Raw genomic sequence first — 56,785 nt, 5'->3', positions numbered from 1 at the left:
AGCGCCTCGTCGCGTTTCAGATTGGCCATGTAGAGGGTCCGATAGGCACGCTTGATGGCCTGGATGCTCTCCGTCGGGAAGCCGCGTCGGCGCAATCCCTCCGAATTGATCCCGCGCGGTTCGGCGGGGTGTCCCCCGACCACGACATAGGGGGGCACGTTCTTGTTCAGCACCGAACCCATGGCGCAAAACCCGTGGGTGCCGATCCGGCAGAATTGATGGACGATGGTAAAACCGCCGAGGATCGCCCAGTCCTGAATCTCGACATGTCCCCCCAGAGAGGCGGCATTGGCCATGATCACCTGATTGCCGATACGGCAATCGTGCGCCACATGGGTGTAGGCCATGAAGAGATTGTCGTTGCCGATGCGCGTGACGCCCTGATCCTGAACCGTTCCGCGATGCAGGGTGACGAACTCGCGTACCTGGTTGCGGTCGCCGATCTCAAGCCAAGTCGGCTCGCCGCCATATTTCTTGTCCTGCGGATCCTCGCCGATGGATGCGAACTGGAAGATCCGGTTATCGCGACCGATCCGTGTCGGCCCGCGCAGCACCGCATGTGGCCCGATGCGGGTTCCGGCACCGATCCGAACGCCCGCGCCAATCACGGCAAAGGGACCGACCTCGACATCGGAGTCCAGTTCGGCCCCGGCATCGATGACTGCGGTGGGATGAATCAAGCGGTAAAGTCTCGCGCCGTGCACATGATTTCGGCGGTCGCAACGATGTGATCATCGACCCGCGCCTCGGCGTCGAACTTCCAGATCCCTCGGCGCACCGGTCCGAGTTTGACTTCCATGATCAACTGGTCGCCGGGTTCGACGGGACGTTTGAAGCGGGCTTTATCGATCCCGACGAAATAATAGAGTTTGTCGCCGACCTCTTCCGGGCGCGACGCCATGGCCAGGAGACCGGTCGCCTGCGCCATGGCCTCGATGATGAGCACCCCGGGCATGACCGGGCGCACCGGGAAATGTCCCATGAAAAACGGCTCGTTGTACGAAACGTTTTTCACCGCGATCAGATAGTCGTTGATCTTGTAATCGATCACTTTATCGACCAGCAGGAAGGGATAGCGGTGCGGCAAAAGGCTCAACACCTTGTGGATGTCCATTGTGCTCACGACGTCCTCCGAGCGACCAGACTGCTGATCGGGTTCGATCGGCACAGGATGCGATCCATCCATTAGGAATTCCCCCGCTCTGTTGTTTCTTTCATCGTTTCAAGTAATGACTCAAGATGTTTCAATCGGCGCGTCAGGTCATCGAGGTGCCTGAAACGCGCCACGTTGCGGCGCCATTCCGCGCTTGGCATGGCCGGTATCCCGCTACTGTAGGAGCCCGGCTCGGGGAAGGAGCGGGTGACCATGGCCATGCCAGTGAAATGCACGTCGTCACCGATGCTCAGATGACCCGCGATCCCCACCGCCCCGGCAATGGTGCAATTGCGGCCGATCCGCGTCGATCCGGAGATCCCGGCATTTCCCGCGATGGCGGTATTGTCGCCGATTTCGACGTTGTGTCCGATCTGGATCAAATTATCCAGTTTGACGCCGTGCCCGATGACCGTATCGCCGATCGCACCACGATCGACGGCGGTATTGGCGCCGATCTCGACATCGTCGCCCAGCACCGCCCGCCCGACCTGCGGGATGCGGATCCAGCGCTCGCCATCGCGCGCGAAACCGAAGCCTTCCCGACCGATCACCGCGCCTGGATGCAACAGCGCCCGTTTGCCCACCTGGGTTCCCGCGCACAGCGTCACCCGCGCAATCAAACGACTGTCCTCGTCGATGCGAACCCCTTCGCCTAGAATGCAGCCAGGGCCGACAAACACCCTCGGACCGATCAGGACGCCGGCCTCCAGGACGACCAGCGGACCGATCCAGGCGGTTGGATCGACCCGCGCATCGGGATCGATCACCGCACTCGGGTGCCTGCCCCCAATGACGGGCGAATCCGGGTGAAGAATCCGTGCCGCCCTGGCAAAGGTCAGATAGGGATTGTCGCTCAGCAAAACGGGCATATGGCAGGCGCCCGCGTCGGCTTTCGACAGGATCACGGCGCCCGCCGCGGTCGCTTCAAGATGACGGCGGTATTTGGAATCGCCGAGAAAGGCGAGACTCCTGGCATCCGCATTCGTCAATTGAGCGACTCGGGATACGCTGACAGTCGCATCGCCGATCAAGGTCACGCCCAGTCGGGCCGAGAGTTCTCCGAGGCAGATCTCCATATGTTCAGACCTCAAATCATTCAGCTCGATAACCTACCATTCTCCGAAGTCAACCGCGTCCAGCACGAAATGCGTTGTTCGTGCTCGTGCATCGTCTTACCGACCGCGATTGGCGACCCTGACGGTGGATCAGTCGACAAAACCCAATGTCACTCTCGATGCGCTTTAGCGGCATCTCACTTCTTCTCAAATTCCTGCTTCAGTCGCTCGATGACGAGATCGGAAATGTCGATACGCGGATCGGAATAGACAAGACCCTCGCTGAGAATCAAATCGATCTTCTGTTCCTTCGCCAACTCGACGACGACCTCTTTCACCTGACGTCCCAGCTTGGTCCGCAGTTCATTTTGACGCAACGCGAAATCCTCTTGAAATTCATCCCGCGCATACTTCAATTTCCGCGTCCGGCTGCGAATATCGTTTTGCAGACGCTGAATCTCGCTTTCGCTCATCAAGGCGCCATCGCGTTCGAGCTTGCTCTGCAATGAGGCGATCAGTTCCTGCTGATCGCGAAGGCTGCGCTCGCGATCCTCGACCTCGCGCTGCAGCGAATCGCGAGCGGCCTCGTACTGAGGAGACTGCTCGACCACGCGATTGGGATCGACGACGGCGATGCGATAATCGGACGCGGCGTTCGATTGACCCCAAAAACCCATCAGCACGATCAGTGCTCGGACAACAGGAATATTCACTCGCAACCCCGCCACTCAGAAGGTTTGTCCAAATCCAAACTGAAACACCTGAGTATCGTCGCCTTCCTCTTCATTGAGGGGATAGGCGAAACTAAAGGAGAGCGCACCGACGGGCGACAGCCAGGTGACGGACAAGCCCGTCGAATAGCGTAGATCGCCAAGATCGAATCCGGTCGATGTCAGGAGATCGGAATCGTCCATCATCCAGACGGTGCCAAAATCGAAGAAAGCGCCCAGGCGCAGGCTTTTTTCAAACTCTCCGCCCACTGGCGCGGGCGCAAACAGTTCGACGCTTCCGACCAATTTCAGATTGCCGCCGACGGGATCGTCGGTGAGGGTTTCGCGTGGCCCCAGCGAATTGGCAATCCAGCCACGGACCGAGCGGGGACCGCCAGCATAAAAATTTTCAAAAAACGGCAGGGATTCGGTGTCGCCATAGCCGTCGCCGTAGGCGACATCGCCACTCAGCGAGAAGACGAAGCGGGATGTCAACGGGATATAGCGCTGCTCCTGATAATTGATCTTGTAATACTGAAGATCGCTGCCAGGAACCGCAACCTCGGCAAAAACGGTTCGCAATCCACCGCGGGTCGGAAAGATCGCCGTATCGCGGGTATCGCTCGTGTAATTCGCGGAGAGAAAGAAATCGTTGAACGTATTTCCATTTTGCTCCACGAACTCCTGCGCGATCTCGGAATAACCCGCGGTGAAATCCGTGTATTGATAGCGGAAACCGAACCCGGCGCGACTGGTATCCGAGATTGGCAAACCGAAATTCATGCCCGCCACGCCCACATTGGCCGAATAATCGGCACCGATCAACTCGTCGAAATCGGTTTCGCGATACGACAGGTTGAACCCGCGACTGATCCCGTCGACGGTGTAATAGGGATTGAGGTAACCGAGCTGATACAGACGGGTCGCAGCGCTGGTATTCAAGGCCATCGAAACGCGCTTCCCGGTGCCGAGAAAATTATTTTGCGTCACGCTGGCGTTCAGGATAATGCCCTGCGACTGCGAAAACCCGATCCCGGCGGCCAGGTTTCCAGCCGGCTTTTCCTTGACCGAAACGTCGACATCGACTTGATCCGCCGAGCCTGGAACCGCTGGCGTTTCGATCGAAACGTCGTCGAAATAGCCCAGACGCTGAAGTCGTTCGCGCGATTTACGCACCAATTCGGCCGAGAACCAGGCGGTTTCCAGTTGGCGCATCTCGCGACGCAGCACCTCGTCGCGGGTGCGCGTATTGCCTTTCATGTTGACCCGGCGAACATAGACCCGTTTTCCGGAATCGACGAAAAAGGTCACCGCGACTTCCTTGGCGGCTTCGTCGATCTCGGGCACCGTATTGACATTCGCGAAGGCATAGCCCTCGTCGCCGAGTAGATTGGAGATCCGTTCGGCGCTTTCCGTGGTCGCCTTGCGCGAGAAGAAGTCGCCGCGTTTGAGCTGTATCAGAGGAAACAACTGGGCTGCGGGGACGGATGGCTCGCCGGCGAGCCGGATATCGCTGATGGTGAAGGGTGCGCCTTCCTCGATCACGACCGTGATATAGATCTCTTTGCGGTCGGCGCTGATCGACACCTGGGTCGATTTGATATCGAATTTGATATAGCCGCGATCCAGATAAAACGAGCGCAGGGTCTCCAGATCGCCAGCGAGTTTTTGCTTCGAGTACTGATCGTTCTTGGAGTAGAAGGAATTCCAGCTCGTTGGCCCCAGCTTGAACTGCTTGCTCAGTTCCTTGGTTGTGAAGGCCTGATTGCCGATCAGATTGATCTGCTTGATCCGGGCGGTGAGTCCCTCGATCACTTCGATATTGACGGCAACCCGATTGCGTTCCAGGGGCGAGACGGTGGACTGGATGAGCACCCCGTATTTCCCGCGCGCGAAATACTGGCGCTCCAACTCCTGCTCGATGCGATCAAGGACCGAGCGATTGAAAACGCGTCCTTCCTTGAGTCCGATATCGGCCAGTGCGTTACTGAGCGCCTCGGTTTCGATATCCTTGTTGCCGGTAATCTTGATCTCGGCGATCGCGGGCCGTTCGCGGACCCAGAGCACCAGCACGCTGCCGTCGCGCTCGACGCGGACGTCATCGAAGAAGCCGGTCTTATAGAGCGCGCGAATGATCCCGCCGGTGACATCCTCGCCAACGGTATCGCCGACCTGGACCGGGAGATAGTTGAAGACAGTCCCCGGAGCGATCCGCTGGAGTCCCTCGACCCGTATATCGGACACCTCGAAGACCGCGGCGGCGGCTGGCTGGTGCATCGAAACCAGGACGGCAGACAGCACAACGAGCTGTCTGGCGCCACTGCGAAAAATCTGAGCTATTGCGCGCAAGACGGGTTCCCCTCGATCAGGCCGAAATCTGCCACGCAGTCGGCATCCAAGGGGCGGTAGTATAAGGGATGCAGCGGGCTTAGCCCAATAGCCGGGAGATGTCCACGTAGAAAGCGAGCGACATCAGCGCCGCGAGCAGGATGAAGCCGACCTTTTGTCCCTGGAGCTGGATCTGTTCGGACACTGGACTGCCTTTGATCCACTCGATCAGGAAATAAAACAGGTGGCCGCCATCGAGCACGGGAATCGGCAGCAGATTCAAGACACCCAGGCTGATGCTGACCACGGCCAGGAATTTCACGAAGGCAAGGAGACCGGAACTCGCGGTTTGCCCCGCGACTTCCGCGATAGTGATCGGGCCGCTGAGATTGCGCACCGATGCCTCGCCAATCAGCATGCGACCGATGACCCGCAGCATCGTCACGCTCGTGTCCAGGGTTTTGTCGACTGCCTGTCCCAATGCCTCGATTGGTCCGTAGCGGACCAGGACACGGTAATCGTCCATCAAATCATCGGGCACCAGGACGCCGGCCCCAATCCGACCGACCTCCCGACCGTCGATCTCCGTCGACCGGGGGGTGATCGAGATCTCCTGGAGCGAGCCATCGCCGCGCTCGACCTCGATCGGAATGCTTTGGCCCGCGCGCTCGCGCACCAGGGCCACCCAATCCTGCCAGGAATCGATCGCGATGCCGTCGGCCGCGACCAGGCGATCGCCAACCTCAAGCCCGGCGCGCTGCGCCGGCTCTCCGGGTACGAGTTCCCCGATGATTGGGGGCAGGCGAGGACGACGCGCCTCCAAACCGAGCCGGCCCAGCAGATCGGGCTCCTCGGCCAGACCGGCAATGGCCTCGCCGGGAAGCCAACGATCCTGTTCCCGCCCGCCTGCGTCGCGCACCCGAATCGGCAGATCCTGTCCATCCATCGCCTCGACCGCGAAGGCGAAAACGGCTGTCTCCCAGCTTCGCGCGGGGCGGTCGCCGATCCGGAGCAGTTCGTCGCCGGGCTGAAACCCCGACGCGGCGGCGATCGACTGTGGCGCAACCACGCCGATGACGGGCTTCAGGCCGGTATCGCCGACGATGAAGATGGCCCAATAGGCCAGGATGGCGAACAGCAGATTGAACAGCGGACCCGCGACGACGATGGCCGACCGCTTCCACAAGGGTTGGCGATTGAAGGCCCGATCCAACTGGTTTTCGGGAACCGCTTCCTCGCGCTCGTCGAGCATCTTGACGTAGCCGCCGAGCGGAATCGCCGCGAGCACATACTCGGTCTCGTCGCGCCGGCTCTGCCAGCGCAACAGCGGCCTTCCGAAACCGATCGAAAATCGCAGCACCTTGACGCCCACGCGGCGGGCGACCCAAAAATGCCCGAATTCGTGGACCGCGATCAGAATCGCCAGCGCCACGACGAAGGAAGCGATTGTAAAAAGAATCTCCATCGCTTTTAGATGACCCGCGTTCGCACCAATTGTTCCGCGCATTCGCGGGCGCGACGGTCGACATCCAGCAGAAAATCGACCCCCTGACCCTCGACCGTCTCGTCGGGCAGCGCGTCCAGCGTAGCGCCCACCACGGCCGCAATGCCCGGCAGATCGATGCGCCGATCAAGGAATGCCGCCACCGCGATCTCGTTGGCGGCATTCAGGACGGCCGGCGCAATCCCGCCATGGCGGGCCGCCTGGAAGGCCAGCGCGAGACAGGGGAAGCGCAGCAGATCGGGCGCCTGAAAATCGAGACGCCCCACCGCGAACAGATCGAGCGGGGCGACGCCCGACGCAAGTCGTTCCGGCCAGGCCAGCGCATGCGCGATGGGCGTGCGCATATCCGGATTTCCGAGTTGCGCTAGCACCGACCCGTCCTGGTACTGGACGAGCGAATGAATCACGCTCTGCGGGTGCACCACGACCTGGATATGGTCGGTATCGGTTCCGAACAGCCAGCAGGCCTCGATGACCTCCAGCCCCTTGTTCATCATGGTGGCGGAGTCGACCGAAATCTTGCGGCCCATGACCCAGGTCGGATGGGCGCAGGCCTGCTCCGGGGTGACGGCGGCCAGGCGCTCGACCGGCCAGTCGCGCAGCGGTCCGCCCGAGGCGGTGAGCAGGATACGCTCCACGCCCACCGCCGCGAGTCCGGTACTGAAATTGGGCGGCAGGCACTGAAAGATGGCGTTATGTTCGCTGTCGATGGGCAACAGTTCCGCGCCGCTCTCGGCCACGGCCTGCATCAGCAGGGCGCCGGCGACCACCAGCGACTCCTTGTTGGCCAGCATTACCCGCTTGCCCGCGCGCGCCGCCGCAAGCGTCGGACGCAGGCCGGCCGCGCCAACGATTGCCGCCATGACGTAATCGGCGCCGGGCATCGCCGCGACCTGCTCAAGACCTTCCACGCCCACGAGAATCTCTGGCCGCTTCGGCATGTCCGCCAGCAGGCCCCGTAGTCGCGTGGCCGCGTCTGGATCCACCATCACGGCAACGTCAGGGCAGTGCAGGCGACACTGCTCGGCCATGCGCTCGGCATCCCGATGCGCAGTCAAGGCCACGGCCCGAAAACGATCCACGTGCCGCGCTAGCACATCGAGCGTACTCACGCCCACGGAGCCTGTCGAACCCAGTACGGTTACGCCTTTCACCATGCTACTCCGGTCAAGTGATGACCCAGGCCATGCCCAGGGCAAAGAAGGGGGCCGCCGCGGTCAAGCTGTCGATGCGGTCGAGCAAACCGCCATGACCGGGCAACAGATGACTGGAATCCTTCACCCCACGCCGGCGCTTCAGGAGGCTCTCGTACAGATCCCCAACGACCGACAGCAAGGCCGACAGGCCGCAGACCGCCAGAATCAGGAGCGTCTCGGGAACGCCGAGCGACTGGATCCAGGAAAAGGCCAGCCCGCAGATCATGGCCCCAAGGATGGCCCCATAGACGCCAACGCGCGTCTTGCCAGGACTCACGGCGGGCGCGAGCTTGGCCCGACCCCAGCGACGTCCGACAAAGTAGGCCATGGAATCGGCGGTCCAGATCAGGATCATCAGGAACAGCACCAGGCCGGGTCCGAGTTCGGGAACGCGATGCAAGTCGACCAAGGCCGCCCACGGCGCCACCAGAACCAGCAGGCCGATCGGCAACAGCCACGACTGAAATCCCGCGACCGGTTCGATCCGACGCACGCGCCACAGCCGGATTGCCTGGACAATCCAAAACAGAAGACTGACGCCGAACAACCAGACCGACCAATCGGGCCTTAGCCAGAACAGGCCCATGCAGGAAGCCATGACCGCCAGATAGGCGACCCGAGGCGGGGTCTGGCGAAGACCGGCCAGCGCGCACCATTCCCAGGCCGCGAGCAGGAGCGCCACGGTGAAGAACAGGGCGAACGCGGGAGTTGGCAACCACAGGATGACGGCGATGACCAGCGGTCCCAGCAGGAACGCGGTGAAGGTGCGGCGCTGCAGACTGCTTGCCGCGCGCAGGGTGCTATTCAGTTCGCTCATAGGCACCCATCGCGCTCCAGGTTTCGATCTGCTCGCCGGTGTGACCGAAACGACGCTGCCGACGCGAGAAGTCGTCCAGCGCGTGACCGAATGCCGCTTCATTGAAATCCGGCCAGAGAATATCCGTGAAATACAGCTCGGCATAGGCCGACTGCCAGAGCACGAAATTGCTCAGGCGCTGCTCTCCGCCGGTGCGGATGAAGAGATCGGGTTCGGGGAGATCGGGAAAAGACAGCCGGCGCGCAAGGGCATCTTCATCGATGGCGTCCGGATCCAGGCGCCCAGCCCGCACCTCCTCGGCCAATCGACGCGCGGCCCGGGCGATATCCCAGCGCCCGCCATAGTTGGCGGCCACCTGCAGGTTGAGGGTGACGTTGTTCGCGGTCCGCGTCTCGGCGTCGCGGATGCGACGCTGGAGTTTCTCGGAAAAGGCGCCCCGCTCGCCGATGACGCGCAGGCGTACATCGTTCTCGTTCAGGCGTTTGACTTCGCCGCGCAGGGCGGTCATGAACAATTCCATGAGGATGTTGACCTCGGCACGCGGCCGCTGCCAGTTCTCGCTGCTGAAGGCGAAGAGCGTCAGGGTATCGATGCCGCGGCGCACGCATTCCTCAACCACCGCGCGCACGCTCTTGACGCCCTCGCGATGACCGGCGGTGCGCGGACGGCCACGCAGCTTGGCCCAGCGGCCGTTGCCATCCATGATGATCGCGACATGCCGGGGGACGGAACGCTGCGGATCGACGGTAAGGACGGCGGGCGTAGCGGTATTCACGAGGGTCTGAATCGGATCGGCCAGGCGGTCTTAAATCGACATCAGATCTTGTTCTTTCTCAGCCAGCACCGTATCGACATCCTTGATGTATTGATCGGTCAGTTTCTGCACGATCTCCTGTCCGCGCCGCTCGTCGTCCTCGGAGATCATCTTTTCCTTGACCAGTTCCTTGAGTTCGTGATTGGCATCGCGACGGATATTGCGCACCGCCACGCGCGCCTGTTCCGCCTCGTTGCGGGCGACCTTGATCAGATCCCGCCGCCGCTCCTCGGTCAGGGCCGGCATGGGAACGCGGATGACGGTTCCGGCGGTATTGGGATTGAGGCCCAGATCCGACTGCATGATGGCCTTTTCGATGGCCTGCACCATGTTCTTTTCCCAGGGCACCACGGCGAGGGTGCGCGCATCCTCGGCGTTGACGTTGGCGACCTGGCGGATCGGCATCTCCGAGCCGTAATAGGAGACCATGATGTGGTCGAGCAGCGACGGATGGGCGCGCCCGGTGCGAATCTTGGCGAGCTCATGGGAGAGCGACTCGACACTCTTGCCCATGCGGTCCGCCGCGTCTTTCTTGATATCGTCGATCATGTTAGTTCCCGCTGACGACCAGCGACCCGACCTCTTCGCCGCGGATCAATCGCTGCAAGGCGCCTGGTTCGTTGATATTGATGACACGCAAGGGCATTCCATGGTCCCGGCACAGCACGATGGCTGTGGTATCCATCACCATCAAGCCCTCGTGGAGTACCTGATCGTAGCTGATTCGGCGGTAGAAGGTCGCGGTCGGATCCTTGACCGGGTCCGCGGAATAGATGCCGTCGACCTTGGTGGCCTTGATCAGCAGATCCGCCCCGATCTCGATCGCCCGCAGGCTGGCCGCCGAATCCGTGGTGAAAAAGGGGTTGCCGGTTCCCGCCGCGAAGAGGGTGACACGCCCCTTGTCTAGGTGATGCATGGCGCGCCGCCGATCGTAGTCCTCGCAGACCTGACCGATCTTCAGAGCCGACATCACGCGCGTCTCGACCGCGAGCCGCTCCAGCGCATCCTGCATCGCCAGCGCGTTCATGACGGTGGCCAGCATGCCCATGTGGTCACCTGTCACCCGATCCATGCCTCTGGCGGCAAGACCAGCGCCGCGAAAGAGATTCCCGCCGCCGATGACCAATGCAACCTGCAACCCCGTCGCGACCAACTCGCGCACCTCAAGCGCATAACGTTCGAGGATATCCGGATCGATCCCATCCGTGCCCGCGCCCATCAGCGCCTCGCCGCTGAGTTTGAGCAGGATGCGTCGATAGACTGGGCTCGACATGGACGTGGACCTCGGCGCGACTTGATCGTAATAAGGAAGCAGGAGACCGCGACGGCTCAGCTACCGCGAACCTGGGCCATCACCTCTTCGGCGAAGTTCTCGGTCTTTTTCTCGATTCCCTCGCCCACCTCGACCCGCGAGAAGGCCAGCACCCGCGCGCCAGCCTTCTTCAGTAGCTTCTCGACGGATTGTTCCGGATCCTTGACGAACGGCTGTCCGAGTAGAGTGACTTCCTCAAGATACTTGCGCATGCGCCCTTCGATCATCTTGTCGACGATCGCCTCGGGCTTGCCGCTGTCGAGCGACTGCGCCTTGAAGATTTCCTTTTCTTTCGCAAGGGTCTCTGCTGGCACTTGCTCGGCGCTAAGGCAAAGCGGATTGCTCGCCGCGATGTGCATCGCGATGTCGCGACCGAGCGACTCGTCGCCTCCCTCCAGCGCCACCACCACGCCGATCCGCACGCCATGACGGTAGCTGTAGAGCGCGCCCTCGACGCCATCGAACCGGAGCAGACGACGCACCTGAATATTCTCGCCGATCTTGGCGATCAGCGCCTCGCGTGCCGCGTCGACGGTGATCGATGGATCGCCGATCAGCGGCTGCGCGGCCAGTTCGGCGGCATCCTTGACCGGGCTGGCCAGCGCCGTGGCGGCGACGGCCTCGGCGAAGGAGACGAAGCCCGCGTCCTTGCCCACGAAATCGGTCTCGCAGTTGATCTCGACCATGACGCCGTGCTTGCGATCCTCGGCGATCTGGATCACGACCACGCCCTCGGCGGCGGTGCGACCGGATTTTTTCGCGGCCCGTGCCTGACCGGATTTGCGCATCGCTTCGATCGCGGCCTCGATGTCGCCATTCGCTTCGACGAGCGCGGTCTTGCACTCCATCATGCCAACGCCGGTGCGTTCGCGCAGTTCCTTGACCATTGCGGCTGAAATCGCCATGTCTAAACTACCTCCGCCCCGCGACGGGCGTATTTCGAAATTGATCTGAGACGGATCCCGAGTGCGAGAGCATGCCGGGGATCCACCAAGGGCAGCGCGCGGAAGCCGTGCCTCCGCGACGCCGGCGGGGGATTACAGCGCCTCGGCGGCCTGTGCCGATTCCCTGCCAGAAGCAGGGTCAAGGTACGTATCGCCGCGACCGACCATCGCGGCCGCCGTGCCGCGACCGTCGAGGATGGCATCCGCGGCGCCGGCGATATACAGCTGCACGGCCCGGATGGCATCGTCGTTGCCGGGAATCACGTAGTCGACGTTGCTGGGATCGTTATTGGTGTCGACCACGCCGATGACCGGGATACCGAGCTTGTTGGCCTCGGTCACGGCGATCTTCTCGTGACCCACGTCGATGACGAACATCGCATCGGGCAGGCCGTCCATGTTCTTGATGCCGCCCAGGCTCTGCTCAAGCTTGACGCGTTCGCGAGACAGACCCAGGGCTTCCTTCTTGTTGAAGCGCTCGATGGTGCCGCTCTCGAACATGACCTCCAGATCCTTCAGCCGCTTCACGGACTGACGGATGGTCTTGAAGTTGGTCAGCATGCCGCCGAGCCAGCGATGATTGACGAACGGCATGCCGCAACGCGCCGCCTCGTCGCGAATCGCATCGCGCGCGGCGCGCTTGGTGCCGACGAACAGGATCTTGCCGCCATTGGCGGCAAGCGTCCCCATGAAATTGACGGCATCCTGATACAGGGGCAGCGTCTTTTCCAGGTTGACGATATGGATTTTGTTGCGGTGCCCGAAAATAAAGGCACTCATCTTGGGGTTCCAGTAGCGGGTCTGGTGGCCGAAATGGACACCGGCCTCCAGCATCTGGCGCATGGTCACGTTGCTCACAATCTTGCTTCCTCTGAATTGGGTTGGACCTCCACGCATCCCACGCGACAACCCGGAGCGAATTCCCAGGCACCCAGCCGCATGTGTCGACACGTGTGTGGACAATAAAAATAAAGCGAAAAACTCGGGTTTTCCGCTTGGCGCCGCCGCCACGGACCCCATCTTGATTCTATTAAGTCGGGTTGTCGATTGCGGCAGCTCGCCACGTTTTATACCATAGCCCGCTCGATACGGGCAATTGTCCTGGCTTTCCGACGAGAGACCTACAACTTCAGAGTGGACGCCTCCAATAGTACGATGAGTGTGCAGATCAAGACGCCCGATGCCATCGAAAAGATGCGCGTCGCGGGCCGGCTGGCGGCCGATGTACTCGACATGATCGAGCCTCATGTCCAGCCTGGCGTGACCACGGACGCCCTGGATCTGCTCTGCCACCGCTATATCACCGAGGTCCAGGGCGCGATTCCCGCGCCCCTGAACTACCGCGGATTCCCCAAGTCGATCTGTACCTCGGTCAACCATCAGGTCTGTCATGGCATTCCGGGAGGCAAGCGCCTGAAAAAAGGCGACGTGGTCAATATCGACATCACGGTGATCAAGGACGGCTATCACGGCGATACCAGCAAGATGTTTTTCGTAGGCGAACCCTCGGTGCTCGCCCGCCGTCTGGTGACGATCACCCAGCAGGCCATGCGGATCGGAATCTCCGTTGTGCGCCCCGGCGCCACGCTCGGCGACATCGGTCATGCGATTCAGCAGTTCGTCGAAGCCCATGGCTATTCGGTCGTGCGCGAATACTGCGGCCACGGGATTGGCCGCGAATTCCATGAAGAACCCCAGGTTCTGCACTACGGCAAACCCGGCGAGGGGCTCCGGCTGCGTCCCGGAATGTGTTTCACCGTGGAACCCATGGTCAACGCCGGCAAGCGCTTCATCAAGGTTCTGCCGGATGGCTGGACCGTGATCACCAAGGATCGCACCCTCTCGGCGCAATGGGAACATACCGTGCTCGTGACCCCGGATGGACATGAGATCCTGACCCTGCGCGCGGAGGAGCGCGAAGACCCGCCCCGCTCATGAGCCACTCGCCGCAACCGAGCGACAGCGCCCGCCACCCAAACCCGCTCGCCGGCGAACGCGAGGTATGCGCCCCACCGGCCATCAAGCCGATCGCCGTTTATAAAGAACGGCTCAAGGCCGACCGACAAGCGCTCTATGGCAAGTTCGATCAGGGCACGCCGATCGCCGAACTGGTGTTGGAGCGCAGCCAACTGATCGACGCGGTCTTGCGCGAGGCCTGGATCAACTTCTTGGGCGATACCGAGGAGGCGGCCTTGATCGCGGTCGGCGGTTACGGTCGACAGGAGCTGCAACCCGCCTCGGATGTCGACATTATGGTCCTGATCGAACCAGGGGCGGACCTCCACCTGGCCGATCCGCTGGAAGGACTGGTGACCTTCCTTTGGGATATCGGACTGGAGGTCGGGCATAGCGTGCGCACCGTCGACGACTGCGTGCGCGAGGCCGCGGGCGACGTCACCGTGATAACCAATCTGCTGGAAGCGCGCTGGCTCTGCGGCAACACGACGCTTTACCCGCGAATGCGCGAGGCGACCGCGCCGGATCGACTCTGGGGCAGCGAGCGTTTCTTCGCCGCGAAAACCCTGGAGCAGCGCGCCCGCTGGCATAAATACGGCGGCACCGCCTACAACCTGGAACCGAATATCAAGGAAAACCCCGGCGGGCTGCGCGACATCCAGATGATCGGCTGGGTCGCCAAGCGGCATTTCGACGCCGAGACTCTGCACGATCTGGTGGGCCATGGTTTTCTCACCGAAGCCGAGTACTTGGCTCTGATCGATGGCCAGGCGCTGTTGTGGCGGATTCGCTTCGCCTTGCACCAATTGAACGGACGGCGCGAGGATCGGCTCCTGTTCGATTACCAGCGCACGCTGGCCCGGCAGTTCGGCTTTAGCGATGGCGACAACAACCTCGCCGTCGAGCAGTTCATGCAGCAGTATTACCGCGCGGTTCAGGAACTCAACCGACTCAACGAAATGCTGCTTCAGTTGTTTCGCGAGGCCATCCTGCTGCACGACGACATCGGCCCGCCGGTTCCGATCAACAAGCGCTTCCAGTCACGCAGCGGTTATCTGGAAGTCACCTCGCCCAGCGTTTTCCGGCTCTATCCGTTCGCGCTCCTGGAAGTCTTCCATCTGCTCCAGATCCGCCCCGAGCTGCAGGGCGTGCGCGCCAGCACCATCCGCCTGATCCGCGAGAACCGCCATCGCATCGACGATGCCTTTCGCGCCGACCTGCGCACCCGCAGCCTTTTCATGGAAATCTTGCGCGAGCCCTCCGGCGTCACGCACGCCATCCGCCGCATGAATCGTTATGGCGTTCTCGCGGCCTATATTCCCGCATTCGCCAACATCGTCGGGCGCATGCAATACGACCTACTGCATGTCTATACGGTCGACGAGCACACCATGATGCTGCTGCGCAACCTGAGGCGTTTCACCACGCCCAAGTACGACGACGAGTTTCCCCTGTGCAGCGCCGTCGGACGCCGTATCCCCAAGCTCGAACTGCTCTATCTCGCCGGTCTTTTCCACGATATCGCCAAGGGTCGGGGCGGCGATCACTCCACCCTGGGCGCTCGCGACGCCAGGGATTTCTGTCGACTGCACGGTCTGGGCGAATTCGACACCCAACTGGTCGCCTGGATGGTGGAGCAACACCTCGTGATGTCCATGACCGCCCAGCGCAAGGACATCAACGATCCGGAAGTGGTCCAGGCGTTCGCCGAACTCATCGGCGACCCGACCCGGCTCGACTATCTCTATCTGCTCACCGTCGCCGATGCCCGCGCCACCAATCCGGAACGCTGGAATAGCTGGATGGACGCCCTGCTGCGCGAACTCTATCACGGCACCCGCCGCGCGCTGCTGCGCGGGCTGGACAACCCCCAGGCCCAGGACGAACTCATCATGCTAAAGCAGGCCGAGGCGATGCGGCTGGTCGCACGTTACGGCGGCGATCCCAGTGCCTGCAATCGACTCTGGATCAAGTTCAGCCTGGATTTCTTCCTGCACAATTCCCCGGACGAAATCGCCTGGCAGACCCGTCAGATCCTGGCCGCCGATCCCTCGCAACTGCCCCTGGTGGTCATCCGTCCAGTGACCGTGCGCGGCGTGACCGAAATCTTCATCTACACGCGCGACCGCGCCAATCTCTTCGCGCGTACCACCGCGCTGCTGGATCAGATGGGATTGAGCGTCATGGATGCGCGCGTCATGACCACGGACGACCGGATGGCGATCAACAGCTATCAGATTCTGGACCAGGATTGCACGCCCGTGGATGACCCCTTGCGCATGGAGGAAATCCGCTCGACCCTGGCCTCCGACATCGTCGAGCAGACCTGCGCCAGCATCAAGGTGGCGCGTTCCATCCCGCGTCGTCACCGTCATTTCCCGATCGAAACTCGCATCAGCTTTACCGCCGACGAACCCAATCGCCGGACCATCATGCGTCTGAACACGCTCGACCGGCCCGGACTTCTGGCCGAAGTCGGCGCGGTCTTCCAGAGTTGCGGCATCCGCCTGCAGAATGCCAAGATCGCCACTGTCGGCGCCGAGGTGGACGATGTCTTTTTCATCACCAGCGGAGACGATACCCCCATCACCTGCGAAACGGCCCTGGCCTGTCTGCGCCGCGAGATCCATGACCGACTCGAAAGCCATGCATCGAACCGCTAACCGATGGACGCGCTGCTGGCCCGTCCTGGCGTACTGGCTTTGTACGCTGACCGGCATTCTGGCCGGTTCCTCCGTGACGGCAGCCGGAACGCCCTCGCCGCCGCTCGCGCAGACCGCCGCCGATTTACACAATCAACCCAGCTATCCAGACATCGCCTCCCCATGGCTTGACGAAGTCCGTGCCCAGCGACAGGCGTGGGAGGCGCGTCGCCACGAAACGCGCGAGGCCTACGACGCGCGGCGCCATCTTCATAACCCCAGGGGCGCGGCCCAGCAGGACGCCTGGAAAGATGAGATTCGCCGCCAGCGGGCCGAGCGTCTCGACCGCATCGAAAGGGACCGGGACATGTTTCGCGCGCTTGGAGCGAATCGCTTTCCCCTCTCCTGGCCAGGCAATCTTCCTCTCTCTTTCTCGTTTCACGCGCCGGACAGCGCTGGATTCGCGGCCATCAGGGAACCGATGTTCGCTCCGCCCGGCTGGGACAATCTCTGGTATTTCCGCAGTTACTGAGGGTTTTTCGCGCCTTCGAGCGTTGAATGAAATCCGCTCGCGCTCGCGACTGCGTATCGTCAACGTCAGTCTTTGACCGTCGGCCCCATACTGACGCACTTCCTGCCGATGGCAATGTCCACGGGTTCATCCCGGTCGGCAGGCGACTCTTTCGATCACCGTTGGAAAAAGGTTTCCCGTATGACTTCGCAACCCATCAAGATCGTTGTCGTTGGCGGGTCCGCCGCCGGTCCAAAGGCGGCGGCCAAGGCCCGCCGCATGGACGAGCATGCGTCCATCACCATCATCCAGAAGGAGGCCGATCTCTCCATGGCTTCCTGCGGCTATCCCTACTATGTCGGCGGGGTCTTCGATGACCGCAATCAGCTCATCTGCACCTCGGCCGGCATCGTGCGCGACCCCAACTTCTTCGAAAAAGCCAAGGGAATCGACGCCAAGGTGCTGACCGAGGCGGTCGCCATCGACCGCGAATCCAGGACCGTGACCTGCAAGCACCTGCCGACCGGCGCAATCTCCACCCTTGCCTATGACAAACTGGTGATCGCCACCGGCGCGACCCCGCTGTATCCGCCGGTTCCGGGCGCCGACCTGGCGGGGATTCACACCCTGCATTCGCTCGGCGACGCCGACTCGCTGCGCGCGATCCGGGACGCCAATCAGGTACAGCGCGCCGTCATCGTCGGCGGCGGACTGATCGGTTTCGAGGTCTCCGAGGCGCTGCATCTCGCCGGCATCCCGACCACCATCATCGAGAAGACCAGCTCGATCCTGCCCTTCCTGGATCCCGAACTGGCGAAACTGGTCGCCAACCATGTGCGCGGCTTCACGACCGATATCATCACGGGCAATGGCGTGGCGGCCTTCCTCGGAGAGGCTGGAACGCTGACCGGCGTCAAGCTCGATAACGGGACCGAACTCCCCTGCCAACTCGCGGTGGTCGCGGTCGGCGTGCGACCCAACGTCGCGCTCGCCAAGTCCGCCGGACTCGACATCGGCGCGCAGGGCGGCATCGCGGTCAATGAATTCATGCAGACCTCCGACCCGGACATCTACGCGGCGGGCGATTGCGTGGAATGCACCTCGCTGATCACCGGGGACAAAGTGCGCGCGCCTTATGGCGATCTCGCCAATCTGCAAGGGCGGGTGGTCGGACAGAACCTGATCCAGGAGGGAAGCGCGACGTTTCCGGGCATCACCCACACCGGCATCTGCAAGATCTTCGATTACACGGTCGGCTTCACCGGACTCAGCGCCGGGCGCGCGCGCGAACTGGGTCTGACCGACATCGAGACGGCGACGATCTCGGGTCTCGACATCCCGCCCTACATGCAGGGCAAGCTGCTCATCAGCAAGATGGTCGCGGACCGCAAGACCGGTCGGGTGCTGGGTTTTCAATGCCTCGGTCCTGGCGACGCCAGCAAACGGGTCGCCACGGTCGCCATGGCCATCCTGGGCAAGCTGACGGTCGCGGATCTGGTCAACGCGGATCTGCCCTACGCGCCGCCCTATTCGCTGGCGCTCGACCATGTCATCACCGCCGCCCAGGTGCTCGAAAACAAGCTGCTCGGACGCATGCAGGGCATCTCGGTCGCCGAGGTCAAACAGCGGGCCGAGACCGGCGCGGACTGTTTCATCCTCGACACCCGCACCCCATTGGAGTTCGAGGAGGTCCGGCTCGGCATCGGCGAGACCCTGATCCCGCTGGGCGCGCTGCGCGGGCGTTTGGCGGAACTGCCGCAGGACAGGGACAAGGAAATCATCCTCTATTGCCGGGTCTCGCTGCGGGGCTATGAAGCGGCGGCGATCCTGCAAGGGCATGGCTGGCGCAACGTCAAGGTCATGGAAGGCGGCATCATGGCTTGGCCGTATCCGCGCGAGAAATGAGCGACGCGATCGCCGTTCCATGAAGATGATGGGCATCGCGTTGACGCGGGGATAAGCCTGAGTCGATGTCGTCATTGCGCCATCCTCGCAAAACTTGGAACCTCCGAGAAAGGCGGAGCGGTCACATTGTCAGAAATCCTACAGAGAGGTAAAAGTCATTTTCTGAATAAAAACAATGCAAATAGGATTGGCATACACTCTGCTTAAAACTCCCTAAAGCGAACAGCTAAGCCGCGTTTCATCGATAACGCATTTTGCGATTCGACGCGGTTTCGGGAGTTTCCATGAAGCAGAAAGACATCGCCGCCCTGCTCGACGAGCCGGCCTGCGCCCACAATCAGAAGGAAAAATCCGGCTGCTCCAAGGCCAAGCCGGGCGCGACGGCGGGCGGCTGCACCTTCGACGGGGCGCAGATCGCCATGCTGCCGATCGGCGATGTCGCCCATATCGTCCATGGTTCGATTGCCTGCGCCGGCAATTCCTGGGACAACCGGGGCACCCGCTCCAGCGGTCCGACCCTCTACAAGATCGGCATGACCACCGACCTGACCGAGCAGGACATCATCATGGGCCGCGGCGAGAAGCGGCTCTTCCACTCGATCAAGCAGGCCATCGACAGCTACCAGCCGGCGGCGGTCTTCGTCTACAACACCTGCGTCCCCGCCCTGACCGGCGATGACATGGTCGCCGTCTGCAAGGACGCGCAGACGCGCTGGGGCACGCCGGTGGTGCCGATCGACGCGGCCGGTTTCTATGGGGCCAAGAATCTCGGCAGCCGCATCGCCGGCGAGGCGATGGTCAAGTATGTCTGCGGCACTCGCGAGCCGGACCCGCTCCCCGAGGGCATCGAACGCGAAGGCTTCAAGATCCACGACATCTGTCTGATCGGCGAGTACAACATCGCCGGCGAACTCTGGCGCGTCCTGCCGCTGTTCGACGAACTCGGGTTGCGGGTGCTCTGCACGCTCTCGGGCGACGGGCGCTTCCGGGAGGTGCAGACCATGCACCGTTCGGAGGTCAACATGATGGTCTGCTCGCGGGCGCTGGTGAATGTCGCCCGCAAGCTCCAGGACACCTACGGCACGCCCTGGTTCGAGGGCAGTTTCTATGGGGTACGGGATGTCTCGCAGGCGCTGCGCGACGTCGCCCGCATCCTCGGCGATCCCGATCTGAGCGCCCGCGTCGAGGCCGTGATCGCCCGCGAGGAGGCCCGCGCCAATGCCGCGCTCGAACCCTGGCGCCAGCGTTTGCAAGGCCGCAAGGTGCTGCTCTATACCGGCGGCGTCAAATCCTGGTCGGTGATCTCCGCGTTGCAGGATCTGGGCATGACCGTGGTCGCTTCCGGCACCCGCAAATCCACCGAGGACGACAAGGCGCGCATCCGCGAACTCATGGGCGAGGACGCGGTGATGCTCGAAGAAGGCAACCCGCGCACCCTGATCGATATGGTGAACGCGCAGGGTATCGACATCCTGATCGCGGGCGGTCGCAACATGTACACCGCGCTCAAGGCGCGCATCCCCTTCCTGGACATCAATCAGGAACGCGAATTCGGCTATTCCGGCTATGCCGGTATGGAGGAACTGGCAAAACAACTCTGTCTGACCATCGAGAGCCCGGTCTGGGAGGCGGTCCGTCGCCCGGCGCCCTGGGCACGCGCGGTCATCGCGGAACTGGCGGCGGATGCCGCGCCGGTCGTCGCCGTCAACGAAGCCGAGTCCATCGCCGTGGAGTCCAGTCATGCCTGAGATCGTCAAACGCAAGAAAGCACTCTCGGTCAGCCCGCTCAAAGCCAGCTCGACGGTCGGCGCGGCGCTCGCCTTCCTCGGTTTCAACCGTGCCATGCCGATGCTGCACGGCGCTCAGGGTTGCACCGCCTTCGGCAAAATCCTGTTCGTGCGTCATTTCCGCGAACCCATCCCGCTCCAAACGACCGCCATCGATCAGATCAGCGCCGTCATGGGCAGCGAGTCGATGGTCGTCGAGGGCTTGAAGACGCTCTGCGAGAAGCACGCCCCCGACCTGATCGGCGTGCCCACCACCGGGCTGGTCGAAACCCAGGGCGCGGACATTCAGATGGCGGTGCGCGTCTTCCGCCAGACCTATCCGCAGTTCGACGCCATTCCGGTGGTGGCGGTCTCGACCCCGGATTTCACTGGATCGATGGAGTCGGGCTACGCCGAGGCGACCCGCGCCATCATCGAAACCCTGGTCCCGACCGCCGCCGAGTCCGGCACCCAGCCGGGACGGCGCCGCCGTCAGGTCAATGTGCTGGCCGGCTCGCACCTGACGCCCGGCGATCTGGAGCACCTCAAGGATCTGATCGAGCTGTTCGGACTGCGCCCGGTGGTGCTGCCCGATCTCTCCGATTCGCTGGATGGACACCTGCCCGAGAACGACTACAACCCGCTGTCCATCGGCGGCGCGCTGGTCAGCGAACTCGCGACCCTGGGCGATGCCCTGGCGACGCTCGTGATCGGCGATTCGATGCAGGCGCCGGCGGACGCGCTCAAGTCCCGCACCGGCGTGCCCAATCATCGTTTCGCGCACCTGATGGGCCTCGATGCCGTCGACGCGCTGATCCTGACCCTGTCCGAACTCGCCGCCGTGCCGGTCCCGGTCAGGATCGAGCGTCAGCGCGCGCAACTCCAGGACGCCATGCTGGACTGTCATTTCATGCTCGGCATGTCCCGCTTCGCCATCGCCGCCGACCCGGACCTGCTGGTCGGTCTGACCCAGATGCTCGCGGGCGTCGGGGCCGAAACCGTGGTCGCCGTCAGCCCGATCAACGCACCCTCGCTGACCAACGCGGTCTGCGAGCAGGTCAAGATCGGCGATCTGGAGGATCTCGAACTCGGCGCACGCGCGCGAAATGCCGAAATTCTGATCACCAACTCGCATGGCGTCCACACCGGTCAACGTCTCGGTATCCCCCTGCTAAGAGCCGGTTTCCCGCAATACGACCTGCTCGGCGGCTTCCAGCGCACCTGGATCGGCTACCAAGGCACCCGCGCCACCCTGTTCGATCTGGCCAACATCCTCCTGGCGCAGGAAAAGGGCGAAATCCACCCCTATCGTTCCAAGCTCAAGCAATGGCCGGCCAACGAGCGTCCCGGAAACCTAGCGCACGCTGCTTAAATGCACTCCAACCCCGCGCCAAATCGCCCTCCCTCCTGGGAGTGCCTGCTTGCAGCCGGCCCTGGGGTGTCCGACTTGCAGTCGGACGAGTCGGCGGTTGGCTCCGACAAGGCCGGCAACATGTCGGCCTCCCCAAGAGCCGACGACAAGTCGGCGTTCCCAGGGCTTAGAGAGCGAAGCAGAACCCAATACCCGTATCAGGACCGGAGATCCCCATGACCGTGGAACGACGCCTGAGAATCCTGAGTTTTGGCAACGAGGCGAAACGCATGAACACAGCGGTTAAAGTGGCCTTCGCCACCTCCGATCTGAAACAGGTCGACCAGCACTTCGGCGCGGCCGAGTCCTTCGCGATCTACGCGATCGGCCCGGAGCAGGCCAACCTGATCGAGGTCGTCCAGTTCGGCCAGCTCGACATGGATGGCAACGAGGACAAACTCGCCGCCAAGATCGACGCGCTTCATGGCTGTATCGCCATCTACTGTCAGGCGATCGGCGCCTCGGCGGTCAATCAGCTTCGGCCCAAGGGCATTCAGCCGGTCAAGGTGTCGGCCGGCACACCGCTCACGCAGGCGATTTGCGGACTCCAGACCGAGATGCGCGAAGGCCCCAGCGCCTGGCTCGCCCGCGCCATCGAGAGCCGGCATCCCGGCCACGCGCAACGCTTCGACGCCATGGAGGCCGAGGGATGGAGCGAATAACCGAGCCGATGATCGAAGAAATCGCCTCCGTGGTCGCCGTCGACGACGGCGGCGTCTGGGTCGAGACCCGTCGCCGGAGCGCCTGCGGACACTGCGACAGCGCCAGCGTCTGCGGCGTCTCCGCGCTCGCCAAACTGTTCGGCGAAGGCCGCAACCGTCTGCGGATCGCTGACCCGGCGGGACTGCGCCTCGGCGACCGGGTGGTGATCGGCATCCCGGATGGCACCTTGGTGCGCGCCTCGCTGATCGCGTATCTGCTCCCCGTGATCGCGCTCGTGGCCGCCGCCGCAATCGGCACGGCCCTGCACCTCGCCGAAGGCGCGGTCGCCCTGTTCGGCCTGGCCGGACTGGGTTCCGGCCTCTGGCTCGGCGGTCGAATCACCGGCGGTGTCGCCGGGCGCGAACGCTATCGGCCGACTCTGATCCGTCGGGCTGGCGAGCCTGGCGGCATTCGCCTCGCGGACATTCATTCACCCATCGAGACCTGAACCATGACCGAAACACTCACCCCGAGCGTCGAGAACGAAGGACTTCTGACCTCCAGCTTCGTCGTCGAGATGGTGCGCCAGATGCGCGCCATCGACCCTTACGGCACCTACGACTCGCTGTCGACGACCGAGATCCTGGAGCCATTCATCCTCACGAAGGAAAAGAAGCGCGAGATCCCGATCATCGGCGATCCCGACGAACTCGTCATTGCCCGGATCAAGGTCTTCTATAACGCTATCTCGGCCATGATCGAATCCGAATGCGGCCTGATGGCCGTGCCCCTGGTCAATCTGAGCCACGAAGGCTTCGGGCGCGCGCTCATCACCGTCGGCAAACTGGTCGTCATGGACCGCACCCTGCGCGATGTCCACCGTTTCGGCTTTCCCAGCCTGTCCAAAATGAAGGACGAGGGCGACAAGATTCTGTCCGTCGCCCTGGAACTGATCGGCACCTATCCGAAGGTCGCGGGACTGTAAACGATGCGAGGATCGAGAGAATGACCCCTGAAGATATCAAGGCTCTTGAAAAGGCCGTCAGCAAAGCCAAGCGGATCGCCAGCGAAAAGGCCAGCGAGATGCACGACCTGGTGGAAGACCGCCTGCCCGCCGCCTATGAGGAAATCCCTGGCATCGCCCAGTCCACCTACGACGCCTGTCGGGCCTGGGCCGAGGCTGTGGCCAAGCTCAAGGCGGCCGAGGCTGAGGGTTAAGCGATCCCGAAATTTCAGCCGATGCCTGCCGCGCGTCGACCCATGTCGCTCCTGGCTTTCCCGACCGGGAAAACCCTTGCCGACCACTGACCACTCAGTTATACAACCCTGGAGAACCATCATGTCCATCATCACAGGTGTCACGCGCGGCGGAGTCGAATGGACGCCCGCGTTCGTCATCGGCATCAACCAGAACAACTGCATCGGCTGTGGCCGCTGTTACAAAGTCTGTCCGCGCGATGTCTTCGAGCTGATCGATCGCGAGGATCTCGACCTCGACGACATCGAGAGCGACGATGACGATTTTGACGAAGCACCCGGCATGGTGATGAATCTCAAGGACCAGCTCGACTGCATCGGCTGTCAGGCCTGCTCCAAGGTCTGTCCGAAAGACTGTCTCTCGCACGAGCCGCAGGCCATGGCCGCTTGACCCTCGCCATCGCTAAAGCTGTCGCGGGAGCCTGAAGCCGTTCGTGGTGAGGCCTTCGAACCAGGAAGGGCTTCAGGCGGGGCGAATGACGTGGTTTTTTCGGAAATCGCCTTATAGAACCGGTCTCGCCACGCCAGTCGCCTGGTTCTGAATGACCGATTCATGGACATTCGCCGGCGGAACGCTGGTGGCGTCCCGGCCTTGGTCGAATGACTGCTCCTGCACGATTACCCGATACGCCTTGTTGAGTGCCAGGGCGCGTTCCGCCGACGGCAGCAACAGCAGTCCGATGTCCTGGTGCAACGCCTCGACAAGATCCGGTCTCAATTGACCCTGTTCGTCGAAAAAGCGTTCGATGACCTCGGTGTTGGCGCGAAATTCGTCGCCCGCGCCATTGGCTTCCAGATAGCGGCTGTACTCGTGGGTGCCATCGGCCAGACGCGGCTCGGGAATGCCGCGTAGACCCTGCTGACTCCAGTGATACCAACCCTGCCGATAGGCGTCATGAGACAGTCGGCGGGGATAGGAAAAAATGGTGTCCGTGGTCGCCCCGATGCCGCCGTGACAACCAATGCAGAAAAGCGATTCCTCCTGGGATTGGGGCCGCAGATTCCCCGCGCTGTCTTCGATGAATCCCTGATAGACCCAGCCCTGCGAAAACAGACCGCGCTCGAAATCGCCCGGTACCGATTTCAGGATGTCCGCGTCCAGGGCCCGTTCGGCACCCTCCCGATCATTGATGCCTTTCAGTTCGGAATAGGTGTACCAGGACGATTTGCGGGCGTATCTCAGCTCCTTCATGCGTGGCGCCAGACGCACCTCGCCCTGCTCGTCCAGGTCGATATAGCGCACGCTGTGCAGGAACTCCGTGCCCTCGGGGAAGAGTCCGGCGGCGAGATGAATCTGACCCGCTTTCTGCAGTTCGCCCGCCCGCCCGACATAGGACATGAAGCGCTGCTCCAGGGGCGCCCAATCGAACTTCACCGTTCGCGCCTCGGCAAGTTGACCATCCTTGTCCAGATCGACACCCAGGCTGGATTCGTCGACCGGGTCGATCATTATGTCCTGACGCCGGACCAGCGCTTCGACGATGGCCAGGTTGGTCCGGTAGACCAGCGGATCGAATTGGCCCTCGCGGTTTTCCCGAAAGGGGGCGGACAGGCGGATGAGCACGTCGTCGGTCGAGCCGTTGGTGGGCCAGAAGGTGCCCGGAAAGGGGTAATAGGAGAAGGCCCGCCAGCCGGTATAGACGCCCGCGGGATCGCGGTCGAAACCCTGGTCGTCGAACTGGAACAAGGCGTCGGGAATGTAGCCGTCCCAGCGGCCATCGCCCTGATGATCCCAGTTCGCGGGCAATTCGCCGGCCAGCGTCTCGGCCAGCGGAATACGTCCGGTCGCGTCGCGATAATTATCGGTGCGGACGTAGTCGAGAATCTCGGCATCGCCGATCGCGGCCACCTCGGCGCGGCGGTCGACGAACAGATTGCGCCAGGGGTTTTGCAGTGCGGCTTCGGGCAGACTGTAGTTCTGCTGAAGGTCGCTGTCGTCCAGGTAGGTCGGGATCCGGCCGCGGGTGTGACAGGTGAAACAGGGGTTGAAGACCTTGCCTGTCGCATCCTCGGTCTTGGTATAGCACTGAGAGCTGATGTAGGCCGTGAGATTTTCGATGCGGGTGTCGGTCAGATCGGGGTGAGGCGCATCCGACTCCGCCCGTGCGCTGGAAAACCCGCAGCCGGAAACGAGCAGGACGCACAACAGGAAGAGATGCCCGCCTGTTCCTGTCATGGTCAATGGACATGGCCGTTTCATCGGAGTGACTCCTTAAAAATGAAAATGGGCGCGCGGGATGCGATCGCCGCGCGCCCTCATGAAGTCCCGCGATCAGGCTATTGGTCGAGGCGCGGGAAGGGTCCGATGTAGCCGATGTGCGACTCCTTGTCATCCGGACTCGCGGCCTGATCGGCATCCGATTCGCCGTAAGGGTGCTGGGTCACCAGCGTCAGGTAGCCGAAGCCATTGATATTGGTATGCCAGAACGGCGACGTGGTCTCCGCGCCAAAGGGCGTGGTGGCGATGCGGGTCAGTTCGCTGGTATGGAGGTCGTAGCTCCAGACGGCATCGTTTTGGTGGCCGCTGGTGTCTTCGCCGATGACCAGCGATTTGTATTTGGGAAGGTAAGTCACATTGTCCGGGGAGGCGATCCCGTCGACATCGCAGGTGTTTTCGGACAGTTCGGTGCCGGTGTAATCCTTCGGCGTTCCCACCACGACGCCATACATATTGTGGGCGACATAATCGCTGTCGATCAGCTTGCCACGGCTGTCCTTGACCCGCCGCTTGACATCCATGCCATAGACCGCGCCGCACTTGTTCACCGTATCCAGCCGAATGTGGTTGGGGCCGCCGATGTCCCGGTCATCGCCATCCATCATGCCGTAACGTAGCTCGCTCATAGCGACGTAGAGCACCTTGTCGTCCGGGTTGTAGGTCAGGCCTTCTTCCTTGCGGAACTCGGTGGTCGCCCCCAGGTGCGCGGCATAGAGACGGGTCTCCAGACGCGATGCCAGCTTGTTCTTGCCGTTTTTCAGGCGGGTGCAGAGCAGGCCTTCATCGTAGGTATTGGTGCTGGTAAAGCCGTCTGGGCAGGTTCCCGCTGCCGCATCGAGCGGTTCGGCGCGCTCGAAAAGATCGGCGAAGGTCGTTTTGTTTTCGAGAGCGGCGCGGATTTCGTCATTGGTGGCGTGCCCAAGACTGATCCACTCGATATCGGCGCTGCCCGGGCCTTCTCCGGAGGTCTGCTCCCAGCGCGCGGCATAGAGGGTGCCAGCGCTCAGATTCCGCGGACGATCGGCGACGAACATGAACAGACCGACATTGGGACCGTCGTCGGAGAGGTAGACAGTACGGTTGTCGGGCATGACATAGGCCAGTTCATGCGCGAAGCGACCCATGGCGTAATGCTTGGTCACGGTGTGCGCGCCATCGCCGGAAGTCACCTTGATCTCGGGCGTCCAGCCAAAGTAATACCCCAGATAGGCGGCGTTGGCGGCGGTGTTCTCGACCTTGTTGTAGTCCGCGATGCCCTGGATATGCGCATCGTGCCAGGTCGGATCGTCGAACCAGGCGCGGTTTTCGGCCCGCAGGTTCATGATCGCCATGGGCGGTTCGTATTCCTCGGAACCCAGGTGCGTGCCCCAGGGCGTGGTCATGCCGGCGCAATTGACATAGGTTCCGAATTCATCCGAAAAATCCACCGAGCGCGTGGCAACGGCGGACAGATTGCCGCTCTTATCCTGCGCTAGCTTGGTGACATAGGCGCCGCCCACGCTGCATTCCAACTGGGTCACGGCAAACAGATCCGAGCCGTATTTCAGCAGCGAGGTGTGATCCGGTCCCGAGCCATTGGTGCAGATCCAGGGGCTGCCGTCTTCTTGCCGGAGCGGCTGGCCATCCATGTCTTTCAGCAGGCCGAAGGTCTCGAACTGGCCCTTCTCGCCGCCGAGCAGCGGCAGGCGCTGATTGGTCCGCACCAGATCCCGATATCCGATGTCATGAGTCGTACCCTGGATGACGACGGAATCGGATGCGCGAATCTCGCGTTTTTCATCCTGCGTCACTGGAACCGTGACTTCGGAAAACTCCAGACTTCCCAGATCCGCGGATGTCTGTGTGCAGCCGAGCGCCAGCAGTAAGGCAGGCAGGCTGCACAGGGTTTTGTTGAACGACTGATTCATGAATTGTTTTCCTGACATGAGTGATAAATCTGATGGCTTGAGCCGGAACAGGCCGTGCAACCGAGCATTGGCCCCCCATCCTAAAAAAGCGACATGAAAAACGGATCAGGAAACCGTGAAGATTCAGTGACCGAATCATGACGGGCAGAGACAATGGGATGACTGGCATTGCCCGGTACAGTCGCTAACGCTAAACTTGGCGATTGATTCGATCCGAACGACGACGACCCGTCCGCCATGCATCAAGCGGGCGGGATCGCTCATCACTCGCCCTTGTCGATTTCCGACGCCTCCTTCAACGCCCGATCCGGAGCCCGCATGGCCACAGAGCGCACCCTTTCCATTATCAAACCCAATGCCGTCGCCAAGGACGCCATTGGCGCCATCCTGAGCCGCTTCGAGGCCGCCGGTCTGAAGATCGTCGCCGCGCGCATGCTGCACCTGAGCCGCGAACAGGCCTCCGCCTTTTATGCCATTCATCAGGGCAAGCCGTTCTTCGAGGAACTGGTTGGTTTCATGACCTCCGGCCCGGTCATGGTCCAGGTGCTGGAAGGCGAGGACGCCGTCGCCAAGAACCGCGACATCATGGGCGCCACCAATCCGGCCAATGCCGCGCCCGGCACCATCCGCGCGGATTTCGCCGACTCCTTCACCGAAAACGCCGCGCATGGCTCGGATGCCCCGGAGACGGCGGAAGTCGAAATTGCCTTCTTCTTCCCGGAAGGCGTTTGCCCACGCACCCGCTAACAGGCCACCGTCCATGACGACCGCCGGAACCAAGCCCAACCTGCTGAATCTGAACCTCGCCGACTGCGAGGCGCTGGTCGTCGGGCTGGGCGTCAAGGCGTTTCATGGACGCAATCTGTTCAAGTGGGTTCACAAGCATGGCGTCGTCGAGTTCGACGCCATGACCGATCTTTCCCGGTCGTTGCGCGAAACCCTGCGCGAGACCGTGGAGATCCGTTTGCCGCGCATCGTCGAGGCCCATCCCTCCGAAGACGGCACCATCAAATGGATCATGGAACTTCATGACGGACAGCGCATCGAGACCGTCTTCATCCCCGAAGGACGGCGCAGCACCATCTGCGTCTCCTCGCAAGTGGGTTGTGCGCTGGAGTGCGCCTTCTGCGCGACGGCCCGGCAGGGCTTCAATCGCAACCTGGCCGTGAGCGAGATCATCGGTCAGGTCTGGCATGCCGCGCGCCAGCTCGACAAACCGCCGACCAACGTGGTGATGATGGGCATGGGCGAGCCGCTCGCCAATTTCGAGTCCGTGGTCAAGGCCATGGACATCATGCAGGACGATCTCGCCTATATGCTGGCCAAGCAGCGGGTGACGCTGAGCACCTCCGGCATCGTGCCGAACATCTATCGGCTGCGCGAGGTCAGCGACGTCTCGCTGGCCGTCTCGCTGCATGCGCCGAACGACGCGCTGCGCGATCAGTTGGTTCCGATCAACCGCAAATACCCGCTGGCCGAACTGCTGCCCGCGTGCAAAGCCTATATTGGTCAGGACAAGCGCCGCAAAGTCACCTGGGAGTACGTCATGCTCGACGGCATCAATGACAGTCTCGCGCACGCCAAGCAACTGATTCGTCTGCTCGAAGGCATTCCGTCCAAGCTCAATCTGATACCCTTCAATCCCTTCGCCGGGAGCGACTTCGGCACCTCGCCCCCCGAGCGCATCGAGGCGTTCCGCCTGCGGCTCACGCGCGCGGGGATCTTTGCGATGACGCGCAAGACGCGCGGCGACGAGATCGCCGCCGCCTGCGGGCAGTTGGTCGGTCGGGTGGAAGACCGCACGCGTCGGCTCGGTCGGGTGGTGGTCGAGGCCGGCCCCAGGGTGGCGACCGGATGAACCGTCACCCGCTTCAATCCGTCATGATCGTCGGGCTCTGCCTCCTGCTGGCCGGTTGCGGCGGCAAGAAAACCATCCAGCAAAACGACGAGTCGCTCGGATTGGATCCCGAGGACAGCCCTGCCGAGCTTTACGTCCGCATGGCCGAGGAATACTACAACCGCGGTCAGACCGAGGTCGCCTTTCGGCGCGCCCAGCAGGCTATCGAGGCCGACGCGAAATATCCGCGCGCCCACGTCTGGGTGGCGTTTCTCTACGAGGAAATCGGGCAGGCCGAGCGTGCCCGGCAGCACTATGAAAAGGCGTTGAAGCTCTCGCCCAATAATTCGGATGTCCGTTATGCCTACGGTTCCTACGAGTGCCGTCAGAAGCGTTACGCGGAGGCCGATGAACAATTTAAAAAAGCGCTGGCGAACCCGCTCTACGCGACCCCCTGGATCGCCATGACCAACGCTGGCAACTGTGCCGCTAGCGCGGGCAATGCCAGCAAGGCCAAGGAGTATTATCGCGCGGCCATCGCCGCGAATCCGAATTTCGGTCCCGCGCTGGCCAGGCTGGCCGAGCTCGAGTACAAAGGCGGCGACGCGAAGACCGCGAAGGGCTATCTGGATCGGTATTTCGAGCCGAACACGGTGCGCACGCCGGCAACGGCCTATCACGCGCTCTTGGTCGGAGCACAGGTCGAGCGTCAACTCGGCAACCGCAAGCGCGCTGCGTATTTCGATCAGATGCTGAAAACCAATTTCCCTCAAGCGCCCAAAACCCGAGAGTTCTAGGGGTCCGTATTGCCATGAACCAAATGACAGCCAATGATTCGGACGATCGCAAGGTCGTCGATCTCGTCGAGAGTCCCGGCCGGCGGTTGCGGGTGCAGCGCCAGTCGCGCGGAATCGAGATCGAGCGCATTGCCACGCAACTCCATTTACGCAACGATGTTGTGGAAGCGCTTGAGCAGGATCGCTACGACGCGCTTCCTGCCCCGGTCTATGTCGCCGGATACCTGAGAAATTACGCGCGTTTGATCGGGCTCGACCCGACCTCGATCGTCAACGCTTACTATGCCGCGACTCCGCAGGCCGATCATCGGATGACGCAGGTCGTCCAAACGCAGGGGGCACGTCGCGATCGCCAACCCGGAAACCTTCGGGGGCGTCTGATCGGTTTGGCCATTGCTGGCGCGGCGATCGTCACGTTGACTCTGTGGTGGCAGAATCGCGCCGACCAGGGAGTGGGATTCAGCTCGGATTGGCTGCAATCGCTGTTCGGCCAAGCCCAAAGCCAGATGGCGGCGGCGGAGGAGGAGCAGGGCCGAGACGAGGCGTCCCCGGCCACCGAGTTCGATGCGCCCGAACCAGGCGCCGCGGAGCCGGTCCTCGCCGAGCAGCCGACGACGGCGCCCGCCGATACCACCGAGTCCGACGCACCGACCCCGATTCCGGTCTCGCTGACGACTTCAACGCCAACCCCGCTAACCGCGCCCGAGCCTGTTTTGGCGCAATCTGGTGGCGTGCCAGGGCCGTTGCGGCCAGAGGCTGCGGGAGTCGCTGACACCGCCGAGGAGCCCGAAACCGCTGTCGTCACTCCCGCCAGCGCGACCGAGGTCGTGCTCGAATTCACCGGCACCTCCTGGGTCAGCGTCATGGGCAGCGATGGAAATGTCGTGCTCAACGGGGAGATGCGCGAGGGCGACCGTCGCGTATTGGAAGGCCAGCCGCCCTATAAGTTCGTCATCGGCAACGCCTCGGCAACCCGGATGACGCTCGGCGGAAACGCCTTCGATCTCATCGGCCGTTCGCGTGGCAACGTGGCGCGCTTTACGCTGGATCCACAGAACCCGCGATGACCAAGCATGACTAAACACATCCAAGCCATCCGGGGGATGCATGACATCCTGCCCGAACGCATCGCGATCTGGCATCGGATCGAGGACACGGCGCGCCAGGTGCTCTCCGGTTACGGCTACGCGGAGATCCGCACCCCGCTGGTCGAGGTGACGGACCTGTTCAAGCGCTCCATCGGCGAGGTGACCGATATCGTCGAAAAGGAGATGTACAGCTTCGAGGATCGCAACGGCGACAGCCTGAGTCTGCGCCCGGAGGGGACGGCAAGCTGCGTGCGCGCGGCCATCGAGCACGGTTTGCTGGTCCAGCCCCAGCGGCTCTGGTATCGCGGCCCCATGTTCCGCTACGAGCGTCCGCAGCGCGGGCGCTATCGGCAGTTCCATCAGATCGGGGTCGAGGTCTTCGGTCTGGACGGCCCCGACATCGACCTGGAAATGATCCTGCTGACGGCGCGTCTGTGGCGCACCCTCGGTCTCAATGGATTTCGGCTGGAGATCAATTCGCTCGGCGATCCGGACGAACGTCTGGCCTATCGCGAGCAATTGGTCGCCTATCTCGGCGCCCATGCCGATCAGCTCGACGCGGACAGTTGCAAGCGGCTGCACACCAACCCGCTGCGCGTTCTGGATTCCAAAAACCCCCAGACCCAGAAGATCGTCGCCGCCGCGCCCTCGCTGATGGACCATCTGGGCGAGGCGACCCGCGGCCATTTCGAGCGGATCCGCCACGGGCTCGACGAGGCCGGTGTCGACTATCTGGTGAACCCGCGTCTGGTGCGCGGACTGGATTATTACAATCGCACCGTCTTCGAGTGGATCACCGACGATCTGGGCGCCCAGGGCACCGTCTGCGCGGGCGGTCGCTACGACGGTCTGGTCGAACAGCTCGGCGGTCGGTCCACGCCGGCGGTCGGCTTTGCGATGGGACTGGAGCGTTTGGTGGAGCTTCTGGAGCTCGCCGGACACGCCGCCGAGCCGCCGGTTGATGCCTATCTGGTCGCGGTCGGCGAGCGGGCGCAGCAGGTCGCCCCGATGCTGGCCGAACGGCTCCGCGATGCCGTTCCCGCACTGCGGTTGATGACCCACTGTGGCGGCGGCAGTTTCAAGAGCCAGTTCAAAAAGGCCGATAAAAGCGGTGCGCGTTACGCGCTGGTGCTCGGCGAGGTGGAACTGGAACGCGACGTTTTTGGTGTCAAACCCTTGCGCGAAGAAGGCGAGCAACGCGAACTGGGGTTCGATGAGCTGGCGGCGTTTTTAGGCTAGGTTGGCGATGGGTTTCGCCTCGGCTTCGCTCCTTGTGCTGAATGGCTTGTCCTGAGCGAAGTCGAAGGGAGTCGACGCAAGGGCAAGTTCTACCCATCCGACGCACATTCTTTCTGACGGAGAACGCAGTGAGTTACGAAACCGACGAGGAAAAAGTCGAGGCCATCAAGAAGTGGTGGAAGCAAAACGGCCTGTCCGTGATCGCCGGCGCCGCGATCGGCCTCGGATCCATCTATGCCTGGCGTTTCTGGACCGATCATCGGCAGCATGTCGCCGGTCAGGCGTCCTCTGCCTTCGAACAGTTGCTCTCCAACGCCGCCATGAGTCAGCCCGAGGCGGTCGCCAAACAGGCGGAGCTGCTGAAAGACGAATTCGGCTCCACGCCCTATGCGGGTTTAAGTGAGCTGGTCGCGGCCAGGGCGCTCTATCAGGCGGGCGATACCGCCGCCGCCATGCGCGCGCTGCGCGAGGCGATTGCCAAGGCGCCGGATCCGGCCATCGCCCGTATCGCGGCCCTGCGGCTGGCGCGCGTCCAGGTTGCCGAAGGTCAGTTGGACGAGGCTGACGCGACCCTGTCCGCCCACGATAACAGCCCCGCCTTCGCCGGAGAGTTTGCCGCTCTCCGAGGCGATCTCGCCGCCGCGCGTGGCGATGCGGCGGCCGCGCGTGCGGCTTACGAGCAGGCGATCGAGAAAGGCAGCGGCCTGTCGCAGCTGATTCGACTTAAGCTAGACAACCTCCCCGCCGGTTAGTCGGGCAAGCGGATAGACCGGGTGGATCGCGCAAGCAGCTATCCGCTCATCACGATTCACCGTTCATGATTCACGAACTTCCGTCACGGATACGCGTACATGGGATTCCAATGCAGATCGACGCTCACGCGTCTAGGGGTGGTTCTCTTGGCCGCGTTGCTGGCGGGATGCGGATCCATCCCCTGGTTTGGCAAGGATAAGGATCCGACGCCACCGACCAAACTCTCCAGCTTTGTCCAGGAGGTTGGGGTCAACACGCTCTGGTCGGCACGACCCACGCGGGGTAGCGAAGGCCGGCGTCTCTATCTCGTGCCCGCGCTCGCGGCCAGCCATCTTTATGTCGCCGATGCGCGCGGCCGCGTGGTGTCGATCGCGGCGGATACGGGGCGTATTCTGTGGGAACGCGAGACTGGTCTGACGTTCAGCGGCGGCCCGGATATCGAAGGCGACCGCATGGCGCTCGGCACCAGCCAGGGCGAATTGCTCGTCCTGTCCACGCAGGACGGTCGCGAGCAATGGCGTACCCCTCTCGGCAGCGAAGTCCTGTCGGTGCCGCGTTTCACCGGCGACGGCAAAATCGTCGTTCACACGCTGGACGACACCCTCTATGGCCTCGATGCCGCCACCGGCAAGGAACTGTGGCGGATCGCCTATCCCGCGCCGGTCCTGACCCTGCGCGGCAGCAGTACTCCGGCCATTGCGCCGAGCGGGATCATTGTCGGTCTGTCCGGCGGCAAACTGGTCAAACTTGACCCACAGGATGGGGCTCCGTTGTGGGAGGTCATCGTGTCGCGTCCGAGCGGTCGCTCGGAACTCGCGCGCATCGCCGATATCGACGCCGATCCCGTCCTGATTGGTAACACCCTTTACGTCGGTTCCTATAACGGCGACCTGGCCGCCGTCGACGCCACGACCGGCGAAGTCCTCTGGCGTCGCGAACTGTCGGCTCACGCCGGACTCGCCGCCGAAGGAACCGGGCTCTTCGTCACGGATTCGCAGGACCGCATCTGGGCGGCCGACCTGGACTCCGGCGCGGGGCGCTGGAAACAGGAAAACCTGCTCTATCGTCAACTCACCGCCCCGGCGCCGATCGGCAATCTGCTCGCGGTCGGCGATCTGGAAGGCTATCTGCATCTGCTCAACCAATCCGACGGGCGTCTGGTTGGACGGACCCGGATCAGCAAAAAGGGCGGGATCGCGGCCCGCCCGCTGGTGTCTGGCGGACGTCTCTACGTCTATGCGAAAGACGGCACGCTCGCCGCCTTGACCGTCGGCGCGGCGTCCGCGTCCAAGGGGGGCGATGCCGACGCAACCCAAACCGCCGTGTCCGTCGACAAGTCGGCCACACCCTCCGCCGAAACGCCATGAGCCGCGGTCGATCCGCGCGGAGGCGGTGTTCCGGACATCGCCCGCACCGATCGGAAGACCCGCCGCGGTTCCTTCCTCTTCAATCTCCATCCGTCATTCGCCATCGAGCCCAACGCCCATGCTTCCCGTCATCACCCTGATCGGCCGTCCCAACGTGGGCAAGTCGACCCTGTTCAATCGGCTCACCCGCACCCGTGACGCACTGGTCGCCGATTTTCCGGGACTGACCCGGGATCGGCAGTATGGGGTCGGTCAGATCGGGCCGAAACCCTATGTGATCGTCGACACTGGCGGTATCGGCACCGCGCCCGAGGGCGTCGAGGCGCTGATGGAACGCCAGGTGCTGCGCGCCATCGACGAGGCCGATCACCTGCTGTTCATGGTGGACGCGCGCGACGGCTGTTCCCCCGAAGACATCGAGATCAGCCAGCGTTTGCGCCGGCTGGGAAAGCCCATCACGCTGGTCGTCAACAAAAGCGATTCCACCGATCCCACCTTCGCCACCGCCGATTTTCATCGGCTCGGGCTTGGCGACCCATGGCCCGTTTCGTCCACTCAGGGCAATGGTGTCCGCGAGCTGATCGATCGGGTCTTCGAGCAACTGCCCGAGGCGGAGGGCTCGATCGATGGCGAAGACACTCAGGAAGGTATTCGGGTCGCGGTCGTCGGCCGTCCGAATGCCGGCAAATCGACCCTCATCAACCGCTTGCTTGGCGAGGAACGTCTGGTCACCTTTGACTTACCAGGCACCACCCGCGACAGCATCTTCATCCCCTTTGAACGGCTGGGCCGCCATTACACCCTGATCGACACCGCCGGACTGCGCCGCCGGGCACGGGTCCATGAGGCGATCGAGAAATTCAGCGTCATCAAGACGCTCCAGGCGATCGCGGCGGCGAACGTCATCATTCTCGTGATCGATGCCCATCAGGGCATCGGCGAACAGGACGCCACGCTCGCCGGTCACATCATCGAAAGCGGCCGGGCGCTGGTGGTCGCCATCAACAAATGGGACGGACTGGACACCGACCAGCGCGAGCAGGTCAAAAGTCAGTTTCAACGCAAGCTCGCCTTTCTGGATTTCGCCAAACTGCATCTGATCTCGGCGCTGCACGGCAGCGGCGTCGGGCTTCTGCTCGACGAAGTGGAGCATGCCTACGCCAACGCCACCCGCGATCTCGGGACGCCGGTGCTGACACGCCTACTGGAAGCGGCGGTGCAGGAGCATCAGCCGCCGATCGTGCACGGGCGTCGGATCAAGCTGCGCTACGCCCATCAGGGCGGACGCAATCCGCCGATCATCGTCATCCACGGCAATCAGACCGAGGCGGTTCCCGAGACCTACCGGCGTTATCTGATCAATCGTTTCCGCAAGGAACTCAAGCTGCTCGGCACCCCGCTGCGGCTGGAGTTCAAGACCGGCAACAATCCCTTCCAGGGCCGGCGCAATCAGCTCACCCCGCGCCAGGTCAAGCAGCGGCAGCGGCTCAAGGAGTTCACCACCCGCAAGCGGTGAACCCGATTTCAGCGATCTGAACAGAAAGAGGATTCCGCATGAGCGTCATGCCCTCGGCCTATCGCGATATCATCGACCCGCTGATCGAGGTGGCCCGCGGCCTGCTCGAACAGGGCGAGTCGCTGGCGCCCATTGCCTTCGTCGGCAATCTGACCACGGGCCAAACCACGCCGGTCGTGTTGCAGACCAGCAGCGAGGAGGAAAAAGATCTGTCCGTCGCGGCGATCCGGCAAATTGCCGAACTCCATGAGGCGGACTTCGTCTTCGTCCTGATGGAAGCCTGGACCTTGCCGCCGGATAAGGCGCGCCAGTTCGAGACCATCCTGGAGCGCTATGGCTCGATCGGCGCCTCGCCTTATGCGGTGGACAGTGTCACCTTCACCCTGGAAACGCGCCACGGACTCTGGGTGGCGCAGTGCAACATCAAGCCCAAAGGCGTCTCCAAAAAACGCCGGACCTTTACCCCGCCCAATTTCCAGCATTTCACCGACGTGCGCGGACGGTTTGCCGATTTGCTGCCAGGAAAAGACGGGGAAGGCGATCCGCCGAGCACACTGCACTAACCCTGTCCGTGGCGACACGGGGTGCGCGAAGCCCCATAAAAAAAGCGCGACAGATGTCGCGCTTAAAAATTACCACCAAAGGAGGATGGAGGAATGCACTGAAACGCGAAGCTTCAGTACATCATCAGTTTCTTATGCAGTGCCCGGTTTGTCAACCCCCGCGCGCGCGATCTCAACCGATTCCAGCGCGCGATCCATCCATGCCTCCGCTCGATCAGAGTTGGCGGCAAGCCTCCAGGGTCACCTCCGTTTTGGGCTGGCCGGAGCGCGAGCCCTGGGCCTCCATCGCCCGCACCACATCCATCCCGTCGACCACCTTGCCGAAGACGACATGCTTGCCGTCCAGCCAGGGCGTCGGCGCGACCGTGATGAAGAACTGCGAGCCATTGGTGTTCGGTCCGGCGTTCGCCATCGAGAGCGTGCCCGCCTCGGTGTGCTTGAGCTGGAAGTTTTCGTCCGGGAATTTTTCGCCATAGATGGATTCGCCGCCGGTCCCGTTGCCGTTGGTGAAGTCGCCGCCCTGGATCATGAATTCCGGGATGATGCGATGAAAGGGACTGCCGGCGTAGCTCAGATCCTTACCGCTCTTGCCCTTGCCTTTCTCGCCGGTGCAGAGCGCCCGGAAATTGTCCGCCGTCTTGGGCGTGACATCGGCGAAGAGTTCAATCGTGATAGTCCCGGCGGGCTGGCCGCCGATGGTCACGTCGAGCGCGACCCTGGGGTTTTCCGCCAGTGCTGGCGTGGCGGTGGCGGCGAGCAGGACACTGGCGAGATAGGCTGAAGGGTTGGACATGTAACCTCCTGAGGTTGAGAGTGGTCGGTGATCCTAGGGCGTGTCATCAATTCTACTTTGTGTGGAATGCGCGCTGACCTGTCGGGGCGAATTCATTCGCCGCGCGTTGGTTGTGGTTCGACGGCTCTTTCCAGGGTGATCGGTGTCTGGCGGATCCGGCGACGCGGCATGCCGGCGCTCGCTCCGTCGTCAGCAGTTCCTGCAGGATTCGATCGGTAGACCGCGCCGAATCCAGCCAGGACCGGCCGTGCTGCCGGCCATGCCTTCCGAGATGTTATAAACGTTGGAAAACCCGCGAGCCATCAGTTCACGCTGCATGTAACCGGTGCGATTGCCGGTGCGGCAGATGATGGCGATCGGGGCCGATTTATCGCCCCGCACCGCTGCCAGCACCTTGTCCGCGAAGCCTTCTGGCCCCTTCGGATCCTGCATGTCGATGCGCAGGGCGAGCGGTGCAACGCCGGTCTGGCGCCATTCCATCGGGGTGCGGATATCGATGAGCGTCAGTTCTGCGGCCTGGGCTTTTTCGAGCGCCTCCGGCGCCGTCAGCGTCGGCCCGGCCGCCTGCGAACAGCCGATCAACAGAAACGCCGCGCCAAGCAGGGTGGCGAATTGGCGAAGGGGGTTGTACATCTTGATCATGTCCGGGTCCAAATGGGTTTTTCTCGACATCCATGATTTGGTATGGGCGCTCCGAATGCAATGGGTATACTCGCCGACACGTCCGCATCGCCAAAATTACACGGAGCGCATTTCATGACATCGTCCATCCTCCTCGGCAAGCACGGCGACGCGTCCGTCTCCATCCTCGCGCGCATGGCCAACCGTCACGGACTGGTGGCCGGCGCCACCGGAACCGGCAAGACGGTCACGCTGCAACGGCTCGCCGAGCAGTTCAGCCGGATCGGCGTACCGGTGTTTCTGGCCGACATCAAGGGCGATCTGGCGGGCATCGCCCAGATCGGCGGCGACAATCGGCGGGTGGCGGAACGGGTCGCCGACATGAATCTGGAACGCGAAGACGGCTTCGTCTACGCCGCCAACCCGGTGATGTTCTGGGATATCCATGGCGAACAGGGCCATCCGGTGCGCACCACGCTCACCGAGCTTGGCCCCATGCTGCTGGCGCGGCTGCTCAATCTCAACGAGGTTCAGGAGGGCGTCATCAACATCGTCTTCCAGGTCGCCGACGAGAACGGCTGGCTGCTGCTCGACATGAAGGATCTGCGGGCGCTTCTCGGCCATGTCTCTGAGCACGCGGCGGACCTTCAGACCCGTTATGGCAATGTCTCCAGCGCCAGCGTCGGGGCCATCCTGCGGCGCCTGCTGGCGCTGGAACAGCAGGGCGGCGACATCCTGTTCGGCGAGCCGGCGCTCGCGCTCCAGGACATGATGCAGACCGACGAGCACGGCCACGGTTATATCAACGTGCTCGCCGCCGACAAGCTGATTCATGCGCCCGCGCTCTATTCCACCTTCCTGCTCTGGCTGCTGTCCGAACTCTTCGAGGAACTGCCCGAGATCGGCGACCGGGAAAAGCCGAAGATGGTGCTCTTTTTCGACGAGGCGCATCTGATGTTCGACGACGCGCCCAAGGTGCTGCTGGACAATATCGAGAAGGTCGTGCGGCTGATCCGTTCCAAGGGCGTCGGCGTCTATTTCGTCACCCAAAATCCGCTCGACGTGCCCGAGTCGGTGCTCGGGCAGCTCGGCAATCGGGTGCAGCACGCGCTACGCGCCTATACGCCCAAGGATCAGAAGGCGGTGCGGGTGGCGGCCCAGACCTTCCGGCAGAATCCGGCGCTCGACACCGAGACCGTCATTACCGAGCTTGGGGTCGGCGAGGCGCTGGTCTCCACCCTGGATGCCGAGGGTATCCCCGGCATCGTCCAGCGGGTCGCGATCGCGCCCCCCGGCAGCCAACTTGGCCCCATCGACGCGGCGCAGCGCAGCGCCATCCTGGAGCGATCGCTGGTCAAGGGGATTTATGACATCCCGATCGATCGCGTCTCGGCCTACGAGATTCTGGAACAGCGGGCGCAAGCGGCCGCGGCCGAAGCGGACCTTGCCGGTGTTTTCGGTGGCGGTCGCGGCGCCAGGAATCCAGCGGCCGGGCGAACCAGCAACCGTCAGACCCCCATTGAAGCCTTCGCCACCAGCGCCATGCGCTCGCTGGGTAGCCAGATCGGGCGTCAATTGGTACGCGGGATCATGGGGTCGTTAACGGGCGGAAGCACGCGACGGCGTTAGGCAATCTTTGGAACAACGATCCCCGGATCGCATCCGTTGAAGGCGTCGTCAGCAGAGCGAGAGGCGCGGACATCACAACAAACCCCGCTCGGCGAACGACACCCCGTCCCCATCGCCGATGATGACGTGATCGAGCACCCGTACATCGATCAGTTCGAGCATCGTTTTGAGCCGTTGCGTGATGCGCAGATCCGCCTGGCTGGGCTCGGCGACGCCGGAGGGATGATTGTGCGCGAAGATGACGGCGGCGGCGTTGGTCTCCAGCACCCGCCGCAGAACCTCGCGCGGATGCACGCTCGCGCCGTCGATAGTCCCGCGAAACAGCTCCTCGAAACAGATGACGCGATGCCGGTTGTCGAGAAAGAGACAGGCGAAAATCTCGTGCGGCGAGCCATAGAGTCGCATCTTCAGATAGTCGCGGGTGGCCTCCGGGCTGGTCAGTACGTCCTGGCCGTTGATGCGCGTCATGAGATACCGGCGGCTGAGTTCGAGCACGGCCTGCAACTGGGCGAACTTGGCCGCGCCGAGTCCTTTCCCCTCGCAGAAACGCCGTCGATCGGCGGCCAGCAGCCCGGCGAGACCGCTGAACTCCTTCAGTAGATCGCGGGCCAGATCCACCGCGCTCTTGCCAGGAATCCCGGTGCGCAGAAAGATGGCCAGCAGTTCGGCGTCGGAGAGTGCGGCGGCACCCCGTTCCAGGAGTTTTTCCCGTGGCCGCTCGTCTTCCGGCCAGTCCTTGATTGCCATGCATCCTCCTTCGGCTACACTTGCGCCTTTCATTTTAGCCGAGAATACACGAAACGCCAATGGATCAACACCAGGATTCGCGGTTGCTCCTCGGAATCGGCGGCGGGATCTCCGCCTACAAGTCCGTGGATCTCGTGCGCCGCCTGAAGGAGCGCGGTTTCGATGTCCGTGTGGTCATGACGCACGCGGCGACCGCCCTCGTCACGCCGCTGACGTTTCAGGCCGTCTCCGGCTATCCGGTCCGCACCACGCTGCTCGACCCTGCCGCCGAGGCGGGCATGAGCCATATCGAACTGGCGCGTTGGGCGGACTGGCTGCTGATCGCGCCCGCCACCGCCGACCTCATGGCGCGTCTGGCCGCCGGCATCGCCGACGATCTCTTGACGACCCTGGCACTGGCGACCGAGGCACAGCTGTGTCTGGCCCCGGCCATGAATCAGCACATGTGGCGTCATCCGGCGACGCAGGAGAATCTGGAGGTTCTGCGCGCGCGCGGGGCGCGCATCCTGGGGCCGGCCGAGGGCGACCAGGCGTGCGGCGATGTGGGGCTGGGGCGCATGCTGGAGCCCCTGGAGATTGCCGAGGCGATGCGTCCACTGGCCGAACGCCTGCTGACGGGGACGCGCGTGCTGCTGACCGCCGGGCCGACCCGCGAGTTGCTCGATCCGGTGCGCTATCTGGGCAATCGCAGTTCGGGTCGCATGGGTTATGCGTTGGCGTCGGCATTGGGCCATCTGGGCGCCCAGGTCGTGCTGGTCAGCGGACCGACCGCGCTGCCCGTGCCAAAGGTCGCCGAGTCGATCCAGGTCGAAACGGCGCTGGAGATGCGGGCGGCGGTCATGGAACAGGTGGCGTCCTGCGATCTCTTCGTGGCGACCGCCGCGGTCGCGGATTATCGGCCCGCCGAGCCGGCCGCACGGAAGATCAAGAAGGATGCCGAGGAGTTGACGCTGCGTCTGGTGCGCAATCCCGATATCCTCGCCGAGGTCGCGGCCCTGACGCCGCCGCCCTTCACGGTTGGCTTCGCGGCCGAGACCGACGAGGTCGAGCGGCATGCGCTCGCCAAGCGGACGGCCAAGGGGCTGGACATGATCGCGGCCAATCGGGTCGGCGGCGAGCGGGGCGGATTCGAGCGCGACGAGAACGCTCTGACGGTGTTCTGGGACGGCGGTCGCCGCGACCTGCCGATGATGCCCAAGACCCGGCTCGCGCGGGAACTGGCCGCGCTGATCGCCGAACGTTATCTGGAGCGCCATGTTGCATCGACTTGAGGTCAAAATTCTCGATCCGCGGCTGGGCCGCGAGTTTCCGCTGCCGCACTACGCGACCGAGGGCTCGGCCGGGCTCGACCTGCGGGCGATGCTGGAGACGCCGCTGGATCTGCCGCCGGGGGGCTGCGAACTCCTGCCGACCGGCATGGCGGTGCATATCGCCGAACCGGGTGTCGCGGGTATGATTCTGCCCCGCTCAGGGCTTGGACACCGGCATGGCATCGTGCTCGGCAATCTGGTGGGTCTGATCGACTCCGATTATCAGGGGCCGCTGCTGGTGTCCTGCTGGAACCGGAGCGACACGCCATTTCGGATCGAGATCGGCGAACGGATTGCCCAATTGGTGCTGGTTCCCGTGCTGCGCGCCGACTTGGTGCTGGTCGACGAGTTTCAGGCGTCGTCGCGCGGTAGCGGGGGGTTTGGGCATACCGGGACGCGGTGAGAGGCGGTTTAAGGCGTGGCATTTTGAATCAGGAGCGATAACCATGCGAGTTCACGGCACGCTGACCAAGTGGAATGATGATCGAGGATTTGGGTTCATTACTCCAGCGCAAGGGGATGATGAAATCTTCGTTCATATTTCCGCTTTTCCAAAAGACGGCTCACGTCCATCCATCAGTGAGCCAGTCTCCTTCGAGGTGGAATTGGGTGACGACAGCAAAAAGCGTGCTGTGCGTGTGCTGTACCCAAGCCGTCAGATCACTCCACGGTCGATCCGTCGCACGACCGCTTCCAAGCCGCGCCGCAATCCACTTTCCAGGGTGTTGGGGTTGCTGGTCATCGGCGCCATCGGCGTCTCTGCCTACTCGTCGTTCTGGCCGAACGGTTCCGCGACCCTGGCCATGCCGGAGTTTGTCGATGAGATCGTGGACCGGAATCCCGAACCCGCCGTGTCTGCTCAGACATTTCAGTGCGATGGCCGCACCCATTGTTCTCAGATGACGTCCTGTGCGGAAGCGGAGTATTTTCTTCGGCACTGTCCCGATACGCGGATGGACGGCAACCATGACGGTGAGCCGTGTGAACAGCAATGGTGTAATTAGCCCGCTTTAGCAGGAACGAGAACCGATGACACTTCCCCACGATCACGCCCAAACCATTGCCCATGTCCTGATCGAGGCGCTGCCCTATATCCGGCGCTTTCGCGGCAAGACCATGGTGATCAAGTATGGCGGCAACGCCATGGTGGACGATGTTCTCAAGGAGGGCTTCGCTCGCGATGTGGTGCTGATGAAGATGGTCGGGATCAACCCGGTGATCGTGCATGGCGGCGGGCCGCAGATCGGCTCGCTGCTCAAGCGTCTCGGCAAGACGAGCGAGTTCGTGCAGGGCATGCGGGTGACGGATGCCGAAACCATGGATGTGGTCGAGATGGTCCTGGGCGGACTGGTCAATAAGGAGATCGTCTATTTCCTCAACCGGCATGGCGGTTCCGCCGTCGGCCTGACCGGGAAGGATGGCGATCTGATCCGTGCCCGCAAGATGTTCCTGAAGCGAGACGCCCCTGAGCTGAAGGAACCCGAGATCATCGATATCGGGCATGTCGGCGAGGTCGAGAGTATCGACCCGAGCATCCTGAACATGCTGGTCAACGGCAACTTCATCCCGGTCATCGCGCCGATCGGGGTGGGCGCGGACGGGCGTTCCTATAACATCAACGCCGATCTGGTCGCGGGTAAGATCGCCCAGGTGCTGAAGGCCGAAAAGCTCCTGTTGCTGACCAATATCGCCGGGCTGCTCGACGCCGACGGCACGCTCATCCAGGATCTGGATGTCGGGCGCGTCAAAACGCTGATCGCGGAGGGCGTGATCCACGGCGGCATGCTGCCGAAGATTCAGTGCGCGCTCGACGCGGTCCAGTCCGGCGTCAAGACGGCCCATATCATCGACGGACGGGTGGAACATGCGGTGATGCTGGATCTCTTCACGGATACCGGCGTCGGTACCCTGATCCGCAGCCGTTGAAAGGCATTTGTCTTACCTGACGGTCTTTGTTACTCTGCGCCGCTCGCATTCGGGCTTGCCCGAGACATCGCGTTATGGTGGCCTGCGTCGGTCCCCTCGCAACGCGAGACCGTGAACCCGGTCAGGCCCGGAAGGGAGCAGCCGCAGCGGTTGAAGCGTGTGCCGGGGTGTGGCTGGCGTGGGCCGCCGCCCTCACCGCGATCCTGAATCTCCGTGCAGAGTTCCGGGGTGGGTTCGGCAAGTCATCCGGACAGAACGTCATCTGTTACACTGGCGTCCATCCCAAGCGTTCGCTTACCACCAATCCGGCCAATTCAAGTCGCGCATGTCCTACCAGGTGCTCGCCCGCAAATGGCGTCCCAAATCGTTCGACGATATGGTCGGACAGCAGCATGTCGTGCGCGCGCTGTCCAATGCGCTCGACCGCGACCAACTCCATCACGCCTATCTGTTCACCGGGACACGAGGTGTCGGCAAGACCACGCTGGCGCGGATCCTGTCCAAGGCGCTGAATTGCGAGGAAGGCATCGGTTCGCGGCCCTGCGGCGTTTGCTCGGCCTGCCGGGAGATCGATAGCGGCCGGTTCGTGGATCTGCTGGAAGTGGACGCGGCCTCCCGCACCAAGGTCGATCAGACCCGCGAGTTGCTCGATAACGTTCCCTATGCCCCGGCGCGGGCGCGTTTCAAGGTGTATCTCATCGACGAGGTGCACATGTTTTCCTCCCACAGTTTTAACGCGCTGTTGAAAACGCTGGAGGAGCCGCCGCCGCATGTGAAATTTCTGCTCGCCACCACGGACCCGCAAAAGGTGCCGGTCACGGTGCTCTCGCGCTGTTTGCAATTCAATCTGCGTCGTCTCCTGCCGGGCGAGATCGCGGAGCGTCTGCGTCATGTTCTAAGCACCGAGGGCCTCGAATTCGAGTCGACTGCGCTGCCATTGCTTGCCCGTGCCGCCGATGGCAGTATGCGCGACGGTTTGAGTCTGCTCGATCAGGCGATCGCCTTCGGCGGCGGACGGGTCGTCGAGGACGAGGTGCGGGCCATGCTCGGGACCGTCAGCGGCGACCTGGTGCTCGATCTGCTGGATGCGCTGGCGGCGGCGGACGGGGCGCGCGTGCTCGCCGAGATCGAACGGGCCGCGGCGCTGACGCCGGACTTCGGGGAATTGCTGCGTGAAACGATCACCCTGCTGCATCGGATCGCGCTGATTCAACAGGTGCCGGGAATCCTGGCGGCGGACGATCCGGATCAGGCGCGATTGGCCGCGCTGGCCGCCGCGCTCCCCGCCGAGGATGTCCAACTTTATTATCAGGTGGCGCTGACCGGACAGCGGGATCTACCGTTGGCGCCGGATCCGCGCGCCGGGTTCGAGATGGTCTTGTTGCGCGCGCTGGCCTTTCGTCCGGCGGCGGGGTTGGGCGAATCCGCTCGGTCGCCGCGACCGGCGGCGGGAGATCGCGCCGCTCCGGGCAGTGGGCCCCGGCCTGTCGAGCCAGAGTTGCCGCCCGTCAGCACGCGGGCTTCGGTGTCGTCTGTCCCGAATCCATCGCCGGCGGGCGCCTTGCCGGCCGGTCCGGTCGCGGTACATGCCGCGTCGCGCACGGAGACGGTGACGCTCGAATCCGCGGCCGACTGGCAGCAGTTGGTGGCGCGACTCCCGCTCAAGGGGATTCCCAGCCAACTCGCGCATCATTGCGGATTTTTGGAATGGACGCAGGGGCGGTTGGCCCTGACACTGGATCCGGCCGCCGAGAATCTGCGGGTCGCAAGCGCCGAGACGCGACTGCGCGAGGCCCTGGAGCAGGCGTTGGGCACGGCGGTCAAACTCGACATCCAGGTTGCGCATCCCCGCCAGGAGACCCTGGCGCAGCGTCGGGCGCGCGAGGCCGACGAGCGTCAGCGCGCCGCGGTGGACAGCATGCGGTCGGATCCGGTGGCCGAGCAGTTGCGCGAGCGTCTCGCCGCGGAGTGGGTGCCGGGGAGTATCACGCCAGCGGATTGACGCGATTCCTTCGCGGCCAACGCATCGCTAAATTTGTTCTCTCTCTGCCCGCGCCCAGGCGCGGGCCTGGCGTAAGGGCACGAGTGCTCCAATTTTTCACCATGAGGTCGATCGTTATGAAGGCTGGACTCGGTGGCTTGCTCAAGCAGGCGCAGAAGATGCAGGAAGAAATGCAACAGGCACAGGTGCGACTGGCGCAGGAAGAGGTCATTGGCGAGGCCGGCGGCGGCATGGTCAAGATCACCATGACCGGCCAGCATCAGGTCAAACGGGTCGAGATCGATCCCTCGCTCATGGGCGACGACAAGGAGATGCTGGAAGACCTGATCACGGCGGCGGTCAACGCGGCGACTCAGCGCATCGCCGAGAAGGTCAAGGAAAACATGGCCGAGCTGACCGCCGGGATGCCGCTGCCGCCGGGCATGAAGCTCCCTTTCTAAGCGATCGATCTCCGTCATGGCCGAGCGCTCCTTGCTGAATCAGTTGATCGATGCCCTGCGCTGTCTGCCGGGCGTTGGGCCGAAATCGGCGCAGCGGATGGCCTTCCATCTGCTGGAGCGCGATCGGGAGGGCGGTGCCCGTCTGGCGCGCGTCATGGCGGACGCCATGGCCCGGGTCCAGAGCTGTCGGCGCTGCCGAACCCTGAGCGAACATGATCTGTGCGGGATCTGCGCCAATCCCAAACGCGATGCGAGCCTGCTCTGCGTGGTCGAGCAGCCCTCCGAGATCGTCGCCATCGATCAGGCGACCGATTTTCGCGGTCTCTATTTCGTGCTCGGGGGGCGGCTCTCGCCGCTCGATGGAATCGGCCCCGATGAACTGGGGCTCGATGTACTGGAAGGCCGTTTACGAGACGAATCGATCATGGAGGTGATCCTGGCCATCAGTCCGACCGTGGAGGGCAGTGCGACGGCGCAGTTCATTGCCGATTTCGCCGCCCGCCATGGGGTGAAGATCACCCGTATCGCCCATGGGGTACCGCTGGGCGGCGAACTGGAGCATGTCGACGGGGGGACGCTGGCGCTGGCCTTTGCCGGACGCCGTGACCTTTAAAGCCCTGTGTCGACGCGCGTCAATAACAGGATAAAGGCGGTTTGATGGGCGTTAGTGTGGCGCGCGACGTTTCAATCCATTCATGACTCCCCTGGTGACCGGCCTCAAGCCGGCGAACAGGGAATGAGGGCAAGATTCATGTCCGAGACGCTGTTCGGCAAGATCGCTTCCGGTGAGATCCCTGTCGATCTTCTGTATGAAGACGATGAGGTGGTCGCCTTTCGGGATATCAACCCGCAGGCGCCCGTGCATCTTCTGGTGATCCCGCGCAAACCGATTCCGACCCTCAACGATGTGCAACCCGAGGATGCGGCGTTGATCGGTCATTTGTTTCTCGTCGCGGCCAAGATGGCGGCGCGGGAGGGAATCGCCGAGAGCGGTTATCGAACCGTCGTCAATTGCAACGCGGGCGCCGGTCAGACCGTGTATCATCTGCACCTGCATGTCCTGGGAGGGCGTCCGTTGCAGTGGCCGCCTGGATAAGCCGCGCGTCATTCGAGACACACGTCGAACGTCTTACGCTAGGATGCCAAGCGGACAGCGGTTAGCATTATAGGGTATGAGGCAGACTCGCTTGCATGAGGCATCGGATGGCGATAGTCGAATCAAGACAGCGCGGGGTCAGGGGCGTCCGACGCCCGAGTCCAACATCATGGCAGTGAATTCTCCGAACAAGGTGGCAGACGCTTCAAAAGGCTTTGAACTGAAGGCGGCAAGTTTCACGCTGCCCATCATTCGGCTGATCGATAGCGATATCGATGCGGTGGCGATCCGATTGGGTGCCAAGGTCGAACAGGCGCCCGATTTTTTCCACAACACCCCGGTCGTGATCGATTTAAGCGATTTTCCGTCCGATGCCGGGACGGTGGGTCTGCCGTTGCTGGTCGGGCTGTTACGCGGATATGGCATGATTCCGTTCGGTGTGCGAGGCGGAAATCAGGAGCAAAATGCGGCGGCGGAGGCGCTGGAGCTTGCGATTCTGCGCGATTCCTACGTGCGTGCCGGCAAATCCGCCGCCAATGCGAATTCGCCCGAATCCGATGCCGGAACCGAGCTTGAGGCGCAGCAGTTGCAGCCCCGGTCTTCGGGTGTCTCGAAGGGCGAACCGCCGACGCGAAAGGCGAACACAGGTTCCATGGTCGTGGCGCGGCCGGTCCGTTCGGGGCAACGGGTCTATGCCTCGGGTGGCGATCTTTCCATTATCGCGGCCGTGAGTTCGGGGGCCGAACTGATGGCGGATGGCAACATCCATGTTTACGGCCCACTGCGTGGCCGTGCGCTTGCCGGCATGAACGGTAACCTCGATGCGCGCATTTTCTGTCAGGATCTGCAGGCGGAGTTGGTTTCGATTGCCGGTCATTACCGGGTCAGCGAGAATATTCCAGCGGAAATGCGCGGGTTTCCGGTCCAGATCTTTCTGGATCAGAAGATCCTGCGTATCGAAAAACTTTAATCCTATGCCCATCGCGCGTGGATTTTCGCAAAGCAGGGTGCGCGCAATGCGGCAAACATCGACGTGCAGTCGGCATCTTCAGAACCGGGCAACGGAACAGATCCCTTTAAGGAGGGTGTGACCTTGGCGAGAATTATCGTGATCACCTCGGGCAAGGGCGGGGTCGGCAAGACAACCACCGCCGCCGCTCTGGCGATGGGGCTGGCTCAACGGGGCAAACGAACGGTGGTCATCGACTTCGATGTCGGCCTGCGCAACCTGGATCTGATCATGGGGTGCGAGCGGCGCGTCGTCTATGACTTCGTCAATGTCATCAATCAGGAGGCCAATCTCAACCAGGCATTGATCCGCGACAAACGTTGCGATCATCTCTATGTCCTGCCGGCCTCCCAGACGCGGGATAAGGACGCGCTGACGAAGGAAGGGGTGGGCCGGATCCTGGAGGAGTTGTCCCAGGTCTACGATTTCATCGTCTGCGATTCGCCGGCCGGCATCGAACATGGCGCCACCATGGCCATGTATTTTGCCGATGATGCCGTGGTGGTGACGAACCCGGAGGTTTCCTCGGTGCGCGATTCCGATCGCATGCTGGGCATCCTGTCGAGCAAGTCACGGCGCGCCGAGACCAACGACGACCCCATCCGCGAATTCCTGCTCCTGACCCGCTATGACCCCGCTCGGGTCGAAAGTGGCGAGATGCTGAGTGTCGAGGATGTTCAGGAAATTCTCTCCTTGAATCTGCTCGGTATCATTCCGGAATCCAAGGCGGTGCTGACCGCCTCAAATTCCGGCAGCCCCGTGATTCTGGACCGCGAAAGCGACGCCGGGCAGGCCTATGGCGACATGGTGGCGCGCTATCTTGGGGAGGAGGTGCCGCACCGGTTCCTTCATACGGAGAAGAAAGGCTTCCTGAGCCGCTTATTCAGAGGGTAACCCATGGGCTTGCTCGACTACTTCCGCTCCACTCAGCCGAAAGGCTCCGCGAATGTCGCCAAGGAGCGGCTGCAGATCCTGGTGGCGCATGATCGTGCCGCGCGCAGTCGTCCCTCCTATCTGCCTCAACTGCAACGGGAAATCCTGGCCGTCATTCGAAAATACGTCGATGTCGATATGGATGCCGTCACCGTGAACTATGAGCAGGAAGAGTCGCATGAGGTGTTGGAACTCAATATCATCCTGCCCGATGCGAGCCATCATGAGCTTTGACGAGATGTGACGTTGTTCGCATTCTTTGTATTTTCGCGTTCCCTTCCTGCGACCGAAGCCTAGAATCGACGCATTGATGTTGGACGATTCGAGATCCAAGGTAGCGTTTCCCGGGCTTGGTGGTGTGGATGTCGGCTTGAGTGATGGTGCGAAGCCCTGACTCGATCTCTTCGTTCGGTGTATTCATTCAGATCCAATCCTGTGTTCTGTCTTCCGCCGACTGCTGGCTTGGTCGTTGCTCGTCTCCGTGTCGTATAAAACCGTGTCCAGGACGGCTTGTGTCGCCGCAAGCGATCCGACCGATCCGCTCTGACCCGTGACGGTTGGATCAGACACGCTTTAGCATCTTGCCGGATCGAAATCCGCAACGATTCGAGGAGGGATCCTAGGCCATGCATGCGCGCGATATTCAGTCGGAAAAGGTACTGTTTCTCTATGCCGGATCGCCATTCCTGCTGGCCGTGGGGGGCATGACGGCCGTGATGATGGTCGTCCTGCACTGGAATCTGGTTCCGCGGAATGGTCTTCTGATCTGGCTGGCGACGATGATCCTGGGGCTGCTCGGGCGCGCCGGACTCGTCGTTTTTTTCCGTCGTCTGCCAGAGCAGGATAGGGCGCTGGACGCCCATTGGCTGTGGCGTTTTCGGCTTGGAACCCTGGCGAGCGGTCTGACCTGGGGCGTGGGTGCGGTCTTTCTGTGCCAGTCCGGGGATCCGGTGTACGAAACGTTCGTCGCCTTCGCCATGGCGGGGATCAGCGCGGCCGCGATTACTGCGCTGGCCATCGACCGGGTTGCCACGCTGTTCTTCGTGATTCCACTGCTTGCGCCACTGTCGGCTCGGTTTCTGCTCGATCCGGCGGAACTCGCCTTGACGATGGGCCTGATCGTCCTCTTGTTCCTGCTGGTTCTGGCCGTGATCGCTACCCGTATCCAGGCGTATCTGGAGGAAAACGTGCGACTGCGTCTGCAGGCCGAGTCGCAGCAACGTCAAATCCAGACCAATGAGCTGCGCTGGCGTTTTGCAATCGAAGGGAGCGGTCAGGGGCTGTGGGATTGGGAGATCGAGGATTGGGATCTGGATACCGGTCGGGTATTCTATTCGCCAATGTGGAAAGCGATGCTCGGATACGCCGAGGATGAGATTGCTCCGACCCTTACGGAATGGAAGACGCGAGTACACCCGGAGGATCTGGCGGCGGTGCATGGGGTACTGATGCGCCACCTCGATGGCGAGTCGCCGTTCTACGAATCCGAGCATCGCATGCTCTGCCAGGATGGTGGGTATAAATGGATCCTGGATCGGGGGCAGGTCATCGAACAGACGCCCGAGGGAATGCCGCGACGGATGATCGGCGTACATATCGATGTCACCGAACGCAAGCAGGCCGAAATCGAACTGCGGATTGCCGCCGCCGTCTTCAATGCCCAGGAGGGTATCCTGATCACCGATGCCAATCAGGTGATCCTGCGGGTCAATCAGGCATTTATCGAGACCACCGGTTATGCGAGCGAGGAGGTGATCGGCCAGACCCCGCGCCTGCTCAAGTCCGGGCGTCATGACCGCGACTTTTACGCCGCCATGTGGTCGAGTATCGATGCGACGGGTTCATGGAAAGGCGAAATCTGGAACCGGCGCAAAAACGGTGAAGTCTATCCGGAGTGGCTCGGCATTACCGCCTTGAAAGGCGGCGATGGCCAGGTCACTCATTATGTGGCCACGCTGCACGATATCACCGAGCGCAAGGCCGCCGAGGATGCCATCCAGCACCTCGCTTTCTACGATGCACTGACCGCGCTGCCCAATCGGCGACTCCTCCTTGATCGTCTGGAACACGCCATGATCGTGAGCGAGCGCACACGTCAAGTTGGTGCGCTGCTCTTTCTCGATCTGGATCGTTTCAAGGAACTCAACGATACCTACGGTCATGCCACTGGCGATCTGCTGTTGCAGGATGTTGCGCGGCGTCTGCTGGGAGCCGTGCGCGATGTGGATACCGTGGCGCGGCTGGGCGGCGACGAGTTCGTGGTCATGCTGGAGGATCTCGGCGAAAACACCGACGATGCCAGGAATGTCGCCGCCGAGATTGGCGCGAAAATTCGTGTCGAGCTTGGCGAGCCTTATCAACTGGCCGAGCATCGCCATCTGAGTACGCCCAGCATTGGCGTCATCCTGTTCCAAGGGCGCCTGGCGAGCGTCGACGAACTGCTCAGCCGGGCGGATCTGGCCATGTACCGGGCCAAGCAATCCGGACGCAATCGGCTCTGTTTTTTCGACCTATCCATGCAGGTGTCGGTCGATGCGCGCCGGGCGCTCAAGGACGAACTCCGGATCGGCATCGGGCAGGGCCAATTCGTGCTGCATTTTCAGCCGCGGGTGGACCGTGTCGGTCGTCTGTTCGGTGCCGAGGCCTTGGTGCGCTGGACGCATCCCGAACGTGGGATGCTGTCACCCAGCGAGTTCATCCCGTTAGCCGAGGAGTCCGGCTTGATCCAGGCGCTGGGAGACTGGGTGCTGGAGTCCGCCTGCGCGCAATTGCAGGCATGGTCGCGCCACCCGGATTGGGTGCGACTGACGCTGGCGGTCAATATTAGCGACCGGCAGTTTCGCGACGCCAATTTCGTGGAGCGAATCCTGGCGCTCCTGGAGCGCACTGGCGTCGATCCTAGCCTGCTTGACCTGGAGTTGAATGAAAGCCTGCTGTTGCAGAACCCCAAGGGGATCGTCGCGAGTCTGGACGCCCTGAAAGCGCATGGGGTGCGGTTGACGCTGGATCGTTTTGGCAGCGAACGCTCGTCGCTGGGCGTACTGAAACATCTCCCGCTCGATCGCCTCAAACTCGACCGGTCCCTCGTGCGGGATCTGCCGACCGATCCAAAGGCGGCCGCCATTGCGAAAAGCGTGATTGCGCTTGGCGATGCGCTTGGATTCGAGGTCACCGCCGTGGGCGTGGAGACCGAGGCGGAACGGCGGTTCCTGGAGGCGCACGCCTGTCCGTCGTTCCAGGGATACCTCTTCAGTCAGGCGCTGTCCTCGGAGGAACTGAATTCGTCTTTAGCTGCAAGCGGTTGATCCTGATCGATAAGCAGGGAATGACCGGGCGCGCGGTATCGCATCGCCCAAGCCCTCTGAATCACAAACCGACATGAATATATGCGCGTCAATCGAACTCGACTGCGAAACGCAGAAAATCAACATGACCTACAAGGCGAGAAAACCCGACAATGGCACCAGGAACCGCACGCTTTAAAAGATTGTGAAGAGGGTGATTTGAGCTGCCTAGCATGGTCATGAAGACGTCAACCCCCGACCGCACCGTCTTCCGGGTGCTGGGCGCCATCAGTTTCGCCCATTTCCTCAACGACACCTTGCAGTCGTTGATGGTCGCCATCTACCCCCTGTTCAAGGCCGGATTCCATCTCAGCTTTGCCCAGATTGGCTTGATCACCCTGGCCTTTCAGTTGACCGCCTCGCTGCTGCAACCCTTGGTGGGCCTCTACACCGATCGCCACCCCAAGCCTTTTTCGCTCGCAGTGGGCATGGGGTTCACCCTGCTGGGCTTGCTGGCGCTGTCGCTGGCCTCCAGCTTCCCGATGCTGCTGGTGGCGGCCGCGATGGTGGGGACCGGTTCGGCGGTCTTCCATCCCGAAGCCTCGCGGGTCGCCCGCATGGCCTCGGGTGGGCGGCACGGACTGGCGCAGTCCATCTTCCAGGTCGGCGGCAACACCGGCGCGGCCATCGGTCCGCTGCTTGCGGCCTGGATCGTCCTGCCCCACGGTCAGCGCAGCCTCGCCGTGTTCGCCCTGCTTGCATTGGTTGCCATGATCGTCCTGACGGGCGTTGGCGTTTGGTCTCGACGTCAGCACCGGCAACCGAAGCCGGCGGCGGTGCCCGCCGGGCTCGCACTCCCTAAGGGTCGGGTGAAAGCGACGCTGGCGGTTCTCCTGGCGCTAATGTTCTCCAAATTTTTCTACCTGGCCAGCATCGGCAGCTATCTGATTTTCTATCTGATGCAGCGCTACGCCATCGACGCTCAAGAGGCGCAGTACCACCTGTTCTATTTCCTTTTCGCGGTGGCGGCGGGCACCCTGCTTGGCGGTCCCCTCGGGGATCGCATCGGTCGGCGGGCGGTGATCTGGATTTCGATCCTCGGGGTCGCACCCTTCACCCTGGCGCTGCCCTACGTGGGGCTCGAAGCATCGGCGGTCTTGACGGTCATCATCGGCTTCCTGCTCGCATCGGCCTTTCCGGCCATCGTGGTCTACGCCCAGGAACTTATCCCTGGTCGGATCGGGATGGTCTCCGGGCTCTTTTTCGGATTCGCCTTCGGTCTGGCCGGGATCGGTGCCGCGGTGCTCGGACAGGTGGCGGATCGGTGGGGGATCGACACGGTCTATCAGGTTTGCGCCTTCCTGCCGTTGATCGGATTGTTGGCGGTTCTGCTGCCGGATCTGCGGGAGAGGGACGCCGTGACGCTCGCGCCGGAACCCGCTCAGGCGTGACGTTCAGGGTCGTGTTCGGTTCGCGGTTTGTCTGGTTTCCGTTCGACTACGTTCGCGGCGCGCGCACTGGCGCGACGAACAACATCACAACGAGCCCCAGGAGCGCGGCAAGGCAGAGCGCGCGCGACAGCCGATAAACCAGACGCCAATTGGGATGCGATTTACGGACGATCTGAAACGCATCGACATAGATGGTTTCACAGGCGCCGTTGCCGGTATCGGTGCGGGTGACGCTGCTTCCCCGTTGGAATCCGCCAGCATGAGAGTAGCGGGCCAATTTGCCTTCCAGGTGGATCTGATCGCCGATCTCGGCGGTTTTGATCTTCGCTGCGAGGGTGGCGTCCTGCGCGAGCAGGTGATTGTTCGAGAGTTGGTCCCAGGCAAAGCGTTGGGCCGTCCCGGCGTCATGGGTGGAAATCCAGCAGGTCCAGGTGCTGTTGCGGTACTGCATCTCGCGAAAGACGCCGGAGGCGACGTTATCGCCCCAAACGACGCAGAGGTCGCGGATGTTGATGAAGTCTTTCCAGTCCTTGGCATGGTAGATGTCCCAGAACACATCGCTGTCATGCAGGCTCACCACCACACCGTCGAGCTGATAGTCGAACAGGGGGTCGATGGTATAGCGGATACCCTGAGCGTCGATCTGGAAGGAAGAGGATTCGGTTGGGGTCTGACGCGGGGTTTCCAGTCGCTCGGCATCATAGAAGGAGGGCGTGGGAAATTGGTTCTGTTTCCAATGACTCCAAAGCGCTAGACCCAGGCTGGCCAGAAAGACGAGTTGCAGCAGTTGAGTGACGAGGCGGTAGGGGAAACCATCGCTCCGGGAAAGCGTCGTGACCGGCCGTCTCGCCTGCGGCGCCTGCCGCCGTGCCTGTTCATATTTGGCGAAGACGATCCCGCACGCGATGCAGACCTCGCCGGGCGGCTGTTCCGTATCGCATTTCGGACAGCGCAGATGGACCGGGGCGAGGCCCAACGAATTCGGACGGCTGAAGATCGAGGCGGCGTTGGACAGAGAAGGCGAGGCTGGAGTGTCTTCACGGATCAGACACGCGATGCCGATCCGCTCAAACCGCGCCTGCGTTTGCTCCGCCTGCGCGCGCGACAGCCGCCCCTTGAGCCGCCTGGGTTGCCCGTCCAACCATAACGCGACCTGTGGGGGCGTCAGTTCGAGCCAATCGGACAATGCGGCGAGGGCTTGCGCACGGTCGGCTCCAGGGAGCAAATCGCCGGACAGATGCAAGGAATAGCGTTTCATTGTCAAAAATCATTTTAGCCCGCGATCACCGTCTCCCGGTGCCAGACTCCCGGCGTACTCGTACCGAGCGGAGCACTTGTACTGAGCGAAGCCGAAGTATGCACCAGCACCTCCCCGCGATCCGACCGCCATTCGGCAAGCACCGAGCGGGCAGCCTGCCGTCCGTCGATCCGGATCGCATGCTCGGCGGGCCGATGCGTATGCCCGTGGATGAGCCGGACGGCCCCGTAGCGCCGAAGAATCTCGATGACCGCCTGTTGGTTCACGTCCATGATCCCCTCGGGTTTGACCGCGTTGGCGGCACCGCTTTTGCGACGATAGTCGGCGGCGAGCGCTCGCCGGCTCGCCAGCGATTTCCAGAGAAAAAGTCGCTGCACCAGCGGATTGCGGACCCTGCGTCGAAATTTCAGGTAGGCCAGATCGTCGGTACAGAGCAGATCGCCGTGCATCAGCAGCGTTGGCTCGCCGCCGCAGCGGATCAGGGTCGGATCGGTTAAGCGCTGGCAACCGGTGTCCCGAAAGAAGGCACGGCCGAGGAGAAAATCGCGGTTGCCGTGCATCAGCGCGCACGCGACGCCAGAGGCGGTCAGTGCGCGCAAGGCTGCGCGAACCTGGAGGTTCAGCGGCGCATCGTCGTCGTCCCCGATCCAAGCGTCGAAGAGATCGCCGAGGATGTACAGGCGTTGGGCGCGACGGGCGCGGCCAGCCAGAAAGCGCAGCAGGAGATCGACGGTCGCCGGGCGGTCCGGCGAGAGATGAAGGTCGGAGATGAAGAGCGTTTCCATCCTCAGTCCAGCGGATCCTTGGAGCGCGCCACGGGTTTCTTCCGGCTAGTCCGCCGGGGTGGCGCCGTTCCGGAAGCGCGGGCGTCTGGCCGGGGAGCCGGCGAGCGTCCTTCCCCCGGAGACGGATCGGGATGCAGATCGGGAGCCGCTTCCCGGACCCGACGCCGTGGCGCCTCCGCTCCTGCCCGAGCGCGCTTCGTCGTAACGGTTTGCCGGCGCGCGGATCCTGGGGCCGACTCGGAGATGGCCAGGATCAGGCCCAGACTAATGAAACCCGTCAGCAGACTGCT

The 56,785-nt window shown here is 62.6% G+C and carries 55 protein-coding genes and 1 other RNA gene (2 of these 56 cut by a window edge); 35 read left to right on the top strand and 21 right to left on the bottom strand.

Annotated elements, in window-relative coordinates:
* From lpxA to rpsB, 13 genes are all read right to left on the bottom strand, one after another.
* On the bottom strand, positions 1–680 hold the 5' portion of the coding sequence (gene lpxA / locus THIVI_RS13400; protein ID WP_014779109.1) for an acyl-ACP--UDP-N-acetylglucosamine O-acyltransferase. Its footprint begins 91 nt before the window's first position; 680 of the gene's 771 nt are visible here — the first part of the coding sequence; the start codon lies at positions 678–680; its stop codon lies off the left edge, out of view.
* Entirely contained in the window at positions 677–1,186 is a 510-nt protein-coding gene (fabZ, locus tag THIVI_RS13395; RefSeq protein WP_014779108.1) for a 3-hydroxyacyl-ACP dehydratase FabZ, read from the bottom strand. Before fabZ ends, lpxA begins: the two co-directional genes overlap by 4 nt.
* A complete protein-coding gene (gene lpxD / locus THIVI_RS13390; protein ID WP_014779107.1) occupies positions 1,186–2,232 on the bottom strand; it encodes a UDP-3-O-(3-hydroxymyristoyl)glucosamine N-acyltransferase in 1,047 nt (348 codons plus the stop codon). Before lpxD ends, fabZ begins: the two co-directional genes overlap by 1 nt.
* Before the next feature lie 176 nt (positions 2,233–2,408).
* Positions 2,409–2,888 (bottom strand): OmpH/Skp family outer membrane protein, encoded by a 480-nt coding sequence (locus tag THIVI_RS13385; protein WP_014779106.1) that lies wholly within the window; start codon positions 2,886–2,888, stop codon positions 2,409–2,411.
* A gap of 51 nt (positions 2,889–2,939) precedes the next feature.
* A complete protein-coding gene (gene bamA, locus THIVI_RS13380; RefSeq protein WP_014779105.1) occupies positions 2,940–5,270 on the bottom strand; it encodes an outer membrane protein assembly factor BamA in 2,331 nt (776 codons plus the stop codon).
* Positions 5,271–5,349: 79 nt separating this feature from the next.
* Positions 5,350–6,714, bottom strand: coding sequence for an RIP metalloprotease RseP (gene rseP / locus THIVI_RS13375; RefSeq protein ID WP_014779104.1), 1,365 nt, complete (start codon positions 6,712–6,714; stop codon positions 5,350–5,352).
* A gap of 5 nt (positions 6,715–6,719) precedes the next feature.
* Positions 6,720–7,910, bottom strand: a complete 1,191-nt coding sequence (ispC, locus tag THIVI_RS13370; RefSeq protein WP_014779103.1) for a 1-deoxy-D-xylulose-5-phosphate reductoisomerase — start codon at positions 7,908–7,910, stop codon at positions 6,720–6,722.
* Positions 7,911–7,920: 10 nt separating this feature from the next.
* Positions 7,921–8,766, bottom strand: coding sequence for a phosphatidate cytidylyltransferase (locus THIVI_RS13365; protein WP_052315029.1), 846 nt, complete (start codon positions 8,764–8,766; stop codon positions 7,921–7,923).
* Positions 8,750–9,541 (bottom strand): undecaprenyl pyrophosphate synthase, encoded by a 792-nt coding sequence (locus tag THIVI_RS13360; RefSeq protein ID WP_014779101.1) that lies wholly within the window; start codon positions 9,539–9,541, stop codon positions 8,750–8,752. The genes THIVI_RS13365 and THIVI_RS13360 overlap by 17 nt, the downstream gene beginning before the upstream one ends.
* A 30-nt stretch (positions 9,542–9,571) precedes the next feature.
* Entirely contained in the window at positions 9,572–10,129 is a 558-nt protein-coding gene (gene frr, locus THIVI_RS13355; protein ID WP_014779100.1) for a ribosome recycling factor, read from the bottom strand.
* Between the two features lies 1 nt (position 10,130).
* Complete coding sequence (pyrH, locus tag THIVI_RS13350) at positions 10,131–10,853, bottom strand: UMP kinase (RefSeq protein WP_014779099.1); 723 nt, start codon at positions 10,851–10,853, stop codon at positions 10,131–10,133.
* 56 nt (positions 10,854–10,909) lie between these two features.
* A complete protein-coding gene (tsf, locus tag THIVI_RS13345) occupies positions 10,910–11,797 on the bottom strand; it encodes a translation elongation factor Ts (RefSeq protein WP_014779098.1) in 888 nt (295 codons plus the stop codon).
* A 132-nt stretch (positions 11,798–11,929) separates the two neighbouring features.
* Positions 11,930–12,679, bottom strand: coding sequence for a 30S ribosomal protein S2 (rpsB, locus tag THIVI_RS13340; RefSeq protein WP_014779097.1), 750 nt, complete (start codon positions 12,677–12,679; stop codon positions 11,930–11,932).
* A gap of 312 nt (positions 12,680–12,991) precedes the next feature.
* Here rpsB and map point away from each other — a divergent pair, with 312 nt between their 5' ends.
* The 11 genes from map (at position 12,992) to fdxB (ending at position 24,317) form a co-directional block, all read left to right on the top strand.
* Positions 12,992–13,774, top strand: coding sequence for a type I methionyl aminopeptidase (gene map / locus THIVI_RS13335; protein ID WP_014779096.1), 783 nt, complete (start codon positions 12,992–12,994; stop codon positions 13,772–13,774).
* On the top strand, positions 13,771–16,455 hold the full coding sequence (gene glnD, locus THIVI_RS13330) for a [protein-PII] uridylyltransferase (protein WP_014779095.1): 2,685 nt from the start codon (positions 13,771–13,773) through the stop codon (positions 16,453–16,455). The genes map and glnD overlap by 4 nt, the downstream gene beginning before the upstream one ends.
* Complete coding sequence (locus THIVI_RS13325) at positions 16,421–16,966, top strand: hypothetical protein (RefSeq protein ID WP_014779094.1); 546 nt, start codon at positions 16,421–16,423, stop codon at positions 16,964–16,966. Before glnD ends, THIVI_RS13325 begins: the two co-directional genes overlap by 35 nt.
* Positions 16,967–17,146: 180 nt before the next feature.
* Entirely contained in the window at positions 17,147–18,850 is a 1,704-nt protein-coding gene (locus THIVI_RS13320; protein WP_014779093.1) for an FAD-dependent oxidoreductase, read from the top strand.
* 284 nt (positions 18,851–19,134) lie between these two features.
* The gene (nifE, locus tag THIVI_RS13315) at positions 19,135–20,598 is read left to right on the top strand and encodes a nitrogenase iron-molybdenum cofactor biosynthesis protein NifE (RefSeq protein ID WP_014779092.1); all 1,464 of its coding nucleotides are present in this window, start codon (positions 19,135–19,137) and stop codon (positions 20,596–20,598) included.
* Entirely contained in the window at positions 20,591–21,988 is a 1,398-nt protein-coding gene (gene nifN, locus THIVI_RS13310) for a nitrogenase iron-molybdenum cofactor biosynthesis protein NifN (RefSeq protein WP_014779091.1), read from the top strand. The genes nifE and nifN overlap by 8 nt, the downstream gene beginning before the upstream one ends.
* Before the next feature lie 215 nt (positions 21,989–22,203).
* Entirely contained in the window at positions 22,204–22,689 is a 486-nt protein-coding gene (locus THIVI_RS13305) for a NifB/NifX family molybdenum-iron cluster-binding protein (RefSeq protein ID WP_014779090.1), read from the top strand.
* On the top strand, positions 22,677–23,177 hold the full coding sequence (locus THIVI_RS13300; protein ID WP_014779089.1) for a SoxR reducing system RseC family protein: 501 nt from the start codon (positions 22,677–22,679) through the stop codon (positions 23,175–23,177). The genes THIVI_RS13305 and THIVI_RS13300 overlap by 13 nt, the downstream gene beginning before the upstream one ends.
* 3 nt (positions 23,178–23,180) lie before the next feature.
* Positions 23,181–23,654 carry a NifX-associated nitrogen fixation protein gene (locus THIVI_RS13295; RefSeq protein WP_014779088.1) on the top strand — a complete coding sequence of 158 codons (474 nt, stop codon included), beginning with the start codon at positions 23,181–23,183 and terminating at the stop codon, positions 23,652–23,654.
* Between the two features lie 20 nt (positions 23,655–23,674).
* On the top strand, positions 23,675–23,887 hold the full coding sequence (locus tag THIVI_RS13290) for a CCE_0567 family metalloprotein (protein WP_014779087.1): 213 nt from the start codon (positions 23,675–23,677) through the stop codon (positions 23,885–23,887).
* Positions 23,888–24,008: 121 nt separating this feature from the next.
* On the top strand, positions 24,009–24,317 hold the full coding sequence (fdxB, locus tag THIVI_RS13285; protein ID WP_014779086.1) for a ferredoxin III, nif-specific: 309 nt from the start codon (positions 24,009–24,011) through the stop codon (positions 24,315–24,317).
* 111 nt (positions 24,318–24,428) lie between these two features.
* Here the strand turns inward: fdxB and THIVI_RS13280 are convergent, their stop codons facing one another.
* Both THIVI_RS13280 and THIVI_RS13275 read right to left on the bottom strand, forming a co-directional pair.
* On the bottom strand, positions 24,429–26,126 hold the full coding sequence (locus THIVI_RS13280; protein WP_014779085.1) for a hypothetical protein: 1,698 nt from the start codon (positions 26,124–26,126) through the stop codon (positions 24,429–24,431).
* A gap of 77 nt (positions 26,127–26,203) precedes the next feature.
* On the bottom strand, positions 26,204–28,051 hold the full coding sequence (locus THIVI_RS13275) for a PhoX family protein (RefSeq protein ID WP_014779084.1): 1,848 nt from the start codon (positions 28,049–28,051) through the stop codon (positions 26,204–26,206).
* 318 nt (positions 28,052–28,369) lie between these two features.
* On the opposite strand from THIVI_RS13275, the gene ndk reads away from it, so the two are divergent.
* From ndk to THIVI_RS13230, 9 genes are all read left to right on the top strand, one after another.
* A complete protein-coding gene (ndk, locus tag THIVI_RS13270; protein WP_014779083.1) occupies positions 28,370–28,798 on the top strand; it encodes a nucleoside-diphosphate kinase in 429 nt (142 codons plus the stop codon).
* Positions 28,799–28,811: 13 nt separating this feature from the next.
* Positions 28,812–29,909 (top strand): dual-specificity RNA methyltransferase RlmN, encoded by a 1,098-nt coding sequence (gene rlmN / locus THIVI_RS13265; RefSeq protein ID WP_014779082.1) that lies wholly within the window; start codon positions 28,812–28,814, stop codon positions 29,907–29,909.
* Positions 29,906–30,685, top strand: a complete 780-nt coding sequence (gene pilW, locus THIVI_RS13260; protein ID WP_014779081.1) for a type IV pilus biogenesis/stability protein PilW — start codon at positions 29,906–29,908, stop codon at positions 30,683–30,685. Before rlmN ends, pilW begins: the two co-directional genes overlap by 4 nt.
* A 14-nt stretch (positions 30,686–30,699) precedes the next feature.
* Positions 30,700–31,752, top strand: coding sequence for a RodZ domain-containing protein (locus THIVI_RS13255; RefSeq protein ID WP_014779080.1), 1,053 nt, complete (start codon positions 30,700–30,702; stop codon positions 31,750–31,752).
* 6 nt (positions 31,753–31,758) lie between these two features.
* On the top strand, positions 31,759–33,012 hold the full coding sequence (gene hisS, locus THIVI_RS13250) for a histidine--tRNA ligase (RefSeq protein ID WP_014779079.1): 1,254 nt from the start codon (positions 31,759–31,761) through the stop codon (positions 33,010–33,012).
* 128 nt (positions 33,013–33,140) lie between these two features.
* Positions 33,141–33,764 carry a YfgM family protein gene (locus tag THIVI_RS13245; protein WP_014779078.1) on the top strand — a complete coding sequence of 208 codons (624 nt, stop codon included), beginning with the start codon at positions 33,141–33,143 and terminating at the stop codon, positions 33,762–33,764.
* Positions 33,765–33,863: 99 nt separating this feature from the next.
* Entirely contained in the window at positions 33,864–35,132 is a 1,269-nt protein-coding gene (bamB, locus tag THIVI_RS13240; protein ID WP_014779077.1) for an outer membrane protein assembly factor BamB, read from the top strand.
* Between the two features lie 118 nt (positions 35,133–35,250).
* Entirely contained in the window at positions 35,251–36,648 is a 1,398-nt protein-coding gene (gene der, locus THIVI_RS13235; protein WP_014779076.1) for a ribosome biogenesis GTPase Der, read from the top strand.
* Between the two features lie 38 nt (positions 36,649–36,686).
* A complete protein-coding gene (locus THIVI_RS13230) occupies positions 36,687–37,211 on the top strand; it encodes a hypothetical protein (RefSeq protein ID WP_014779075.1) in 525 nt (174 codons plus the stop codon).
* A 214-nt stretch (positions 37,212–37,425) separates the two neighbouring features.
* Here THIVI_RS13230 and THIVI_RS13225 read toward each other — a convergent pair whose 3' ends face one another.
* Positions 37,426–38,004 carry a peptidylprolyl isomerase gene (locus THIVI_RS13225; protein ID WP_014779074.1) on the bottom strand — a complete coding sequence of 193 codons (579 nt, stop codon included), beginning with the start codon at positions 38,002–38,004 and terminating at the stop codon, positions 37,426–37,428.
* Between the two features lie 189 nt (positions 38,005–38,193).
* Positions 38,194–38,637, bottom strand: a complete 444-nt coding sequence (locus THIVI_RS13220) for a rhodanese-like domain-containing protein (protein WP_245537272.1) — start codon at positions 38,635–38,637, stop codon at positions 38,194–38,196.
* Positions 38,638–38,760: 123 nt separating this feature from the next.
* On the opposite strand from THIVI_RS13220, the gene THIVI_RS13215 reads away from it, so the two are divergent.
* The gene (locus THIVI_RS13215) at positions 38,761–40,254 is read left to right on the top strand and encodes a helicase HerA-like domain-containing protein (protein WP_014779072.1); all 1,494 of its coding nucleotides are present in this window, start codon (positions 38,761–38,763) and stop codon (positions 40,252–40,254) included.
* A gap of 72 nt (positions 40,255–40,326) precedes the next feature.
* On the opposite strand, the gene radC is transcribed toward THIVI_RS13215, so the two are convergent.
* Entirely contained in the window at positions 40,327–41,001 is a 675-nt protein-coding gene (gene radC / locus THIVI_RS13210; RefSeq protein WP_014779071.1) for a RadC family protein, read from the bottom strand.
* 59 nt (positions 41,002–41,060) lie between these two features.
* On the opposite strand from radC, the gene coaBC reads away from it, so the two are divergent.
* The 14 genes from coaBC to THIVI_RS13145 all read left to right on the top strand — a co-directional run bounded on the left by coaBC (position 41,061) and on the right by THIVI_RS13145 (position 54,452).
* Positions 41,061–42,272 carry a bifunctional phosphopantothenoylcysteine decarboxylase/phosphopantothenate--cysteine ligase CoaBC gene (coaBC, locus tag THIVI_RS13205; protein ID WP_041446991.1) on the top strand — a complete coding sequence of 404 codons (1,212 nt, stop codon included), beginning with the start codon at positions 41,061–41,063 and terminating at the stop codon, positions 42,270–42,272.
* Positions 42,256–42,714 carry a dUTP diphosphatase gene (dut, locus tag THIVI_RS13200; protein ID WP_014779069.1) on the top strand — a complete coding sequence of 153 codons (459 nt, stop codon included), beginning with the start codon at positions 42,256–42,258 and terminating at the stop codon, positions 42,712–42,714. The genes coaBC and dut overlap by 17 nt, the downstream gene beginning before the upstream one ends.
* A 43-nt stretch (positions 42,715–42,757) precedes the next feature.
* Positions 42,758–43,315, top strand: a complete 558-nt coding sequence (locus tag THIVI_RS25795; RefSeq protein WP_014779068.1) for a cold shock domain-containing protein — start codon at positions 42,758–42,760, stop codon at positions 43,313–43,315.
* Positions 43,316–43,340: 25 nt separating this feature from the next.
* Positions 43,341–44,237, top strand: coding sequence for an acetylglutamate kinase (gene argB / locus THIVI_RS13190; RefSeq protein WP_014779067.1), 897 nt, complete (start codon positions 43,341–43,343; stop codon positions 44,235–44,237).
* Between the two features lie 85 nt (positions 44,238–44,322).
* Positions 44,323–44,419: signal recognition particle sRNA small type (ffs, locus tag THIVI_RS23160), an RNA gene on the top strand.
* A gap of 143 nt (positions 44,420–44,562) precedes the next feature.
* Positions 44,563–46,239: a DNA polymerase III subunit gamma/tau gene (dnaX, locus tag THIVI_RS13185; RefSeq protein ID WP_014779066.1), complete on the top strand. Its 1,677-nt coding sequence runs from the start codon at positions 44,563–44,565 to the stop codon at positions 46,237–46,239.
* A gap of 116 nt (positions 46,240–46,355) precedes the next feature.
* Positions 46,356–46,679: a YbaB/EbfC family nucleoid-associated protein gene (locus tag THIVI_RS13180; protein WP_014779065.1), complete on the top strand. Its 324-nt coding sequence runs from the start codon at positions 46,356–46,358 to the stop codon at positions 46,677–46,679.
* A 16-nt stretch (positions 46,680–46,695) separates the two neighbouring features.
* Positions 46,696–47,292 (top strand): recombination mediator RecR, encoded by a 597-nt coding sequence (recR, locus tag THIVI_RS13175; protein ID WP_014779064.1) that lies wholly within the window; start codon positions 46,696–46,698, stop codon positions 47,290–47,292.
* Between the two features lie 138 nt (positions 47,293–47,430).
* On the top strand, positions 47,431–47,775 hold the full coding sequence (locus THIVI_RS13170) for a histidine triad nucleotide-binding protein (RefSeq protein WP_014779063.1): 345 nt from the start codon (positions 47,431–47,433) through the stop codon (positions 47,773–47,775).
* A gap of 169 nt (positions 47,776–47,944) precedes the next feature.
* A complete protein-coding gene (minC, locus tag THIVI_RS13165) occupies positions 47,945–48,745 on the top strand; it encodes a septum site-determining protein MinC (RefSeq protein ID WP_041447588.1) in 801 nt (266 codons plus the stop codon).
* Positions 48,746–48,868: 123 nt separating this feature from the next.
* A complete protein-coding gene (gene minD / locus THIVI_RS13160) occupies positions 48,869–49,678 on the top strand; it encodes a septum site-determining protein MinD (RefSeq protein ID WP_014779061.1) in 810 nt (269 codons plus the stop codon).
* A 3-nt stretch (positions 49,679–49,681) separates the two neighbouring features.
* Positions 49,682–49,951, top strand: coding sequence for a cell division topological specificity factor MinE (gene minE, locus THIVI_RS13155; protein ID WP_014779060.1), 270 nt, complete (start codon positions 49,682–49,684; stop codon positions 49,949–49,951).
* 392 nt (positions 49,952–50,343) lie between these two features.
* Positions 50,344–53,022, top strand: coding sequence for a putative bifunctional diguanylate cyclase/phosphodiesterase (locus THIVI_RS13150; protein ID WP_014779059.1), 2,679 nt, complete (start codon positions 50,344–50,346; stop codon positions 53,020–53,022).
* A 218-nt stretch (positions 53,023–53,240) separates the two neighbouring features.
* Positions 53,241–54,452 (top strand): MFS transporter, encoded by a 1,212-nt coding sequence (locus tag THIVI_RS13145; RefSeq protein ID WP_245537271.1) that lies wholly within the window; start codon positions 53,241–53,243, stop codon positions 54,450–54,452.
* A gap of 46 nt (positions 54,453–54,498) precedes the next feature.
* Here THIVI_RS13145 and THIVI_RS13140 read toward each other — a convergent pair whose 3' ends face one another.
* The 3 genes in view from THIVI_RS13140 to THIVI_RS13130 are tightly spaced (at most 14 nt apart) and all read right to left on the bottom strand, a layout consistent with a single transcriptional unit that may run on beyond the window.
* Complete coding sequence (locus tag THIVI_RS13140) at positions 54,499–55,710, bottom strand: hypothetical protein (RefSeq protein WP_014779057.1); 1,212 nt, start codon at positions 55,708–55,710, stop codon at positions 54,499–54,501.
* Between the two features lie 14 nt (positions 55,711–55,724).
* Positions 55,725–56,495 (bottom strand): UDP-2,3-diacylglucosamine diphosphatase, encoded by a 771-nt coding sequence (locus THIVI_RS13135; protein WP_014779056.1) that lies wholly within the window; start codon positions 56,493–56,495, stop codon positions 55,725–55,727.
* A gap of 2 nt (positions 56,496–56,497) precedes the next feature.
* Positions 56,498–56,785, bottom strand: partial view of an FtsW/RodA/SpoVE family cell cycle protein gene (locus THIVI_RS13130; protein WP_014779055.1) — the 3' portion only. The gene runs 1,245 nt beyond the window's last position; 288 of the gene's 1,533 nt are visible here — the last part of the coding sequence; its start codon lies beyond the right edge, outside the window — the gene reads right to left on this strand; it ends in the stop codon at positions 56,498–56,500.

It is taken from the genome of Thiocystis violascens DSM 198, assembly GCF_000227745.2.
In the GTDB taxonomy this organism is placed as follows: domain Bacteria; phylum Pseudomonadota; class Gammaproteobacteria; order Chromatiales; family Chromatiaceae; genus Chromatium; species Chromatium violascens.
The sequence above is the reverse complement of the archived record's forward strand: the minus strand, read 5'-3'. Positions and strand labels throughout refer to the sequence as shown.

What these genes read in the sequence shown, in the direction of transcription:
- fabZ (WP_014779108.1), bottom strand. Translation starts at nt 1,186, where the DNA reads ATGGATGGATCGCATCCTGTGCCGATCGAACCCGATCAGCAGTCTGGT.
- lpxD (WP_014779107.1), bottom strand. Translation starts at nt 2,232, where the DNA reads ATGGAGATCTGCCTCGGAGAACTCTCGGCCCGACTGGGCGTGACCTTG.
- THIVI_RS13385 (WP_014779106.1), bottom strand. Translation starts at nt 2,888, where the DNA reads ATGGGTTTTTGGGGTCAATCGAACGCCGCGTCCGATTATCGCATCGCC.
- rseP (WP_014779104.1), bottom strand. Translation starts at nt 6,714, where the DNA reads ATGGAGATTCTTTTTACAATCGCTTCCTTCGTCGTGGCGCTGGCGATT.
- ispC (WP_014779103.1), bottom strand. Translation starts at nt 7,910, where the DNA reads ATGGTGAAAGGCGTAACCGTACTGGGTTCGACAGGCTCCGTGGGCGTG.
- THIVI_RS13365 (WP_052315029.1), bottom strand. Translation starts at nt 8,766, where the DNA reads ATGAGCGAACTGAATAGCACCCTGCGCGCGGCAAGCAGTCTGCAGCGC.
- frr (WP_014779100.1), bottom strand. Translation starts at nt 10,129, where the DNA reads ATGATCGACGATATCAAGAAAGACGCGGCGGACCGCATGGGCAAGAGT.
- pyrH (WP_014779099.1), bottom strand. Translation starts at nt 10,853, where the DNA reads ATGTCGAGCCCAGTCTATCGACGCATCCTGCTCAAACTCAGCGGCGAG.
- tsf (WP_014779098.1), bottom strand. Translation starts at nt 11,797, where the DNA reads ATGGCGATTTCAGCCGCAATGGTCAAGGAACTGCGCGAACGCACCGGC.
- rpsB (WP_014779097.1), bottom strand. Translation starts at nt 12,679, where the DNA reads ATGCGCCAGATGCTGGAGGCCGGTGTCCATTTCGGCCACCAGACCCGC.
- map (WP_014779096.1), top strand. Translation starts at nt 12,992, where the DNA reads ATGAGTGTGCAGATCAAGACGCCCGATGCCATCGAAAAGATGCGCGTC.
- glnD (WP_014779095.1), top strand. Translation starts at nt 13,771, where the DNA reads ATGAGCCACTCGCCGCAACCGAGCGACAGCGCCCGCCACCCAAACCCG.
- THIVI_RS13325 (WP_014779094.1), top strand. Translation starts at nt 16,421, where the DNA reads ATGACCGACTCGAAAGCCATGCATCGAACCGCTAACCGATGGACGCGC.
- THIVI_RS13320 (WP_014779093.1), top strand. Translation starts at nt 17,147, where the DNA reads ATGACTTCGCAACCCATCAAGATCGTTGTCGTTGGCGGGTCCGCCGCC.
- nifE (WP_014779092.1), top strand. Translation starts at nt 19,135, where the DNA reads ATGAAGCAGAAAGACATCGCCGCCCTGCTCGACGAGCCGGCCTGCGCC.
- nifN (WP_014779091.1), top strand. Translation starts at nt 20,591, where the DNA reads ATGCCTGAGATCGTCAAACGCAAGAAAGCACTCTCGGTCAGCCCGCTC.
- THIVI_RS13305 (WP_014779090.1), top strand. Translation starts at nt 22,204, where the DNA reads ATGACCGTGGAACGACGCCTGAGAATCCTGAGTTTTGGCAACGAGGCG.
- THIVI_RS13300 (WP_014779089.1), top strand. Translation starts at nt 22,677, where the DNA reads ATGGAGCGAATAACCGAGCCGATGATCGAAGAAATCGCCTCCGTGGTC.
- THIVI_RS13295 (WP_014779088.1), top strand. Translation starts at nt 23,181, where the DNA reads ATGACCGAAACACTCACCCCGAGCGTCGAGAACGAAGGACTTCTGACC.
- THIVI_RS13290 (WP_014779087.1), top strand. Translation starts at nt 23,675, where the DNA reads ATGACCCCTGAAGATATCAAGGCTCTTGAAAAGGCCGTCAGCAAAGCC.
- fdxB (WP_014779086.1), top strand. Translation starts at nt 24,009, where the DNA reads ATGTCCATCATCACAGGTGTCACGCGCGGCGGAGTCGAATGGACGCCC.
- THIVI_RS13280 (WP_014779085.1), bottom strand. Translation starts at nt 26,126, where the DNA reads ATGAAACGGCCATGTCCATTGACCATGACAGGAACAGGCGGGCATCTC.
- THIVI_RS13275 (WP_014779084.1), bottom strand. Translation starts at nt 28,051, where the DNA reads ATGAATCAGTCGTTCAACAAAACCCTGTGCAGCCTGCCTGCCTTACTG.
- ndk (WP_014779083.1), top strand. Translation starts at nt 28,370, where the DNA reads ATGGCCACAGAGCGCACCCTTTCCATTATCAAACCCAATGCCGTCGCC.
- rlmN (WP_014779082.1), top strand. Translation starts at nt 28,812, where the DNA reads ATGACGACCGCCGGAACCAAGCCCAACCTGCTGAATCTGAACCTCGCC.
- pilW (WP_014779081.1), top strand. Translation starts at nt 29,906, where the DNA reads ATGAACCGTCACCCGCTTCAATCCGTCATGATCGTCGGGCTCTGCCTC.
- THIVI_RS13255 (WP_014779080.1), top strand. Translation starts at nt 30,700, where the DNA reads ATGAACCAAATGACAGCCAATGATTCGGACGATCGCAAGGTCGTCGAT.
- hisS (WP_014779079.1), top strand. Translation starts at nt 31,759, where the DNA reads ATGACTAAACACATCCAAGCCATCCGGGGGATGCATGACATCCTGCCC.
- bamB (WP_014779077.1), top strand. Translation starts at nt 33,864, where the DNA reads ATGGGATTCCAATGCAGATCGACGCTCACGCGTCTAGGGGTGGTTCTC.
- der (WP_014779076.1), top strand. Translation starts at nt 35,251, where the DNA reads ATGCTTCCCGTCATCACCCTGATCGGCCGTCCCAACGTGGGCAAGTCG.
- THIVI_RS13230 (WP_014779075.1), top strand. Translation starts at nt 36,687, where the DNA reads ATGAGCGTCATGCCCTCGGCCTATCGCGATATCATCGACCCGCTGATC.
- THIVI_RS13225 (WP_014779074.1), bottom strand. Translation starts at nt 38,004, where the DNA reads ATGTCCAACCCTTCAGCCTATCTCGCCAGTGTCCTGCTCGCCGCCACC.
- THIVI_RS13220 (WP_245537272.1), bottom strand. Translation starts at nt 38,637, where the DNA reads ATGTACAACCCCCTTCGCCAATTCGCCACCCTGCTTGGCGCGGCGTTT.
- THIVI_RS13215 (WP_014779072.1), top strand. Translation starts at nt 38,761, where the DNA reads ATGACATCGTCCATCCTCCTCGGCAAGCACGGCGACGCGTCCGTCTCC.
- radC (WP_014779071.1), bottom strand. Translation starts at nt 41,001, where the DNA reads ATGGCAATCAAGGACTGGCCGGAAGACGAGCGGCCACGGGAAAAACTC.
- coaBC (WP_041446991.1), top strand. Translation starts at nt 41,061, where the DNA reads ATGGATCAACACCAGGATTCGCGGTTGCTCCTCGGAATCGGCGGCGGG.
- dut (WP_014779069.1), top strand. Translation starts at nt 42,256, where the DNA reads ATGTTGCATCGACTTGAGGTCAAAATTCTCGATCCGCGGCTGGGCCGC.
- THIVI_RS25795 (WP_014779068.1), top strand. Translation starts at nt 42,758, where the DNA reads ATGCGAGTTCACGGCACGCTGACCAAGTGGAATGATGATCGAGGATTT.
- argB (WP_014779067.1), top strand. Translation starts at nt 43,341, where the DNA reads ATGACACTTCCCCACGATCACGCCCAAACCATTGCCCATGTCCTGATC.
- dnaX (WP_014779066.1), top strand. Translation starts at nt 44,563, where the DNA reads ATGTCCTACCAGGTGCTCGCCCGCAAATGGCGTCCCAAATCGTTCGAC.
- THIVI_RS13180 (WP_014779065.1), top strand. Translation starts at nt 46,356, where the DNA reads ATGAAGGCTGGACTCGGTGGCTTGCTCAAGCAGGCGCAGAAGATGCAG.
- recR (WP_014779064.1), top strand. Translation starts at nt 46,696, where the DNA reads ATGGCCGAGCGCTCCTTGCTGAATCAGTTGATCGATGCCCTGCGCTGT.
- THIVI_RS13170 (WP_014779063.1), top strand. Translation starts at nt 47,431, where the DNA reads ATGTCCGAGACGCTGTTCGGCAAGATCGCTTCCGGTGAGATCCCTGTC.
- minC (WP_041447588.1), top strand. Translation starts at nt 47,945, where the DNA reads ATGGCAGTGAATTCTCCGAACAAGGTGGCAGACGCTTCAAAAGGCTTT.
- minE (WP_014779060.1), top strand. Translation starts at nt 49,682, where the DNA reads ATGGGCTTGCTCGACTACTTCCGCTCCACTCAGCCGAAAGGCTCCGCG.
- THIVI_RS13150 (WP_014779059.1), top strand. Translation starts at nt 50,344, where the DNA reads ATGCATGCGCGCGATATTCAGTCGGAAAAGGTACTGTTTCTCTATGCC.
- THIVI_RS13145 (WP_245537271.1), top strand. Translation starts at nt 53,241, where the DNA reads ATGAAGACGTCAACCCCCGACCGCACCGTCTTCCGGGTGCTGGGCGCC.
- THIVI_RS13140 (WP_014779057.1), bottom strand. Translation starts at nt 55,710, where the DNA reads ATGAAACGCTATTCCTTGCATCTGTCCGGCGATTTGCTCCCTGGAGCC.
- THIVI_RS13135 (WP_014779056.1), bottom strand. Translation starts at nt 56,495, where the DNA reads ATGGAAACGCTCTTCATCTCCGACCTTCATCTCTCGCCGGACCGCCCG.